The sequence below is a fragment of the Pseudomonas sp. GW823-FHT06E10 genome, from assembly GCF_058794995.1.
The window spans coordinates 1-55,960 of sequence record NZ_JBXAHJ010000014.1 but is presented as its reverse complement, the minus strand read 5'-3'; the positions used below and the strand labels follow the sequence as shown (position 1 = coordinate 55,960).

The following is a 55,960-nucleotide window of genomic DNA, read 5'->3' as shown; positions in this document are numbered from 1 at the left end:
CGGCAAGTGTTCCCGGCAGGCCGAGACACTGTTTTCAGCCGCGCCGGAAACTATAGGAGGACCTGGCGTTGCAGGACAAGATGGCTGAAATGGACAGGCGTTGTAGGGTATTTGTCGTGTTCCGAGGAAAAGGCTTACACATTTTCGGAGGTTTGTGCGCCGTAGCCGCTGCCGGTAAAAATGCCTACGGGGTTATTAGTCGCTGTTTAGCAAGTATCGGCAGAGAGGGCTTTGGAAGCTGTCGGGTATTTCGAGTTTTGCGGTGGGTGTGCTGGCCTCTTCGCGAGCCTGCTCGCGAAAGCGATCTCAAGCCCTTCCAGCCATCCGCTGTATCATCCGGTATCGTTTTTGCCCCCGACCTTTTCTCGACTCGCTGCGATCGCCGGCCAGGCTTTTGACTCCGCAGCAGTCAACGGAGTGACAGCTTATGCACAACACCCTGGAACAGGTTTTCGGTTATCCACAATTTCGACCCGGTCAGGAGGCGGCCGTCAGTGCCGTGCTGGCCGGGCGCTCGGCGGCAGCGATTTTCCCCACCGGTTCCGGCAAATCCCTTTGCTACCAATTACCGGCGTTGTTGCTGCCGCACCTGACGCTGGTGGTCTCACCCTTGCTGGCGTTGATGCAGGATCAACTGGCGTTCCTGCAACGCCACGGCATCTCGGCGGGCAGTATCGATTCGGCCCAGAGCCGCGATGACGCCAGCGACGTCATGGCCCGGGCAAAATCCGGCGAACTGAAGATTTTGATGATCTCCGTGGAGCGCCTGAAGAACGAGCGCTTCCGGCATTTTTTACAGCAAGTACCGATCTCGCTGCTGGTGGTGGACGAGGCGCACTGCATTTCCGAATGGGGGCATAACTTTCGCCCGGACTACCTCAAGCTTCCCGACTATCAACGCCAGTTCAACATCCCGCAGGTGTTGCTGTTGACCGCAACGGCGACGCCCAAGGTCATCGCCGACATGCAGGCGAAATTCGCCATCGCCGCCGCCGATGTGGTGACCACCGGTTTCTATCGCCCGAACCTCAATTTGCTGGTGGAACCGGTTCGCGGAGTGGACAAGCGCCGACGCCTGGTCGAATGGATGAGCCAGCGTCCGGACCAGCCGAGCATCGTCTATGTCACTTTGCAGAAAACCGCCGAGCACATCGCCGAACACCTGAACCGCAACGGCATTCAGGCCGAGGCTTATCACGCCGGGTTGCCCCATGAGCAACGGGAAGCGATCCAGCGTCGCTTCATGGGCGGGCAATCCAATTGCATCGTCGCCACCATCGCTTTCGGCATGGGCATCGACAAAAGCGACATCCGCAACGTGGTGCATTTCGACCTGCCCAAATCCATCGAAAACTACAGCCAGGAAATCGGCCGCGCCGGGCGTGACGGGCAGCCGTCGGACTGCCTGGTATTGGCCAACCGCGACAGCCTCAACGTGCTGGAGAACTTCGTCTACGGCGACACACCCGAGCTGGATGGCATCCGTTGCGTGCTTGACGAGATGCATGCCGCCGCAACCGAAGGGCAGTGGGAGTTTCTGCTGGGGCCGTTGGCAGACCAGAGCAATATTCGCCAGTTGCCGCTCAAGACCTTGCTGGTGCAACTCGAATTGCGCGGGTTGATCGCCCCGCGCTACGCGTACTACGCCGAGTACCGTTTCAAGTATGTGCAGGAGCCCGAGGTGCTATTGGCGCGTTTCGAAGGCGAGCGCAGGGATTTTGTCGCTGCGATCATCCAGACCTCCAGCCGCGCCCGGACCTGGGCCACGGTGAATTTCGAGGCGCTGTACGAGCAGCATCAGGCCGAGCGCAGCCGGGTGGTCAAGGCGCTGGATTACTTCCAGGAGAAAGGTTGGGTGGAGCTCGAAAGCAAGCAGATGACCGAGGTCTACAGCGTACTGCAAAGCGGGTTCGACAACGTCGCGTTGAGCGAGGAACTGCACGGCTATTTCACTCGGCATGAGCGCACCGAGATCGCGCGGATTCACGCGATGCTGGATCTGTTCGCCACCGACCGTTGCCTGGGTTATCGCCTGGCCGAGTATTTCGGCGACCACAATGCCCCGCAGCAATGCGGACATTGTTCGGTGTGTCACGGGCAAGTGGCGCGGCTACCGGCACCACCGGAGTTGCCGGCACTTGTGGATAAGAGTTTCGAGGCGCTGTGTGGCGGTTTTATCCACAGGCACGAGCAGCACACGGGCAACGTGCCCTCGGCTGAACGCGTAACACGGTTTCTGTGCGGGATCAGCGTGCCGTTGTTCACCAAGCTCAAGGCGCGGTCGATTCTCGGGTTTGCGGCGCTGGAAGATTATCCGTATGCCGGGGTGCGCAGTTGGGCAGAGCAACATCTTGCCGGCTGAACCAAAAACCTGTGGGAGCGAGCTTGCTCGCGATGAGGCTGGCACATTCAACATTGATGGCGACTGACACACCGCCATCGCGAGCAAGCTCGCTCCCACAGGGAACTCAGTGCCTGGCAGGGCTACATCCATCCGCTGAATGTTGCTCATCACAGGAATAAATTTCAAAAAAAGCCGGTGGCTGACTATGGTGGTGGCTGTCTTCGGATCGCCAACAAGAGAACAAAACATGAGCCAGACACCGTCGAATATTCAGCGCGCCGCCGTCATCGGCGCGGGCACCATGGGCCGTGGCATTGTCATGTGCCTGGCCAACGCCGGAGTGGCCGTGCAGTGGGTCGACAACAATCCGCAAATGCTGGAGCAAGCGCTGGCCACCGTGGCGGACACCTATGCCCACAGCGTGCGTCAGGGCCGCATTGATCAGGGCGAAGCCGATGCCCGTATCGCGCGCGTTACGGCGGCGGATGGTTATGTGGCCATCCGCGATGTCGACCTGGTCATCGAAGCGGTGTACGAAAACCTTGAGCTCAAGCAGAAAATTTTCCGCGAGCTCGATGGCCTGCTCAAACCTGAGGCGATTCTGGCCAGCAATACTTCGGCGCTGGACATCGATGCCATCGCCGCGGTCACACGCCGGCCGCAGCAAGTGCTGGGCCTGCACTTCTTCAGCCCGGCGCATATCATGAAACTGCTGGAAATCGTCCGTGGCGCGCAGACTGCACCAGCGGTGCTCGACGCGGCACTGGCGCTCGGCCAACGCATGGGCAAGGTCAGTGTGGTGTCGGGCAATTGCGACGGTTTCATCGGCAACCGCATGCTCAATACCTATGTGCTCGAAGCGCGAAAAATGCTGCTCGAAGGCGCTTATCCCTACCAGGTGGACGCAGCGCTGCAAGCCTTCGGTTTTGCCATGGGGCCGTTCCGCATGTTCGACGTGGTGGGCGTCGACCTGCAATGGCGCGCCCGGCAACTGTCCGGTGTCGGGCAGGACGCGCCAGAGGTTCAGGTGGATAACCGACTGTGCGAGATGGGGCGCTTTGGTCAGAAGAGTGGTAATGGCTATTACCACTATGAGCCGGGCAGTCGCCAGGCCGAACATGATCCGCAGGTGGATGCGCTGGTGCTGGAAGTCAGCGAAAGGTTGGGGTTCCACCGTCGCGTGATCGACCCGGAGGAGATTCTCGAGCGCTGCTTGCTGGCACTGGTCAACGAAGGCGCGAAGATCCTTCAGGAAGGCATCGCCGGGTCGGCTCACGATATCGATCTGGTCTACCTCAACGGATACGGTTTCCCGGCGGACAAGGGCGGGCCGATGGCCTGGGCGGATCAGCAAGGGTTGGCGGACATTCACCGGCGCTTGATCGACCTTGAGACGCGTCAGGGTGATCACTGGAGTCCGGCGCGGGTGATTGGGGAGCTGGCGGCGGCTGGCAAGGGCTTCGCTGACAAGTGATTGATGCGGCGCCTGCAAGGGCGCCTTCGCGAGCAAGCCCGCTCCCACATTGGATATCGGTCGTACGCAAAATCTGTGTTCACCGAAGATCAAATGTGGGAGCGGGCTTGCTCGCGAAGAACGATAACGCGGTTTTCGCCTTAGACTGGCGAACCCACTCCAGGAATCAACACTGATGCCCCAACGCACCGACTATCCGCACTTCCAGCCCATCACCACCCGCTGGCACGACAACGACGCTTACGGTCACGTCAACAACGTTACCTACTACAGCTTCTTCGATACGGCGGTGAACACTTACCTGATCGAAGTCGGCGGCCTGGATATCCATGACGGTGAGGTGGTGGGGTTCGTGGTGAGCTCCTCCTGTGATTACTTTGCTTCCATTGCTTTCCCGGACCGCATCGAGATCGGTCTGCGGGTGGGCAAGTTGGGCAACAGCTCGGTGCAATACGAACTGGCCGTGTTCAAGCAAGGGGAAGACGAGGCCTGTGCGGCGGGGCGCTTCGTGCATGTGTTTGTCGATCGTGCGTCGAATCAACCTGTGGCGATTCCTGCAGGGTTGCGCGGGGCGCTGGAGCGTCTGGTGGTTCAGTAAGGCAAAAAAAATCGCAGCCCATGGGCTGCGATTTTTGTTGTACTTACCAGCGAGGCGCTCGAGGCCTTAGTCGCGGTAGTACTTGTGGTGCTTCTTGCGATGGCCATAGGCATGACCACGGCCCGGATGGCCGTCACGGTAGTAACGACGATCACCATGGCCGCGATACGAACGACGATCGTCGTCGTCATCATGATCGTACTCTTTGCCCATGTAGTTACCCAGCGCGCCACCGGCGCCGCCGCCTGCTGCAGCGCCGATCAAGCTGCCGGTGGTGCCGCCCATGCTGCGGCCGACCACGTTACCGCCTGCTGCGCCCAACGCACCGCCAAGGGCGGCTTCGCCACGGCTGTGTTTGTTTGCGCCGACGGCGCTACCACCCGCGCCACCCAGGGCCGCGCCGATGGTGGAACCTGTGCTGCCGCCTAACGACTGACCGACGACCGAGCCTAGAACCCCGCCCAATGCGCCGCCTACACCGGCTTCGGTGGTGCCGCCAGCAGATGCGATACCGCTGACCAGGCCAAGGGACAACAAGAGAATCGAGGAGAACTTCATGGAGGAACCTCAAGGGGATGACGGCGCGATCCTGAGGCTCTGGAATGGGCGTGACAATCGAAATCCGACGAATAACACGACTTGTATACAATATTGCAAGTTACTGTTTTTTGGACGGAACTTAACGTTTTTTTGCCGGTCTTTTACTACTTCGCAAAGGCCGTTTTCATCAGAGAACGGCCTTTTTTGTGGGCGAAAGGAAAGTATTCGAACGGAGTCGTTCATAGGGTGAATCGGCCGACGCCTTCGCGAGCAGGCTCGCTCCCACAGTGGATCGAGGTCGAACACAAAAGCTATGTCCACTGAAGATCAAATGTGGGAGCGAGCTTGCTCGCGATGGGGCCAGTTCAGACAACGTATTACGCCGACCTGGCCATGATCAACCCGGTCTCACTCGCCGCTTCCAACCGGATCGCCACGAATTTCGACGTCGGCGTATGGCTGTCATCGCCGGTGCTTTCCAGCGGCACCAACGGGTTCACTTCCGGATAGTAGGCAGCCGCTTGCCCGGCCGGGATATCAAACGCCAGCAGCGTGAAGCCTTTTACCCGACGTTCAACGCCATCGTCCCAGAGCGAAACGATGTCCGCCTTTTGCCCCGGCTTGAAGCCCAGGCGAATGAGGTCGGCTTCGTTGACGAACAACACATCCCGCTGACCCTTCACGCCGCGATAACGGTCGTTGAGGCCATAGATAGTGGTGTTGTACTGATCGTGGGAACGCATCGATTGCATGATCAGGTCCGGCAGTACTCCGGTGGCGCGGGTGCGTTCGTGCACCAGGTCTTTGGGCAGCGCGTTCGAGCGGAAATTGGCCCGGCCCGAAGCGGTGTTCCACTTGCGTGCGCCGGCACTGTTGCCCAGGTAGAAACCGCCAGGGTTTTTGATCTTCTCGTTGAAGTCCTTGAAGCCGGGAATGGTCTCGGCAATCAGGTCGCGGATGCGGCTGTAGTCGGCCACCAGCCAGTTCCAGTCCACCGGGTGGCTGCCCAGGGTTGCGGCGGCGATGCCGGCCAGGATCGCCGGTTCCGAGCGCATCTGGTTCGACAGCGCCTGCAGCTGGCCATTGGAGGCGTGGACCATGCTGAACGAGTCTTCGACGGTTATCGCTTGCGGGCCTTGGGTCTGGATATCGATGTCGGTGCGGCCCAGGCACGGCAGGATCAGCGCGTCCTTGCCATGGGTCAAATGGCTGCGGTTGAGCTTGGTGCTGATCTGCACGGTCAGGTCGCAGTTTTGCAGGGCCTGGAACGTGCGCGCGCTGTCCGGCGTGGCCTGAGCGAAGTTGCCGCCCAGGCCGATGAAGACTTTAGCCCGGCCTTCAGCCATCGCATGAATCGCTTCGACCACGTTGTGGCCGTTGCCGCGTGGCACCTTGAACTGGAAGCGACGCTCCAGGGCATCGAGGAACGCGACAGGAGGGCGTTCGTTGATGCCCATGGTCCGGTCACCCTGCACGTTGCTGTGGCCACGCACCGGGCACAGGCCTGCACCCGGCCGGCCGATGTTGCCGCGCAGCAGCATCAGGTTGGCGATTTCCTGGATGGTCGCCACCGAATGACGATGCTGGGTGATGCCCATGGCCCAGCACATGATGACGTTCTTGCCCTTGACGTACATGCGCGCCGCTTGCTCGATTTCTACCAGGCTCAGGCCGGACTGCTCGACGATCTGCTCCCACGGGGTGTCGTCGATGACGGCCAGGTAATCCAGCACGTTGACGCTGTGCTCGTTGAGGAAGTCGTGATCGAACACCGCCGGGACACCGGTTTTCTGTGCGTCGCGTTCCCACAGCAGGAGGAATTTCGCCATGCCGCGCATGATCGCCATGTCGCCGCCCAGGGCCGGGCGGAAGAACGCAGTGTTGGTCGGCTCGGAGCCGTTTATCAGCATTTCGATCGGGTGCTGTGGATGCTGGAAGCGCTCCAGGCCCCGCTCCTTGAGCGGGTTGATGCACACCACTTGAGCGCCGCGTTTCACCGCTTCGCGCAGTGGTTCGAGCATCCGTGGGTGGTTGGTGCCGGGGTTCTGACCCCAGACGAAAATTGCATCGGCGTGTTCGAAGTCGTCGAAGGTCACGGTGCCTTTGCCGACCCCGACGCTTTGCGACAACGCGACACCGCTGGCCTCGTGGCACATGTTCGAGCAGTCGGGGAAGTTGTTGGTGCCGTAGGCGCGCACGAACAGCTGATAGAGGTACGCCGCTTCGTTACTCGCCCGGCCCGAGGTGTAGAACTCGGCCTGATCGGGGCTCGACAGGCCGTTCAGATGCCTGGCGATCAGGGCGAATGCGTCGTCCCAACTGATCGGCTTGTAGCGATCAGTCTCGGCGTCGTAGCTCATCGGCTCGGTCAGGCGGCCCTGGTATTCGAGCCAATAGTCACTTTGTTCCAGCAGAGAAGTGACGCTGTGTTTGGCGAAGAATTTGGCATCGACACGGCGTTTGGTCGCTTCCCAGTTCACCGCCTTGGCGCCGTTCTCGCAGAACATCACCATGCCCTTTTCCGGAGAATCGCCCCAGGCGCAACCCGGGCAGTCGAAGCCACCGTTCTGGTTGGTCTTGAGCATGATGCGCAGGTTTTTCAGCGCGTTGTCGCTGGTCAACCAGGCCTGGGCCACGCTGATCAGTGCCCCCCAGCCACCGGCCGGGCCTTTGTAGGGCTTGAAGCGAGGGACGGGTTTCTGGTCGGCTTGACGGTGTTGACTCACGCTTGATTCTCCAACGTTGGGCTGTAGACCCGCGGCGCATTCTTCTGTGGCAGATGGATGAGATTGAGGTTGTGGCGACGGGCCCATTGCACGGCAAGGCCCGTGGGCGACGACAGGCTGACCAGGGTCTGGATGCCTGCGCGCAATACTTTCTGGATCAATTCGAGGCTGCAGCGGCTGGTGACAATCGCCAGCCCGCCAGCGGTGGGGATTTTCTGGCGGATCAATCCGCCGATCAGTTTGTCGAGGGCGTTGTGCCGGCCGATGTCTTCGCGGCCCAGCAACAACTCACCCTTGTCGTTCATGAACACTGCCGCATGCACCGCGCCGCAATGCTGGCCCAAGGGCTGGAAGGCGCCGATGCGCTCGCGCAGGCCATCAAGCCATTCGATCGGCGGCAACGGGGCGCCAGGCAATACCTGAAGGTCCGGCAACGCCTGCTCGACCGCTTCCACGCCGCACAACCCGCAACCGCTGGTGCCTGCCAGTTGTCGGCGCTGCTGCTTGAGGTTCCAGAACGCGCGGTTGGCGATGGTCACTTGCGCGTATTGCGCCGACCCCGAGCCGCTGAGTTGCAGGTCGTAGATGTCCGTGGCGTCCTGGATGATGCCGCTGCCCAGGCTGAAGCCGACGATGAAATCTTCCAGGTCCGTGGGCGTGACCAGCATGACCGCCTGGCTGATGCCGTTGAAGGCAATCGCCAGCGCGACTTCCTCTGCCAGCGCGGTGCTGGCCGATTCGGAGTATTCGAGATTGCTATAGCTGTACGTCTGGCTTGCGGCGGGCGCGGGCGTTTCGAGGGCAGGCGCCGCGCATGCAGGGCGCTTGGTGTTCATGGCATCACCGACGGTTTGATCAGCTTTAAGACTAGGCGCGGCAACTTGTCGCGTCTAATCGCTAATACTGATCTGCCGATAGATGCCGTCGATCAACCGCCAATCAGCGATTGCTGATAGAGGGCAAAACAGGCTTCTGCCAGCGCCGAGCGCGGTGCGCTGCGACGCATGATCAGCCCCAGGCGGCCAAGAGTCTGGGCGTTTTCAATCGGCTGCAGGCGCAAATGCTCGGTCAGGCCTTCGAGGCCGCCGTCCAATGGCATCACGGCGCAACACAAGCCGCCGTGCACGGCTTGTAACAGTTGGTGCACGGCATCGGTCTGCAACAACGGCTGCGGGGTCAAGCCACGGCTGTGGAAGTTGTGGTCGATGGACTGGCGAAAGTGCATGCCACTGGTGAGCATGCCCAGCGGCAGTTCGATCAACGATTCCCAACTCAATGGCGCTTCGCCAAAGGTGAAGAAGCGTTGATCGTAGAGCAGACCCATGCGGGTTTCGCTGAAGGCCAGGGAGTCGAAGTGTTCGGCATCCAGGCGTTCCAGGTATGACACGCCCAGATCCAGGCGATTGTTCGCCAGTTGCTCGAGGATCTGTTCGGAACTCAGGGCCGAGAGTTCGAAGCGCAGATTCGGGTGTTCGGCGTGCAAGCGTTGCATCAGTGGCAGCGGATCGAAGCTCGACAACGGCACTACGCCCAGGCGCAAGGTGCCGACCAGATTGCCGCGACAGGCGGCTGCCTCGGCGTACAAGCCGTCATAGGCCGCCAGTACGGTGCGCGCCCAGGCCAGCACCCGTTCGCCCGGTGCGGTGAAGCCTTCGAAGCGTTGGCCGCGATTGACCAGCGGCAGGTCGAGTTCTTCTTCGAGGCTGCGCAGGCGCATGGACAGGGTCGGCTGGGTGATGTGGCAGCGTGCGGCGGCCTGGCCGAAATGGCGGGTTTCGTCGAGCGCGATGAGGAATTTCAGCTGCTTGATGTCCATCTGCGCTCCAGGGGTTGGGAAGGTGCGGATTCTATCGCAAGCGGGGTCATTGGTCGGGTTGGATTCGTAGGTGACGACCGTGGTCTAGGCTCTGATGTCTGGAACCCGAAACCCAAGGAGAGTGCACCATGAGTCTTTTGAGCTTTGTGAAGGAAGCAGGCGAAAAATTGCTGGATTTGCTGACGCCAGGTAACGCCAATGCCAGTGAGCAGTTGAAGGCGCACATCAGCAAGGTCGGCTTGGGCAACCCGAATGTGCAGGCGACGGTCGATGGCGACAAGGTCACGGTGACCGGTGAAGTCGCCAGCCAGGAAGAGAAGGAAAAGATCCTGCTGGCGGTGGGCAACATCGCCGGGGTGGGCAGCGTGGATGATCAGATCACCGTGACCGGACCGGTAGTGAAGGCGGCAGTGTTTGTCACCGTGGTGAAGGGCGACACCCTCAGCGCGATTTCCAAGCGCGTGTACGGCGACGCCAACAAGTACAACAAGATTTTCGAAGCCAACAAACCGATGCTGTCGCACCCGGACAAGATCTATCCGGGGCAGTCATTGCGGATTCCTGAGTAAGTCGTCAAACCGCGTGATGGCCATCGCGGGCAAGCCACGCTCCCACAGGATCTGAGTCGATCACGAAGGTTGCGAACGACGCAGATCCTGTGGGAGCGAGCTTGCTCGCGATAGCAGGCAACTCGGTCTAGAGCCCTGCAATCAAATCCCGATAATCCCCAACCGCCGCGAACTCCGCCGTATCCTTCGGTCCCTTGCGGCTATCCGGCTCTCGCACTGCCAGCAAATGCGCCACGCCAAAGTCCCGTGCACTGCGCAGGATCGGCAGGGTGTCGTCAATGAACAGGCTGCGCGCCGGATCGAAATCGATATCGGCTTGCAGCGCATCCCAGAACTGCGGATTTTCCTTGGGAAAGCCGTAGTCATGGGAGCTGATCAAACGCTCGAAGTAGGGCGCCAGTTCGATTTTTTCCAGCTTCAACGACAGCGCGTCCCGATGAGCATTGGTGATCAGCACCACGCGCTTGCCGGCCCGTTTGATCGCCGACAGAAAGGTGTCGGCATCCGGGCGCAGGGCTATCAGATGCGCGGTTTCCAGTTTCAGGTCGCGCACCGACAGTTTCAGTTCGGCGCTCCAGAAGTCCAGGCAGTACCACTGCAACTGGCCGGCATTGCGCTCGAACAACGGCTGCAATTCCATCTCGGCCATGGCCCGGCTGACCCCGTGCAGTTCGGCGTAGCGCTGGGGCAGGTGCTCCATCCAGAAGTGGTTGTCGAAATGCAGGTCCAGCAGCGTGCCGTCCATGTCCAGCAGAACGGTATCGATGTCGGACCAGGGTAATGAAGGCATGGCAACGTCTCGGGCAGTAGAAAGATTTCTGGCGTAAACAATCGGGAAAGCCGCGTTATAGTAGCGCGTTCACGCCAAGGAGCTTTGCATGCGCCAGAAACCCACCATACTCGCCCGCGAAATTGTCGCCACCAGTCGATTGTTCTGCGTGGAAGAGCTGAAGCTGCGCTTTTCCAATGGCGTGGAGCGCACGTATGAACGCCTGGTCGGCAAGGGTGCCGGGTACGGCGCGGTGATGATCGTGGCGATGCTCGATGCCGAGCATGCGGTGCTGGTCGAGGAGTATTGCGGCGGCACGGATGAATATGAAATGTCATTGCCCAAGGGTTTGATCGAGCCGGGCGAAGACGTGCTGGCGGCGGCCGAGCGCGAGCTCAAGGAAGAGGCCGGTTTTGGCGCGCGGCAACTGGAGCACCTGACCGAGTTGTCGCTGTCCCCCGGCTACATGAGCCAGAAGATCCAGGTAGTGCTGGCTACCGACCTCTACGAAGAGCGTCTGGAAGGCGACGAGCCAGAGCCGATGCGGGTGGACAGGGTCAATCTGCGTGAGCTCTCGGCGCTGGCGCAAAACCCGCAATTTACCGAAGGCCGCGCCTTGGCGGCGCTGTACCTGGCCCGAGACCTGTTGACTCAGCGCGGAGCGTTCCAGCCATGAATTTCCCGCATCCGTTGATGGCGCCGGTCATTGAGCTGGCCTTGCAGGCCGGTGAGGCGATCCTGCCGTTCTGGCGCACAGGCACGGCCGTCACGGCGAAGGCTGATGACTCGCCGGTGACCGCTGCCGACCTGGCTGCGCACCACTTGATTCTGGCCGGGTTGACGGCGCTTGATCCGAGCATCCCGGTGCTTTCCGAGGAAGACGCCAACATTCCCCAAGACGTGCGGGCCGGATGGCAGCGCTGGTGGCTGGTCGATCCGCTGGATGGCACCAAGGAGTTCATCAGCGGCAGCGAAGAGTTCACCGTCAACATCGCCCTGATCGAAAACGGTCGGGTGGTGTTCGGTGTGGTGTCGATGCCGACCAACGGGCGTTTTTACGTCGGTGGTGCGGGACTCGGCGCCTGGCGTGGCGATAAAGGTGGCACGCCCGTGGCGATCAAGGTGCGTGATGCGTTAGCGCCCGGCGAGTCGTTCACCGTGGTGGCCAGCCGTCGTCATTCGAGTCCGGAGCAAGAGCGATTGCTGGCCGGGTTGAGCGCCAGCCTTGGCGAGCTGCAACTGGCCAATATCGGCAGTTCGCTGAAGTTTTGCCTGCTGGCCGAAGGGGCGGCGGATTGCTATCCGCGCCTGGCACCGACTTCCCAGTGGGACACGGCGGCGGCGCAAGGTGTGTTGGAAGGTGCGGGCGGGGAAGTGCTGGAATTGAGCGGCGAGCCGTTCAGCTATCCGGCGCGGGCGTCGCTGTTGAATGCGTTCTTCCTGGCATTGCCGGCGAAGGCGGCCTGGCGGGAGAAACTGCTGGAATTGGCACGGTCCTGAGCTCACCTTTACTTTGTGGCGAGGGGGCTTGCCCCCGTTCGACTGCACAGCAGTCGCCAATCAGGCAAAGAGATTTAGCTGAAAATGCGCAATGGTCGGGTTTGGGGCCGCTGCGCAGCCCAACGGGGGCAAGCCCCCTCGCCACAAGTGTTGTGTCAACCGGTTCATCGGTGCAGCACGTACTGTCCGACAAACCTCACCGCATCTTCATCACGACCTTCGTTGACCACCCGTGTATGCAGCGTCAACCGAGCTCGGCTGTATCGCTGGAAGGTGGTCAGGAATTTCTTCCAGATCACCGGGTCCGGCGCCTGGCAAATGGCGTTGGCATCCCCCGTCACCGGCAGCGGATAGCTGATCTGCCCTTCCTGAATCACGATGTGCCCGTCGGTAATGCCTTCTTCCTTGAGGCGCAAATGCAGCCAGCCCCAACCGGCCAGGACCGCGCCGCAATACAGGCTGCCGCCGAACATGGTGCTCTTGTGGTTGACGTTGGCTTCCAGTGGCAAGTGCAGACGCAGTTGCTGGTCATGCCAGTCGAGCACTTTGAGGCCCATGTCCCTGGTGAGGGGAATGTCGTGATGGAGAATGGATTCCAGTTGTCGACTGTCGCGGCTCATTCAGGGGCCTCTTGCTTGAAGTGGATGATTGGACGGTAGCTCAATCGAGATCGTCAGGGTGGGCCGAGGCGCCACTGTCGGCGAAACTCAGACCGTGCTTGCGCAGTTTGTCGTGCAGGGTCTTGCGCGGAATGCCGAGGGCTTCGGCGACGCTGCGCACGGAGCTGTGCGAACGTGCCAGTTCGGCGGCGATGAGTGTTTTTTCGAAGTTCTCCACTTGCTCGCTCAAACCGCCGTCGACGACTTCGACCCTGTTGCCAGCGCTGCCTTCCGGCGTGCTGTTGTCGAGGGCCAGTTCCAGCCCGAGGGCAAAACGTTCGGCCGCATTTTGCAGCTCGCGCACGTTGCCGGGCCAGGTGTGGCGCAGCAGCAAGGCACGTTGCCCCGGTTGCAGTTCATGGGGCGGCAAGCCGTGGCGGGCACTGGCTTCATCGGCAAAATACTGGAACAGCATCAGCGCATCTTCGCCCCGTTCGCGCAGCGGTGGAATCCGCAGCGGCGCAACGTTCAGGCGGTAATACAGGTCGGCACGGAAACGCCCTTGATCCGCTGCCTGGCGCAGGTCTTCCTTGGTGGCGGCGATGATGCGGATGTCCAGCGGGATCAGTTGATTGCCGCCCAGGCGTTCGACTACCCGCTCTTGCAGCAAACGCAGCAATTTGACCTGCACATCCAGGCTCATGCTTTCGATTTCATCGAGGAACAGCGTGCCGCCATTGGCGAATTCGAACTTGCCGATGCGGCGTTTCTGCGCGCCGGTGAAGGCGCCGGGCTCGTGGCCGAACAACTCGCTTTCGACCACTGATTCGGCCAGTGCACCGGCGTTGATCGCCACGAACGGACCGTTGCGACGGCTGGATAAATCGTGCAGCGCCCGGGCCACGACTTCTTTGCCGGCGCCGGTTTCGCCGAGGATCAGCACGTCGGCCCTGGTTGCCGCCAGGGCACCGATCTGCTCGCGCAGGCGCAGCATCGAAGGTGAGTGGCCAACCAGCCGCGTGCTCAGCTCGTTGCGGTCGCTCAAGGCCAATCGCAGGCTGCGGTTGTCCAGCACCAGCTGGCGCAGGGCCAATGCGCGGCGCACGCTTTCGAGCAGGGCGTCGCTGGCGAAGGGTTTCTCCAGAAAGTCATAGGCTCCGGCGCGCATGGCCTGCACCGCCAGCGGCACATCGCCATGGCCGGTGATCAACAGCACCGGTAGCTCAGGGTCCTGGGCGTGCAGTTCGGTCAACAGCTCAAGACCGTCCATGCCGGGCATGCGGATGTCACTGACCACCACCCCTGGCCAATCACGTTCAAGTTGCGCGGCCAGGCCCTTGGCTTCGGCCAGCGGCAGGATTTTCAGGCCGGCCAGATCCAGCGTCTGGCTCAAGGCCTGGCGCAAATGAGGGTCGTCGTCGATCAACACGACCTGAATGCGGTTGTCGATGGTCATGCACTTCGGTCCTCGGACGGTTGCAGGCTCACGCCCGGTGCGCCTGCGCGCAGCTTCAGGGTAATCAGGGCGCCGCCCTCCTTGTGGTTGGCGAACGACAGTTCACCGCCGAAGGCGCGCATCAGGGTTTCGCAAATCGCCAGCCCCAAACCGAGGCCTTGGGTACGGGTCTTGGTGGTGTAGAACGGCTCGCTGGCGCGCCCGAGGGCTTCCATGCAAAAGCCGGGGCCGTTGTCGCGAATGTACAGGTTGACGCCATCGGCCGTGGATTGGGCACTGAGCCAGAGTTTACGTGGCGGGCCTTTTTCCGTCAGGGCATCCAGGGCGTTGGCCAGCAGATTGCCGAGTACCTGGCGCAGGCGGGTTTCCCCGGCTTCGACCCACAGGGTGGCGGCGGGCAAGTCGCGGATCAGCTCGACTTCCATGCTGCGTCGACGCTTGGCCAGCAAGGCCAGGGCATCGTCCAGCGCCGGTTGCAGGGCGACGCTTTCCGGGGCATGCCGGTCGCGCCGGGCAAAGGCGCGCAGGTGGGCGATGATCGAGGCCATGCGACCGGTCAATTCGCTGATCAGCTTGAGGTTGCCACGGGCATCGTCGGTGCGCTGGTGATCGAGCAACACTTCGGCGTTTTCCGCGTAGCTGCGAATCGCTGCCAGCGGCTGATTGAGTTCGTGGCTGATGCTCGCCGACATGGTGCCCAGTGCCGACAATTTGCCGGCCTGCACCAGATCATCCTGGGCGCGTACCAGCTCCTGCTGGGCCTGTTCGCGTTCCAGCACTTCCTGTTTCAGGCGCCGGTTCAGGCCTTCGAGATCGCTGGTGCGCTCGGCAACCCGGCCTTCCAGTTCGCGGCGGGCCTTGGCTTCGAAAGCAATGCGCTCGAGGTAATGGCGGCGGCGCTGCATCATCAGGCCAAGCAGCAGCATCAACACCAGCAGCGCTGCGCCACCGATGGCCACCACCGTACGTACGGGGCGGTCGATCAAGGTGCGCGGGGCGAGGATGCTGACGTCCCAGCCGGTTTCGGCGATCTGCTGGGTCTGGGTCAGCCAGGCGTCCGGGTTGAGCTTCAGCGGTTTTGGATCGCGGGTTGGATAGGGCTGGATCGCAGTGATGGCCTTGCTTTCTTCCTCGCTCAACGGGCGGGTCGAGCGGAATCGCCACTCCGGTCGCGAGGTGAGAATGACGACGCCGTTGTGGTCGGTCAGCAGCAGTTGTTCCGGGGTTTTGCCCCACAGGCTTTCGGTGTGGTCGAGGTCGACCTTGACCACCAGCACACCAACGATTTTTTCACCGTCGCGCACGCCAGCGGCGAAGAAGTAACCGCGCTTGGCCGAGGTCGTGCCCAGGCCGAAAAAGCGCCCGAGCCGCCCGGCCATGGCTTCGCTGAAATACGGCCGGAAGGAAAAATTGCGCCCGACGAAACTGTCGTGTTTGTCCCAGTTGGAGGCGGCCAGGGTCTTGCCGGTGGTGTCCATCAGGTACATGACTTCGGCACCGGTCTGGGCGGCGATGTTTTTCAGCAGGCGGTTGGCGTTGCCTTGGGTGACGCCATCGTCCGGTGCGCCGAGCACGGCGCGCAGGGCCGGCAGGTCGCCGAGGATCTGCGGCAACACTTCATAGCGATGCAGGGTACCCAGCAGGTTGGCGACGTAGAGGTCGAGGGTCTGACGATTCTGACTGGCCAGCTCGCTGCGGTAGTAACGCTCGGCGAGATGTTCCAGCGGCCACAGCAGCGGCGCCAGGCACAGTGCCAGCAGGGCCAGGCTGCGCCAACGGGGTCTGGGAGGGAGGGTCGGTTTCATGAGCAGCATGCGCCTGTGGGTACAGGCGCATTATGCCTAGGCTTGCCCGCCTTGGGTCAGCTGCATCTTGATCGGCGGGCTTCAGCCGACCTTTCAGGCAAAGACGTCGGCATTCTTGAAAAATACCCCGGCCTGATCTTTCGCCGACAGCTGCGGCGTGCCTTGCAGTTGCCAGTCGATGGCCAGGTCCGGGTCGTCCCAGCGAATGCTGCGCTCGGCAGAGGGCGTGTAGTAGTCGGTGGTTTTGTAAAGGAACTCGGCAAACTCGCTCAAGACCACGAACCCGTGGGCGAAACCTTCCGGAACCCAGAGTTGGCGATGATTGTCGGCAGACAGGCGCACAGCGACCCATTTACCGAAGTGCGGTGAGCTGCGACGGATGTCTACGGCGACGTCCAGCACTTCACCGACCGTGACGCGAACCAGTTTTCCCTGGGTATTTTCCAGTTGGTAATGCAGACCGCGCAGCACGCCCTTCTGCGAACGGGAGTGGTTGTCTTGAACGAATTCAGTGTCCAGTCCGGTGGCCTCTTTGAAAGCCCTGGCGTTGAAGCTCTCATAGAAGAAACCACGTTCGTCACCAAAGACCTTGGGTTCGAGGATCAGAACACCGGGCAGGTCGGTGGTCACTACATTCATGGCGGCTCTCCAGCATCGTGCGTTTAATGGCCGCCATTCTTGCGCAAAGCGCCGACCGGGGCGAGTGCTCAAGTAAAAATCTACCGGCCTGTTCCAGCCCCTGCAAATGACCATTACCGGTTCCTGGGGGGTTGCGTATCGCCCGAACCAGTGGCGATATAGGCGCCTAATAAAATTTCAGGGGTTGTTGTATGCCGCTCGCCACGTTGATTCATCGCGCCAGTTTGCCCAGCCCGCAGGTGTCTGCGGAGCAAGCGCTAGAGCTGCTGGAAGAATATTACGGGTTCAGCGGCAGGTTGCAGGCCCTTGGCAGCCAGCAAGACCTGAACTACCGCGTCGACAGCGAGCGGGGACGTTTCGTCCTGAAAATCTGCCGTGGCGACTACTCGGTACTGGAGCTTCAGGCGCAACACGCCGGGCTCAAGCATCTGGGCGAGCACCCCGATGTAAATGTGCCGCGTGTTATCGCGGCGAAAAACGGTGCAGACCTGCTGTCGCTGGACGTGGGTGGCCAGGCGGTGCACGTTCGCTTGCTCGACTACATCGAAGGCCAGCCACTGACGAGCCTGGGCCATTTCAACCCGACGGTGGTGTCCGGCTTCGGCCGCCTGTGCGGAGAAATGGACCTGGCCCTGGCGGATTTCGACCATCCGGGGCTGGTGCGAACCCTGCAATGGGACGCCCGCCATGCCCACGCCCTGATCGCGCATTTGCTGCCGGTGATCAAGGATGAAGCCCAGCGCAAACTGATCGTCGAAGCGTCCGGGCAAGCCGAGCGGCATTTGCAGCCACTGCAGGACAAACTGCCGGTGCAGGCCATTCACATGGACATCACCGACGACAACGTGGTGTGGCAGCGCGATGCGCAGCGCCATTGGCAGCTGCAAGGCGTGATCGATTTCGGCGACCTGGTGCGCACCTGGCGCATTACCGATCTGTCGGTGACCTGTGCCGCGCTGCTGCATCATGGCGAGGGCGATCCGTTCTGCATTTTGCCGGCAATCCAGGCGTATCACGCGGTCAACCCGTTGCAACACGAAGAGCTGCTGGCGTTGTGGCCGCTGATCGTCGCCCGCGCAGCGGTGTTGGTGCTCAGCGGCGAACAGCAGGTCAGCATCGATCCGGGCAATGCCTACAGCCGCGACAACCTTGTCCATGAATGGGAAATATTCCGTGTGGCCACGTCGGTGCCGTTGGCGCTGATGGAAGCAGCGATCCTCACCGCCGTCGGCCAGAACCTGCCCACCATCGGCAGCGAAGGTTTCGCGCCGCTGTTACCGAGCCTGGTCGGGCGTGAGTTCGCCTTGATCGACCTCGGTGTGCTCAGCCCGCATTTCGAGGCCGGGAACTGGGAGCACGAGGGTGTCGATCAGCGCCTGCTGGATGAAGCGGCCGCGGCACATGGCCTGGCGGCCAGTCGTTACGGGCAATATCGCCTGTCCCACACCCGCCCGGACAGCGCCGCTGAACCGGACACCTGCCCGTTGCACGTCGAGTTGCGTGTGCCTCAGGGCACGGCGGTCGAAGCGCCGTTTGCCGGGGTAGTGCACCAGCCATCGGCGGGCGTGCTGCAACTGGATGGCCCGCAACTGAGTGTGCGGCTTTGGGGTGTCACGCCGTCGCTGCACAGCGGCGCGGCCCTGGTCAAAGGCCAGGTGCTGGGTTCGGTCAGCGGGCCATTGATCGTGCAGTTGTGCCGTGGCGCGTCGATCGATGCGCCGTTGTTCTGCACGCCATCGCGCGCCGCCGCCTGGCAAGCGTTATGCCCGTCGCCGGCCGCGTTGCTGGGGCTGGCCTGTGATGCCGAAACAGAGCTCGACGGAGCGACCTTGCTGGCCCGGCGCGATGCCAGCTTCGCCCGCACACAAAAACACTATTACGTTGATCCACCGCGCATCGAACGCGGCTGGCGCAACCATTTGATCGATATGCAGGGCCGCTCCTACCTCGACATGCTCAACAACGTAGCGGTATTGGGCCACGGCCATCCACGCATGGCGGCAGTCGCCAGCCGCCAGTGGTCGTTGCTCAACACCAACTCGCGCTTCAACTACGCAGCCGTGGCCGAGTTCTCCGAACGTTTGCTGAAGCTGTCCCCTGACGGCATGGACCGGGTGTTCCTGGTCAACAGCGGCAGCGAGGCCAATGACCTGGCGATTCGCCTGGCGTGGGCCTACAGCGGCGGTCGCGACATGCTCAGCGTGCTGGAGGCCTATCACGGCTGGACGGTGGGCGCGGATTCGGTGTCGACCTCGATCGCTGACAATCCCAAGGCCTTGAGCAGCCGCCCGGACTGGGTGCACCCGGTGACCGCGCCAAACACCTATCGCGGTGAGTTCCGTGGCCCAGACAGTGCGCCGGATTATGTGCGCAGCGTCGAACACAACCTGGCGAAAATCGCCGAGCAGAAACGCCAACTGGCCGGTTTCATCTGCGAACCGGTGTACGGCAATGCCGGCGGTATCTCGCTGCCACCAGGTTATTTGAAACAAGTCTATGCCATGGTCCGGGCCAGGGGCGGTGTGTGCATCGCCGATGAAGTGCAGGTCGGCTACGGGCGTATGGGCGATTTCTTCTGGGGCTTCGAAGAGCAGGGCGTGGTGCCGGACATCATCACCATGGCCAAGGGCATGGGCAACGGCCAGCCACTGGGCGCGGTCATCACCCGCCGGGAGATTGCCGAGGCGCTGGAGGCCGAGGGTTATTTCTTCTCTTCCGCCGGCGGCAGCCCGGTCAGTTGCCAGGTCGGCATGGCCGTGCTGGATGTGATGCAAGAGGAAAAACTCTGGGAGAACGCCCAGGTCGTTGGCGGGCACTTCAAGAAGCGCCTCGAAGCGTTGATCGATATTCATCCGTTAGTGGGCGCGGTGCACGGTTCCGGTTTCTACCTGGGCGTCGAGTTGATCCGCAACCGTGAAACCCTGGAGCCGGCCACCGAAGAAACCACCGCACTGTGCGATCGCTTGCGTGAGCTGGGGATCTTCATGCAACCGACCGGCGATTACCTGAACATCCTCAAGATCAAGCCGCCGATGGTCACTTCGCGCCAGAGCGTGGATTTCTTCGTGGACATGCTGTCGAAGGTGCTCGCAGAAGGGCTGTAAACACATCCCCCTGTGGGAGCGAGCTTGCTCGCGATGAGGCCATTCCCGTCACAGATTTTTCGACTGAAAGACCGCTATCGCGAGCAAGCTCGCTCCCACAGGGGGAGAATTTTAGTTCGATTGATATCGGCTTTTAATCGATTGTTTTTGTAACGGTGGATGTAAGGTGCTTTAAAAGCCGATATTTATCGGATATAAAGTCGCCACAGCCCACGGCGTTTACACATACGCTTCCATTTCTGTCAGGTATCAATGTCACTCCGGAGTCCTGAGCCATGACCACGTTGAACAGCACCCCTCGCGCCGACGGCTTCTATATGCCAGCCGAATGGGCACCTCAAACCCAGACCTGGATGATCTGGCCCGAGCGCCCGGACAACTGGCGCCTGGGTGGCAAGCCGGCACAAGCCGCTCACGTGGCAGTGGCCAAGGCTATCGCCCGTTTCGAACCGGTGACCGTGGCGGTTTCCGCCGGCCAGTACGAAAACGCCCGTGCCCGTCTGGACGTGCCGAATATTCGTGTGGTGGAAATGTCCAGCGACGACGCCTGGGTTCGCGACTCCGGTCCTACCTTCGTCATCAACAACAATGGCGAAGTCCGTGGCGTGAACTGGGACTTCAATGCCTGGGGCGGTTTTGACGGCGGCCTGTATTCGCCGTGGAACCGTGACTCGCAGGTTGGTGGCAAGATCCTCGAGATCGAGCGCAGCCCGCGCTATCGCACCGAAGGCTTCGTGCTGGAAGGCGGTTCGATTCACGTCGACGGCGAAGGCACCCTGATCACCACCGAAGAATGCCTGCTCAACCGCAATCGCAACCCGCACATGAATCGAGCGGAAATCGAAGCGGTCCTGAGTGCAAACCTGGCTGTGGATAAGATCATCTGGCTGCCGGATGGCTTGTTCAACGACGAAACCGATGGCCATGTGGATAACTTCTGCTGCTACGTGCGCCCGGGTGAAGTGCTGCTGGCCTGGACCGATGATCCGCAGGACCCGAACTACCCGCGCTGTCAGGCGGCGATGAAAGCGCTGCAAAGCAGCACCGATGCCAAGGGGCGCCCGTTCACGGTGCACAAGATGCCGATCCCGGGTCCGCTGTTTGCGACCGAGGAAGAGTGTGCCGGTGTCGATCCGGTTGATGGTACGCAGGAACGTAATCCTACTGTTCGTCTGGCCGGTTCCTACGTGAACTTCCTGATCGTCAACGGCGGCATCATCGCGCCGAGCTTTGACGACCCGCAGGATGGTCCGGCAAAGGAAATCTTGCAGAACCTGTTCCCACAGCATGAAGTGGTAATGGTGCCTGGTCGCGAACTGTTACTGGGGGGCGGCAATATTCACTGTCTTACCCAGCAACAACCCGCGCCGCACAAGGAGTGAGTGAGGTCGTAACAGCTTGAGTTGATTACGAAATCCCTCAGGCTGTCGATCAGCCTTGCGCATTGCACGGAGCCCGCGGCCCTACAGGCCTGCGGGCTTTTTTGTATCTGCCAGGCCACACTTCAGAAACCTTGGCACAGCTCTTGTATCTCCGCTGTTGTAACTCGGGGGAGGGAGGACTTCTATGTTCTGTCATAAACCTTGGATAAGTTAGCCGCTCACAAACCGGGAGAGAGCGCTGAAATGAACGCCGAAGTGAACGTAGTGAGCGACAAGGCGTTGCATCCCCTGGCAGTAAATAGCGAATCGCTCCAGATCCTGGCGCACTGGTTCAAGTCCAATGGAATGCGTCAGATCAGCGATACTGATCCGCGCCGGACAATGATCGAGCGTTACCCTGCTGGTTTATTCAGCGAGGCGGAACTGGATGCGTTGTGGGATGTGATGGAAGGATAAGAAGAACAACAACGGATTGAACAAAAAAAGCGCTGCCGGGATGGCAGCGCTTTTTTTTGCGCGCAGATTCATGCAATCACCGCGATCCCCTGTGGAAGCGAGCTTGCTCGCGATGGCGCCCGACCAGTCAGCATTTATATCGACTGAACCACCGCTATCGCGAGCAAGCCCGCTCCCACAAGGGAATAGTGTGAACCAGTGTTATTGGTTCACACCGGGATAAGGGGTGTTTAGAAACTGTAGGTGCCCGTCACCACCAGGCTACGCGGTGTCCCCGGCTGGATCTGGAATGCGCTGGTTGCCGATTCGTAATACGTTTTGTCGCTGATATTGTTCAGCGCCGCGCGCAAATCCCAATCCTTCTGGCGGAAGCCTGCCAAGGCGTCCCAGCGGCCATAACCTGGCAACACGGTGGTGTTGAGGTTATCGGCATAGCGGTCGCCAACCAACGTCAAGCCGGTTTCGGCGTACCAGCCCATTTCCGGTTTCCAGGTCAGGAACAGGCTGCCGTTGTGCTTGGCCACGTTGTTGATGCGCTTGCCTTCCAAGCCGTTGTTGTCCTTTTCGATGGTTGCGTCCTGCAGACCCACGCCACCGCGCATGTACCAGTTGCCGGCAATTCTGCCAGCGGCGGTCAGCTCGATCCCGCGAGAGCGTTGCAGCCCTGAAAGCAGGGTAATGGTCGGGTTGTTCGGGTCGCTGGTGCGACGGTTGTAGAGCTCCAGCTCATAGATGGCCAGCGTGGTGCTCAGGCGATCGTCGAGCCAGTCGCTCTTCACCCCGATTTCTTTCTGCCTGGTCCGCTCCGGGCTCAGGTCATTGCTGTTACCTGCCGCGCCCGGGGTGATGCCGATCAAGCCACCGCCGACCGGCGAGAACGTCTTGCTCCAGGAGGCGTAGAAGGAGTGATTTTGCAGCGGCGTCCAGACCACGCCAACGCGAGGGCTGGTGCTATGACTGTCACTGTCTTCGGAAATGTTGCGCACCTTGTTGGTCGACTCGATATCGAACGTGTCGTAACGCAGGCCGGCGAGCAATTGCCATTGATCGTTCAGGCGCAATTGATCCTGCACATACACCGCACGGCTCTCGACCTCGGTGTGGGTGTTGCTCGACACCACCATGCGCCCGGTATGACGCAAATTGCGGTCCGGGTTGTTCAGGTCCAGCGCCGGCACCGGTGAACTGCCCGGTCCGGAAGTGGCGGCGGTGTACAGCAGTGGGTCGCGGCGCTGGCTGCCGATTTCGATGCCGGTGAGCAAGCGGTGCTCCAGGCCGAAGGTATCGAAACCACCTTCCAGCTCGACGTTGTTGTAGACATTGCGGGTGTTGAGGTCCTGCTGCCAGTGCTGGCGCGTGACCTTGTTGGTGGCCGGGACATAGCCGGTCAAGTAAGTATTGTCGAAATCGCTGTCGAGTTTGAACACACCCAGGGTCTGGCGCAGTTGCCAGTTGTCGCTCAGTTCATACGTGAGTTTCGAGCGCAGGGACTGTGCCTTGTCGTCGATGAAATCGTTTTCGCTGCCGTAGGTCGTATCGCGTCCCACGTCTGCCGGGCGACCGTTTACGCCGGGGATGCCACGATCCGGCGTGCGGTTGTAGCGGCTGTATTCGTACTGCACCAACCAGTTCAGGTCGGGGGTCAGCTGCCAGCTCATCGAGGGCGCGAACAACTGGCGATTGCCACTCACACCATCACGAAAGCTGTTCTCGTCCATGTTGCCCATGTTCAGACGCAGGCTGATGTTCTCGGACGGGTCGGTGCTGAGGTCGGCATAGAGGCTGCGCAAGTCCTCGCTACCGCCCTGGGCTTCAATAGTCGAGCGGCGACCGAACTCAGGCAGTTTGCTCACCCGGTTGACGATGCCGCCCTGGCTGCCACGGCCATACAACACGGCGGCGGGGCCTTTTAACACGTCGATGCGTTCGATGTTGTGCAGGTCGCGAACGTACTGGCTGTCGTCGCGGATGCCATCGAGATAGAAGTCGTTGCTGGCGTCGAAACCGCGGATGCGCAGGCTGTCGAAGCGTGTGTCGGCGCCGCTGCTGACGTTGGGGATACCGCTGAGCGCCGTGCCCAGGTCGTTGGTGCCGTAATCCATGACGTTCGAGGTTTTGATCGAGTCGATGGCTTGTGGCACGTAGCGCACCGGTGTCGCGGTCCGGGTTGCTGTACTGGTTTGGGTTACGCGCGGGTCGTCGGCTTCAGCTTCGGCGCTGATCGATGTGGCAGGCAAGGTAGTCGGTGCAGCGTAGGAAAAACCGGCAGACAACAAGGCAGAAAGCCCAAGGCTGTAGGGCGCAAGGCGAAAAGGGGCAGGCATTGAAAAGCGCATCCGTAGAATTTTCAGGTTGAAGCGTGCAAGGGGCGCGAATAGTAATGCTTGTCATTTGCTGCTGTTAGATGTAATTGAGAATCTATATCATTTGATTGTTTCGAGTTGTGTCTGAGTTGATACAGAGGACTTGCGCAACCATTCGACCGATTCAAGCAACAGACTGAAAGCCAATCCGGCGTTTTTCCGGGGCCGCTGGGGCACTAACCTGCCGACATCGAATTTTCCTGAATTTCTGTCGGAGCTTTCCCATGATCCTGCATTACATCTACGACCCATTGTGCGGCTGGTGCTACGGCGCCAAACCGCTGGTGCAGGCCGCCCAGGCTGTGCTGCCCGTGATTGCCCACGGCGGCGGCATGATGACGGGGGCCAACCGGCAAAAGGTTTCGCCACAACTGCGCAGTTACGTCATGCCCCACGACCGGCGCATCGCCGAATACAGCGGGCAGCCGTTCGGTGAAGACTATTTCGAAGGTTTGTTGCGTGATCACACCGCCGTGTTCGACTCGGCGCCACCCATCGCTGCGGTGCTGGCTGCCGAGCAAATGGGAGGTCGCGGGCTGGAGTTGTTGGGGCGTTTGCAAAGCGCTCACTACGTGGAGGGGCGCCGCATCGCCGACGAATCGGTACTGTTTGAACTGGCCCACGGCATGGGGCTGGACCGTCAAACCTTCGAAAGAGCCTTCAGGGCGGCCGACACCGAAGGCCATATCAGGAACAGCCGGGCGCTTTTGGCCAAGGTCGGCGGGCAGGGCTTTCCGACCCTGGCGCTTGAGCACAATGATCAATTCACCCTGATCGATATCGGGCCGTGGCTGGGCAAACCCCAGGCATTTGCGCAGTGGCTGAGTCAGTCGCTGCCCGATCAGGGATCATCCATTTCCGTAGCAGCCTGCGGCCTCGATGGCTGCAGCAATTGAACATTCCTGCTGCGTAAAGCAATTTCTTAGACGGTTTTCGCCTATTTTTAGAAGATTCATGAAATTGACACATCGTTAAGGGCGCAGCTACGATTCGGCCCAACGCCTGTGGCCAACCGCCACGATCAAAAATTATAAAAAGGCCCGCCACGAGAAATCGTGGGCGGGCCTTTTTGTTTTCGTCATGAAAAAAGAGCGCGATAGCGCCGTTTCGGCCGTTCGGCACAGCGCGTATCAACCGGAAATAAGGAAAAGAACAAAATGTTGAACAAGCGAATCAGCCTGATCGCTCTGGGGATGTTGAGTGCGACACAGGCCATGGCGAACGACCAGGCCGAATCCAAGGGTTTTGTTGAAGACAGCAGCCTCAAAGTGCTGCTGCGCAATGCTTACATCAATCGTGACTACAAAGACGGCAACCCGGATAAATCCGAGTGGGGCCAGGCGGCCATCGGCACGTTCTCGTCCGGCTTCACCCAAGGCACCGTGGGCGTGGGTGTGGACGCTTTCGGGTTGTACGCTCTGAACCTGGAGCGCAGCGAAGACCGTAGCGGCGCGCAAGGTATCGATTTCTTCAAAAAGGGCGACAGCGGCCAGCCGGCTGACGATCTGTCCAAGGGCGGCGCGGCGATCAAGTTCCGTCTGTCCAGCACCACCCTGACCTACGGCGACCAGATGCCGGCCCTGCCGGTGCTGAACTACGACAATTCGCGCCTGCTGCCGGAAAGCTACACCGGCACTCTGATCACCTCCAAGGAGATCAAAGGCCTGCAACTGGACGCCGGCCGCTTCACCGCCGAATCGCGCAAAAGCGCCGAAGGCCGTGACAGCGGTGGCTTGAAGTCGATCAACGTCTTGGGCGGTAGCTACCAGTTCACCGAGCAATTCAAGGCCGCGCTCTACGCTTCCGACGTCGAAGACGTGCTGAAGAAACAATACGTGAACGCCAACTACGTGTTCCCGATCGACAAGGATCAGTCCCTGACCCTGGACTTCAACGGCTACCGCACCAAGCTGGAAGATTCCTACGTCCGCGAAAACGGTATCACCGGCGACGACAACAAGATCTGGAGCCTGGCCGCCACCTTCATCACCGGCCCGCACTCGTTCACCCTCGCACACCAGCGCAGCACCGGCGACAGCAACCTGGGCTACGCCTACGGCGGTTACCAGAAAGATCAAGGTCGCGTCGGCGACGGTGGCAACACTATCTACCTGGCGAACTCCTACTGGTCCGATTTCAACGCCGAAGACGAACGCAGCTGGCAAGTGGGCTACGGCCTGGACTTCAGCACCTTCGGTGTACCGGGCCTGAGCTACAACGTGGCCTATGTGCGCGGTGACAACATCACCACCTCCACCAGCGAAGGCGGCACCGAGCGCGAGATCTTCAACCAGATCAAATACGTCGTCCAAAGCGGCCCGGCCAAAGACCTCAGCGTGAAACTGCGCAGCTCGGTCCTGCGCGTGTCGCAGAAGTCGAGCGAGTACAACGTCAGTGGCAACGAAGTGCGTGTGTTTGTGGATTACCCGATCAACATCTTCTGATAATGGGTTGCGGTATCGAGGCCTGATCAAAGGCTGAGAAAGGAAAAGCCCCGACTGGTTCGGGGCTTTTTCACAGTACAATCATTACACCACGTAACTAATGAAGTTCCAGCTCCCACCTTTATCCCTTCCAGCAAACTCCATAAATTGAGCTCCAACGCCTCTCCCATCATCCCGACGGGAAGGTCACTGGAGTTTCCCTCATGCCTTTCGTATCCGTACGCATCACCCGCGATGGCGTTACCACTGAGCAGAAAGCTCAGGTGATTGCCGAGATCACTGAAACACTGGAGCGCGTCCTCAATAAACGCCCTGACCTGACCCACATCGTGATCGAAGAAGTCGACACCGATAACTGGGGTTACGCCGGCATCACCACCACCCAGTACCGCAAGCAACTGGCCGAGGCGGAAGGGCAGTCATGACGTCCTCCGTCACCATCGATTTCATCTCCGATGTGGTGTGCCCCTGGTGCGCGCTGGGGGCGACGGCGCTGGAGCAGGCGATCGAGAACGTGGCCGGGGAAGTCTCGGTCGAGCTGAGCTACAAGCCGTTCGAGTTGAACCCGGACATGCCGGCCGAAGGTGAGCAAGCGGTCGAGCACCTGATGCGCAAGTACGGGAGAACGGCCGACGAAGTCGCTGCCGGCAAGGCCATGCAGATCGCTCGCGGCGAGGCCATCGGCTTCAAGTTCGATCTGGAGAAGCGCACGCATTTCTACAACACCTTCGATGCGCACCGTTTGTTGCTGTGGGCGTTGCAGGAAGGGCGACAAGTCGAGTTGAAGAAGGTGCTGCTACGGGCCTACTTCAGCGAAGGCCAGAACCCGAGCGATCACTCGACGCTGGTGCGTCTGGCGACTGAAGCGGGGCTGGATGCGACAGGGGCGAGAGAGGTGCTGGCGTCCGACGCATTCGCCAGCGAAGTGCGTGAGCTTGAAATCTATTACCGCCAGCACGGCATCAACTCGGTCCCGGCCATGGTGCTGAACGGTCGCCACCTGGTGTCCGGTTCGCAATCGGTCGAGTACTACGAACAGATGTTGAGACAAATGGCGAACGCCTGATTACAGATTTTCTACCCCACTTTTAATTGTCAGAGGTCTTCATCATGAGCATTTCGAAAAAAGTCATCGTTATCACCGGCGCGTCCCAAGGTCTCGGCGAGGGTATGGTCAAAGCTTTTCGTGAACTCGGTTACCGGATCGTCGCCACTTCGCGTTCGATCAAACCGTCCACCGATCCGGACATTCTCACCGTGGCCGGTGACATCGGCGAGCCGGAAACCGCCCAGCGCGTCATCCGTGAAGCGATCTCCCGTTTCGGTCGCATCGATACCCTGGTCAACAACGCCGGGATCTTCATCGCCAAGCCGTTCACCGCGTATACCGCAGAGGACTACGCCAATGTGTTGTCGGTGAACGTCAATGGCTTCTTCTACATCACCCAGCTCGCCATCGCCGAGATGGAAAAGCAAGGCAGCGGCCACGTCGTCAACATCACCACCAGCCTGGTGGACCACGCCATCGACGGCGTGCCATCGGTGTTGGCTTCACTGACCAAGGGCGGCCTCAACGCGGCAACCAAATCCCTGGCCATCGAATACGCCAAGCGCGGGATCCGGGTGAACGCGGTCAGCCCCGGCATCATCAAGACCCCCATGCATGGCGAAGAAACCCATGCCGCACTGGGCAATCTGCACCCGGTCGGGCACATGGGCGAGATCGATGATATTGCGCAAGCGGTCGTGTATCTGGACGGCGCCAAGTTCGTCACTGGCGAAATCCTGCACGTGGACGGTGGTCAGAGCGCGGGACACTGAAAGCGTTTTTTCAAACCCCTGAAACAACAAAGCCCTCGTATTGCTACGAGGGTTTTGTTTGGAATAACCCATTCTTTTTGGTAAGGATGGTCGAATTGAGAGCTCTCGGTTCCATAACCGTGAGTGGTGGGCGCAGCAGTTTCGGATGAAGGTCAGGGTGTGGAGCCTGGAAGCCAATACTTCGAAGGGCAGATTGAATCTGCTAGCGATCGCTTTTTTGTCGACGCTTTTGCCTATGCGGCCTTTTCATTCGTACGCCACACTCAATGAAGTAGCAAGGCAGCTAAATAGCAGCCCTCGAAAAACACTAAACTACGAAACACCCGCTGAACGATTTAGCCAATCTGTTGCGTCGACCGGTTGAATCCACAGCCAGAAGCGGCCAACCGCACCTGCTTTACCATGCCGTCGACCAGATTATTTTTCCTGTCCAAACCAGACTGTTGCGGCCAAATCCATCCGCACTGTATCTGCTCCTGCCTATTTACTACTGGTTAGCATTACTCCTCACTCACGGACTTATGCTCTATGCCGGATACCACTAACCTTTACCTGTTCATTGTTGCCGCCTTGCTGTTGTTGATCGTTCCTGGCCCTAACATGGCTATCGTCAGCAGCCATGCGGTTGCTCATGGATGGCGTGCCGGCCTCGCTGCAGCACTGGGAATAACCCTGGCCGATGTGCTGATGACCGTCATGGTTAGCGCAGGCCTCGGTGTGTTGGTGATGAGTTGGGCGCCGGCGTTTGACTTGCTGCGCTGGGCCGGGGCTTGTTATCTGATGTTGCTGGCGTGGCAGGCATTGAAGACTTCTACTTCGGATACTGAGTCTCAAGCCACACAGGCCTCGCTGAAGAAGATCTTTGTCCGAGCCACGCTCAACAGTTTGTTAAACCCCAAGGCGCTGTTGTTCTTCATGGTATTCCTACCGCAGTTCGTCACCGTAGGTACCAGTAGTGTCACCTCGCAATTAATGTTCTTGGGTTTGTTGCTTGCGCTGATCGCATTGATCTTCCATTCCCTGCTCGGATTTTGCGCCGGACAGCTGCATGTGCGCTTTCGCGAAGGCATGATCTCTAAACGCCTTGGTGCCTATAGCTTCGCTGCGGTGATGACAGCTCTGGCGGCACGGTTGCTTCTGCTTGATCGACCATTTTAAAGGAGCGAGACATATCGGCTCGGCACAATTTTTCCTTGCTGATACGTGCTATCGAACACCGTGACCGAGACGATATGTCTGCTTATTGGACTTACTTCAGGTTGCCGCTTAGAAACTGCTTCAGGCGCTCGCTTTTGGGGTTGCCTAATACGTCCTCGGGCGCACCCTGTTCTTCGACTCGTCCCTGGTGCAGGAACAGCACCTGGTTCGACACTTTGCGCGCAAAGCTCATTTCGTGGGTCACCATGATCATGGTGCGGCCTTCTTCGGCCAGGCCCTGGATCACCTTGAGCACTTCGCCCACCAGTTCCGGGTCCAGGGCCGAAGTCGGCTCGTCGAACAGCATGATCTCCGGTTCCATGCTCAGGGCACGGGCAATGGCGACCCGTTGCTGCTGACCGCCCGAGAGAAACGCCGGGTATTGATCGGCAACCCGTGCCGGTAAACCGACCTTGTCCAGGTAGCGCCGGGCGCGATCCTCTGCGTCCTTCTTGCTGACGCCCAGCACCCGGCGCGGGGCCATGGTGATGTTGTCGAGCACGGTCATGTGGCTCCACAGGTTGAAGTGCTGGAACACCATCGCCAGGCGCGTGCGGATGCGTTGCAGTTCATTGGCGTCGGCCACGCGCATGCCGTGGTGGTCATGGACCATTTTAATCGGCTGGTTGTCCAGGCTCATGGCGCCGTCGTTGGGCGTTTCCAGGAAGTTGATGCAACGCAGAAAGGTGCTCTTGCCCGAACCACTGGCGCCAATCAGGCTGATCACATCGCCGGTCCTGGCGTTTAGCGAAACGCCCTTGAGGACTTCATGGTTGCCGTAACTTTTGTGCAGGTTTTCAACGGTCAGTTTGTACATGAACAAGCATCCTGAATTAGTGAGCCGGGCCGAGGAAGGACAACCAACGGCGTTCAGCCAGGCGGAACAGGCCGACCAGGGAGAAAGTGACTGCCAGGTAGATCAACGCGGCGATGCCGAACGACTGGAAGGTCAGGAAGGTCGCCGAGTTGGCGTCCCGCGCGACTTTCAGAATGTCCGGGATGGTCGCGGTGAAGGCCACGGTGGTCGAGTGCAGCATCAGAATCACTTCGTTGCTGTAATAAGGCAGCGAGCGACGCAGGGCGGACGGCATGATCACGTAGGTGTACAGCTTCCAGCCGGTCAGGCCGTAGGCCTTGGCCGCTTCGACTTCACCATGGGCCATGCTGCGAATCGCCCCGGCGAAGATCTCCGTGGTGTAAGCGCAGGTGTTCAGGGCGAACGCCAGGATGGTGCAGTTCATCGCATCGCGAAAGAACGCATCCAGCACTGGCTGAGCTCGTACCGCGGCCAGGCTGTATATCCCCGTGTAGCAAATCAGCAATTGGATATACAGCGGTGTGCCACGGAACAGGTAGGTGTAGAACTGCACCGGCCAGCGCACCCAGACATTGGTCGAGACCCGGGCTATAGACAGCGGGATCGACATCACGAAGCCGAAGAAGATCGAGGCACTGAGCAGCCAGAGGGTCATGGCCAGCCCGGTGATGTGAGTGCCGTCCTGGAACAGGAACGGTTTCCAGTATTCCTGCAGTAGCTCGATCATCGCACGGCCTCCCGGGTGCCTGCGGCGTAGAAGATTTCCATCCGGCGCAAGACGTAGTTCGAAACGGTGGTGATCACCAGATAGATCAAGGCGGCCAGTATCAGGAAGAAGAACAGCTGATAGGAGCTCTTGCCCGCGTCCTGGGCCACCTTGACCAGATCTGCCAGGCCAATGATCGACACCAGCGCGGTGGCCTTGAGGATCACCATCCAGTTATTACCGATGCCCGGCAGGGCAAAACGCATCATTTGCGGGAACACCACCAGGCGAAAGCGCTGGGCGCGGGTCAGGCCGTAGGCAGTAGCCGCTTCCATCTGCCCTCGGGGTACGGCAAGGATGGCGCCACGGAAGGTTTCGGTGAAATACGCCCCGTAGATGAAGCCCAGGGTAATGACCCCGGCGCTAAAGGGGTTGATCTCGATATAGTCCCAGCCCAGTGCTTCGGTCAGGCTGGTCAGCCAGGTTTGCAGGCTGTAGAAGATCAACAGCATCAGCACCAGGTCCGGCACCCCGCGGATCAGCGTGGTGTAGGCCTGCGCAGGGACGCGCAGCAGTGCCGATTTCGAAAGCTTGGCGCTGGCGCCGATCAGGCCCAGGCCAACGCTCACCAGCAAGCACAGAAAGGATAATTTGACAGTCATCCAGGAACCTTGCAGCAACAGCGGGCCAAAGCCCTTGAGGCTGAAGCCTGACAGCCCCAGGATCATCAACAGGTTTTCGAACATTGGGCAGCCCTACGTCAATCCAGAAAGCGCCCATCCGGAAATGGGCGCAGGGTCATTATTGGCCGCTGTAGAGATTCAGATCGCCAAAGTGCTTCTGCTGGACGGCCGCATAGGTGCCATTGTCGTGCAGTGCCTTGATGCCTTTGTTTAGCAAGGCCTGGAGCTCGGCGTTGCCTTTGGTGAGGCCCACGGCGGTTTTGGCTGGCAACAGGGGGCTTTCGACCGGTTCGCTGATTTGGAAGTCGGCGCCTGGTGGCGACTTCAGGAAGCCCAGTTCGGCTTGCAGCATGTCCTGGATCGAGGCATCGAGGCGGCCGGAGATCAGGTCGGCGTACACCTGGTCCTGGTTGGCGTAGGCCTGCGTCTCTACCCCAGCCTTGTCCAGCACGGCCTTGGCGTAGGCTTCCTGGATGGTGCCTTGCTCGTAGCCGACTTTCTTGCCCTTGAGGGAGGCCGGATCGGTGCCGACGGCCGCGCCTTTCTTGAATACCAGCGCGGTCGGTCCAGAGAACAGCTCGCTCGAGAAATCGATGACTTTCTCACGTGCCGGCGTGACGGTCATGGAAGAGATCACACCATCGAACTTGTTGGCCTTGAGGCCGGGAATCATGCCGTCGAAGTCGCTTTCAACCCACTTGCACTTGACCTTCAGCTCAGCGCAGATCGCGTTGCCCAGGTCGATATCGAAGCCCACCAGGCTGCCATCGGCGGCCTTGGATTCGAACGGCGCATAAGAGGGGTCAACGCCGAAGCGCAACTCCTTGTACTCCTTGGCCAGCGCGGAACCGGCAGCTACACACAAAGCCAACGCAGAAAGGGTCAGAAATTTTCTTTTCATTGTTTTTATTCCTAAGGACCAACATGAGCGCTTGTGACACATGAGTACTGTTATGGAGCTCGTATGACACTATGGAAGAAGTAACACTCGACAGGTCGCGCTCCTGGTGAACAAGAAGGCAGAGCCCGTGGGGGAAAGTAGTCTAGAAGCAAGCGAGTGCGACGATAAGACGAAAAGTGCGTTGATTTAACGAATTAATGGTCATTATGACGAGCAATACTGACTATGTGATGATTTGGCGTGCTGCCGCTGACCGAAAACTGCCCCAGGTGTTCAACTGTTCCCGTTCAACTTTTGAGCAGGGGCACACAGGGTGATTAGCATGAGGTAGCTTCCATTTTCGCGGACGCGAAAATCGCATCCTGGTACTGCCGAAGCCCTGACACTACGGAGCGACGTGCGGCTGATAATTCCGTCGACTCGCCCACCCATTTGCATTCCACCTGACCAGTTGGATGTGTCAGGTGCTTGAGGAGAGCTGGCAGCATCGATCAAGGGCCACATGGTCATCTCAATCAACGATCATCCGCAGATCCGGGAGGTGTTCTCGGGGCTTCGCCTGAAGGAAGTGCCATTCCGGCATATGGTGGGGAGCAAGGCGGTAAGCAGGCCAATGAGCTGATCTACTTCAACTGGTAACAATCGCACCCAACGAAAAAGCCGCCCTTGAGGCGGCTTTTTTGGCTCTGTACATGTGAAAATTTTGCCAATTTCAACTAAGTGGCGAAATTTGAGGCTACGAAGTTCAAAGTTCTAAGTGAACATCAATTTCGGTGAGAGTATTCGTTGAGTTTTATTAGCTTTAATTAAGAAAGCAACCAACGGATGTCACTGCAATAATGCCTAAGGCAATCAACGCAGTGCTCTTGATTTCGCTCTTTCCCAAAGGCTGCCCGCAAGACTTTGTCATATTTTTCTTCAGCAATTTGAGGGCGAGCAGCTGAGACTTTTTTGTTTATGTAATCGAAGCCGGCATAGTCGATCATATCCATCATGCACGATTCTAAGCACACCACCTTGGTTCGAAGGAACTCAAAGGCATCAAGCTGATCATAGGCGCAGATTGCTCGCAGAGCTCTCTTGTCACCAGTCAACATGAAGTAATCCAACTTTTTGTCGTGATTATCTTTGGCGTGGAGGAAGAGGGCCTGCTCGCCAACATCGATCTCAGGGATCTCTATTAAGTGATCGATTAAATCGAGTATCGGTGCTTCTTGTAGCACATTGCAATGCTCAAGAAACTCACTGATTCGTTCAAAGGCCTGAGGGCTACCAACATAACGCTCTATGGACTTGTCCGGATTGCCGAGTCTTAGGCTATGTCTGATAGTGCTCAATACAAAGCAATCGCTTCTCTGAGCTTCAATGGATGCAAGCGCTTCATCTAGGAGATCACATTGAGCAAGTTTGACAACAAGATCATTATCGGACAGTAGAATCATTGTTAGCCAACTAAAGTCCCTAATAGTGCTAAGTTGTCTTCCTTGATGTCTTCTGGAAGGTTGGCGAATAAGTGTTTACAAATGGTTTCTCTGTCGGTGCAATCGCCTGCAAGAATTTTTAGGGTGTTAACGCACAACCCCCAAAAATTACCATTGTAAGCGCAGTTTAGAAGCACGTGAGTTGGCGCAATACCGTTTTTTCTGCCGAACGCAGTGACTGTGAGAGCGAGTTGCGCAGGCGCTTCGTACCTTCTTAGATTTAAATTTCTATGGTTTCCCGCCAATAGTTCGAGTGCGTAATTGTCTGCGTCACGCTCGGAAACGTCTTTGTTTTCGGAATCTTTTTTAATCTCATTGTCGACAATTGCGCCATTTGGATCGAGATGCCCAAGCGCAATATGCCCAAGTTCATGAGCCAAATGGAAAAGTAAGAAGCCAGACGGTTTTAATGACGAGAGCACAATCGTCGGGCGACCTTTGGTCGCCATCGCAATTCCATCCATCTTTCTTTTCATCATCGCTGATGCCAGATGAATGACAGGGATTCCAAGCTCCCAGCAATATTCGATCAAGCTCTCCAGGTCGACCCATTGCTTGCCGGATGCCAGGATTCTTTCCCGAACTTCAGCCGCGGTTCCAGGTCTTGTGAACGGCCGTTCAATCGCTGACAGAACTATTTTGGAGGCACTACGCGCAAGCGATACCGCCAGTTCGACATCATCTTCTGTCGTTTTGCCGTTCAGCTTAAATCGCCGCATTGCCGGCAAGTCAAATTCCACGCGTGGCGGATCCTCCACCAAAGGCCGAACTTTCAAGTTCAGCGCTTTAGCCAGGATTAACTTGGCTTGTTGGAGCCCAGCAGGTGTGGTTGCGATCTCATCTTCCCACCACGATGGCAAAACAGCTTTCACGTCCTTTTTCTGAAGGCCGTGTTCGCTGAGGGCGGAATAGAGATTTTGGATGGTATCAGTCATGTCCCCCCTCCTTTTGGTTTGTTCACCGATGGTGTAGACGGCGCGGATGATAGCAAAAGCACACGAAATTGCACGGTTATGCCACTACGTTTTTGCTCATTCCGACCACTAACAGAAGTGGGCGCCACACCTCGGCGACCATTCTCACTATAGGTGTAGACCATCCACCTCACATTTGGTGCCTGTCTCGAGGATCTAACCTTGGCGCGCGCAGTCGTCCCCCCCGCCACGCCTGCGGGCTAAATGTGTCGTTTTTTCTGCAAGCCTGCACCCAGCCAGAACCCGCCAAGGCTGGGGGCTGTGTGCGCGAATGCGGGGTGGAAAAAGCCTGCGGATCCCTGCACGAGTGGGGTAAATGCCAAGGCTTGTTACGGCGGTCTCAGGTGGCGATTTTCAGAGGTGGCTCGGGAAAGGGGTTAGTTTTTAAAAATGGGGGGAGAGGCGTGCTGAAGGGCCCGTATTTGCTGGGGGCGCGGGCTAACTTTGAGGGGTTAGTTATGGTTAGGTTGAAGGTTAGTAAGTTGTAAGTTGTTGATATATATGGAATTTATTTATTGTATTTTTAACATCTATAAAGGTTAGGAAATAACCCAGTGCTAACCAAAACCTAACCTAAGACAGTCGCCGCAAAGCCGCGCAGTACTAGGCTTTCAGGGAAGTCAGTCAAAAACTAACTTTCCTAACCTGTTTCCGATGGGTCAACATGAAAATCCGAAAGCACCTAGGGGAGGGCACATGCGGCGGTCTATCAGAGGCTGTGCACTCACGTAGGTACACGCTCTGATCGAGGATTTAGGTAACCGTCACCAGCTCTGCGCAACGTCACCTCGATACCGCTGGAAGCCTTGAAAATAGTGGAGTGGGTGATGGGAGTCGAACCCTCGTTATCAGCTTGGGAAACTTGGGGTGGTGGGCAACAGCTCAGGTTCAAAATAATCTAGGTTGTTTCTCTTTCTGCGAAACACCTTGGAATTTCGGCTCGGGTGGCGCGCTCAGCCCAATCGCACCAATTTCAACAATCATAGGAGCCAAGCTCCTATTCTGAAAAATTGTGTGATCCTTTCCCCAGTGGATCGAAATAACGCGTGCGCCAGGCGGTGCTTTTAGTTCATCTGGTGCTGGTTGGATTCTGGTCGACCCTGCCGCTGTATAAACAATAATCCAGTCGCCTTCGTTCACATGTTCATAGCCGAACCAAAGCATGTGATCTTTAACTGGTGTCGTCTGACCTTCCAAGCCTGTTAGGCCGATAATTAGGAGAAAATCTGCAAGGTTGCAATTTTGTTCTACGAAGATCGCAATGTGCTCTTCGTTCGGAATTCCATGGTCGGCCACATGAACGATATCAAGGCTTTCAACCTGTCCAATACTCATTCTGATTTACCTCGAAATCCGAAAAAATTGACTGCGAGCAGAGCAGTTGCAGCAATGGCGATAACAACCGAAAAGTTTAGGTTGCCTTTATAGAGATCAATCGCTACTGAGAAGAGAATTGGACTCAAAAACGCGCAGGTCTGTTTAATCTTGCTTGTACTGCGCAGGCTTTCCAGTCGTTCGTCAAGCTGAACTTTCTGAATTTTGAGAGCGTTGAGTTCTTCTGTCACCGCTTCAAATTTAATCTGGATTGCAGACGCGGAAGACTTTGCCTGTTCTTTTTCATGCGAAAGATGATTCACCATCGCAGTGAACATTGGAGCGCCCAGTTCACCTCCGAACTTGTTCGGTCTAGCAGCTGCTAGACCGATCATTGCCCGTTCCATGTACTGCCCAGTTAAGGGGGGGGTCGCAGATTCCCCGATATCCTCAACGCGGCCGGCTTTTTGGGTGCCACTTACACCATTATCGGAAGCGATCGGCGCTAGGTCACTGCTGTCCATGCATTCACCTGAAAGGTTGCGGACCTGCCTATATAAATGCAGGAGGATCGAAGAAGATCTCTGACCGTGCACCCTAATGCTAATGGAAGGTGATGGGCCGTTTAGACAAGCTTATTACGTAGCTTGTTACGTTATCCACAAACGACAAGGGCCTGCATTTCTGCAAGCCCTTGTTTTGTATGGTGCGGCACCAGGAGTCGAAAATAATCACAATTATATGATTTGCAATGGTTTTTAATTTTGGGCTGCTGGCGTATATCTCTAAAACTATCCTTTGCACCTGCACCTGCACCTGCACCTGCACCTGCACCTGCACTGGAGTAGGCAATGATCATTGAACCTAGCGCATAAACACACCTCCAGAGTGAGTTTTGCTTCTAGCCTCCAGATTGCTAGGGAATGCCGCGCGTTAGGCCATATATTGGCATTGATTTTTTTATATGTCAGAAGGCACAATGCTACCACTGATACTTGGCAGTGGAATATAAAAATGGACTTATATAATCTAAATCTTTCAAAAAGTGCTCAGTTCTATAAAATAAAGAAAAAAATTAGCAAGACAAAAATTAATGAAATATTTAAGGAGCTATCAGAGGGTCGTGTTGGAAATCCTTTGTTTAGAATTACGAAAGAAGAGTTAGGTACGGCAACCGAGCAGGTTACTTGTTCGGCCATAGCCTTTAAAGAGCTATCTGAGCCACCTTTTTTAGTTGGAACTACCATTGAAGAGGAAAAGTACTGCTTTGTACTGATGGTCGAGTACAATGACTGTGTGGCTATTACTAAAAGAAATGTTCCTTATGTGGAAAAAGCTTTAGATGGATACTTAGAAGAATTTGACTATGAGCGATTCACCAATTTCCAAGGAAGGAATTCGCCTGAATACGAAAAAGTAACCATGAACAATATGGCGATATCTAATGCTGTAATCAGGAGTCGGTCATATGAAGCCTTCAAGTTAAATGGTTTGCTAGCCTCGAACTCGTCAAGTCGATCAATTCCTCAGAACTTCAGGATTCGTGTTCAGGGCGATACTATAACCTTAACCCCAAATTCATCTAGGGTAACATTCAGAGATAAAAAAACTGGAGTAGAAGAATTTTCCAACTGGGTTATTTCTACGATTGAAGAGATTAACAATCTCACAAATGCAAGTAAGTTTATTAGCGAATTCGCAGCGCCTATTACTCTAGGTGATATTCAAAAAAAGAAAATCGAGCCTACTGCAATATTCATAAATCTGGACGAGTTAGATGAAACCATTAGAGGTGGTGATGGAACCTCTAAGCTGCGGATAAACGATGGTTCGACAGAGCGGGACTGTACGTCGGAAGAGATATCCAGGCTTTTCAACATATTCAAGCATTCTATTAGTATAAACAGCTCCAAAAAATTACGCCTCAAAGGTGCTGAACTGCCTGCCAAAATAACCTTAAATAAAAAGCAGGTAACGTTTTATTCTGGAATCTGTGAAAAGATTTCTGTTGAGATTAAAGGCGAACCACCTATCTCTCTCAGTAAGTACATAAATAATACTAAGCCAATATCGATAATGTTCAACTCTCCAGAGTACGCCTACTTCGGGCGATCTTGTTTCCAAGATAAACGTCTAATCCCTAGCCTTACCTCCATACTTTCAATTTTTGATGAAAAATATGACTTCACAGGGGTCAATAGCGAGAAAGAAAAGCAGCACAAGAAAGGAGTAAAGCCGTTCCCAGATCACATTTCAGAATTCCCCGTCGCGTCATTATTCAGAAAGATAGAAGATAACTATTGTAAAGCCCCTGGGATTACTATCTGTGATGATATGAATGACGAATGGGCAGATCATATTTACCTAGAACCTGACTCCAGCCCCCCTGCGATCACGTTTATTCATGCGAAATTCACTAAAAAGGACAGTCATGGGGCGAGTAGTTTTCATGAGGTTGTGGCACAGGGGCTTAAGAATATAGGCAGGGTATTTTCTACGCTGGAAGATTTTAAGGAAAAGCATGACAGGGACTGGAATAAAAATTACGAAAATACCAACATCAGCCGAGTCAGGGGCGGGAAAGTTTGGAGTGACTTACACAGTGCGCTCACAAAAATTTTCGATAATCAGAATTCTACAAGGAAAATTGTTCTTGCAACACCCTTTATAAGCAAGAGCCAGCTTGAAATAATATTTTCAGACCTATCTCTTAATGGTAAATGCAAGCCACATCACACCCAGCTTATCTGGCTTATTAATACTTTTATAAGTGCTTGTAAAGATTTAGGTGTTCAGCCTCATATCTTGTGTAAGCCTTAAGGGATAGTTTGATTGTTGAGAATCAACTTTAAGGGAAAAGGGGGGGGCTTATTTGATGGCACTTCAACCAGCGCTGAAAAATAAATCTGTCCCTTTTCTGATTTGGATTAGTTGGTTCTATCTCATGTAGTACCCTTGATTTGGTCTCAGGCCTGTGTACCTGTATCGCGTATATGCTGAGCTGACAAGTGACCCTAGGCTAAAGTAGAAGCTCATTCTCTGGGAAATTACCTTCCGGCTGAACGTAAAAAACTATTTGCAAATGGGGAACGACTAACTCTGAACGACCAATACAACATTCAGAAAACTCAGCCCCCGAAAGGCAGGGGCAAGGATGGTCTGAAGGGAGGTGCGCTACCTCAGAGGCCGCTATTTTTCTGGTGGTTTGCTCTGAGTGCCAACCATGGAACGGGGATGATACTCGATCAGATACAAATTTTACATTTGAGTAGTTGTAATGGTCCTTTTGTGTTCCATCTGGGTTGGCCAGAAAGGCTACGGAGTATCGTTGGACAGGATTTTCAACCGCGGAAATACTCAAAAATTCCATTTCTGTAACAATGTGATGGCATAGGTCTCCATGATAAATTTTGCCTTTCTTATGACCGCAAGGTGATCTTGGTAGTACAGGCGCTCTGCACACACTGCATTCGATTTTCTTTTTAAGTATTTCGGGACTAAAGAAAACTTTGTAAGGGTATAGGCTCTGCCACCTTGCAATCATATTATCGATGTATGCTAAGCGATGAGGGTCGTCATCTGAAATAATATGGTGTTTTTTCAGGCTGTTTAGAGTGATTTCGCATTGCTCCAGATGGCACCAAGCAGAATAGAAATTCTGTTTCTTCAGTTGGGAGAAAGCGGTTATGAATTTTGTTTGAACTTCTGCGATTGTTTCCGCTTTCCAGACAAGTGTTGCTTCTTCCTCGTCATATCTGGAGAGTGCGGCTGTTTTAAGTTCCGCTAAAATTTTATGATGATCCGATGCTTTTAGTATTAAAGGGTCATCTTCCGGGTAGCGCAGTGCGTCAATCCACGCCTCTGCATTGGTGAGGTTAGAAACCGTCATTTTGGGGATTTTACCTTGTTTGTTGTATGGCTTTTTTTCTGGCAGTCTCGAGACATTTGTCCCACTTTATCAACAAGCTGGCCAAAGTTTTGCGCCTCACCCTTAAAATCAAAGTTGAACGACTTGCAGTCGTGGTCTTCCATGGTCATGGTGAATTCTATATAATCCGTAGGTTTTGCTTTTAGTTCATCGTAGATGTAATTTGTGAGTAGCCCTATAACCAATGGCGCGACTATATAGTTTACAAGTATTTTTCCTATCCTGAAGTGAGCAGAATGTAGAGCTATTTCTAGATATTCATCGTCGTTTGCGCAGATTTCTACCGAGGTATGCGAGGACAAGTTGTCTGATAAATATTTAAGAAGTGCTGGAGTGTCTTGATGGAAAAGAAATGGAAATCCTTCTCGGAAATTTTTTTCCGGAACCAGAATTACGTCAGCACTTTCTAATTGAGCTTCGTGTCCTTTGCCAAGTCCTTGGGATAGCCAGTATAGTTTGGACTCTGTTGTTTCGCTTATTGTTATGAGGCATGGGTTTGAAGAGTTTGTGAACATTGGTGCTCCTATATTTTGTTTAGAGTGTTCGGTAGTTTTGTGCGGGATTGTTCGCAGTGTGAGCCCTTGCGGATAAATAATTATTGCATTGTAAGTCTTGTTGTCTACTGTAAGGAAATCATTGCCTAATATTTTCGTGTTTTCCAGAGTTATTTTGCGATTTTTTACGTTTCCTTTGCTCGAATGCTGTTACGACGGATGCTAATATCGTCTGGCACTTTGAACTGCCAGGGCTTGCCTAAGCGAAGAGTGAGCAACTGTACGGTCAGCAGATAGTAATAGCGCGTAGATTCTGCACGCCGGCTCACGTGTTGGCTTAGAAACCATGTGAGATGTTTCTCCTGCCAGATCCACGGATTGTCACAGTGCCAGCGATCATAGATCGCTGCTTGAATAGCTTTTGCTTGGCGTATGTGACGCGCGCGCGTCGAATGCGACCCTTTTAGGACTGCTGCTAGGAAAAGCTCAATATTGTATGGCTCGCTCATGCTCGACCGCCGATGTATGCCGATACCACGTCGATACGTCCATGCCCGAGTTCATAGCTGATTTGTGCGCGAGCCTTCTGGTCGAGGTTTTGGTCGAGCTGATAGCAAGTGCCGCCGTTGATGGGGGCGGGTTGATGGGTGATTTGCTTATAGCGTTCGCACGCATAAGCCGCCCGCAATTCGTGGAAACCTTTGAGGTTGTGCTTACCTAGGATTTCCCGTGTAGGGCGGACAATTCTCATTTGGAAATCGAGGTAGCTTTCGGTCTGTGCAAGCAGGTTGCGGCTACCATCGGGCGAGACATGCTCTGCAAATCTCAGCGCGTCTCGAATATGATCATCTAGGGTGATCCAGCGAGGCGCCGACGCGCCGGCGCGGCCGCCTTTGGTGCCATCTTGAATGTTAATCCTGCCTAGGTCGTTAGCCTCACGAGTTAACCGGGGCAGGTCAGCCAAGATGGCCTCACGCAAGCGCATGCCGGTGGCTCGCGTCAACAGAACGATTGCAGCGGCCCGTTGCTGATGATTGCGGCAAAGCGCATTAACGATCTCATTAACCTGATCGCGGTCTTGGCCCTGCGGCACTGAGTGGCGAATCCCGGTGCGCTGCATACCCAACGCCTTGCTCGGGCTGGGCAATGCCACGTACTGATCACCGCGAAGCGCTGCCATAGTCCTGTTAACGCTGGAAAGGCGGTTTTGTGCGGTGCTGACAGCAAGGTCACCGCGCCTAACCACTTCGCGCAGATACGCCGCATAGTCCGCCAATACCTTCCGATCAATCTGCCGCGCATCATTGATACCCGGCCCCTGTTCTGAGCGGCACCACTTCACGAATGCCTGCCACCGATCACAGTGTGCCTTCACCGTGCCGTAGTGGCCGCCGCCAAACATGTCTTTCAGCGCCTGCGGTCCTGCGTAGCTCAATTGCCTGCCATAGCCGAAATTACGACCATCGCGTCTACCCACCAATGCCATATCGGTCACCTCATCTGCCGTTCTCCGATCCTCGCCCCACGTCATCCCGCCAAGAATGTTGAGTGTTATCAGGGATCAAGGCCCCTGCGACCTGTGGGGATGTCCTCTAACGCGGGACTGGCGGCTCCTACGTCCGGGAGCAAGGGCATCTCAAGATCTGGCCTCCTGAGCACCGTTACCGGTGGGCGGGTGGAGGCTGCATTGGCTGACGAGACCAGTGCCGCGAGATCCTGAGCCAGGTGCAAGCAGCAATGCGATGACCGGGGCATGCCTGACTGTCAGTCAGGTGCAGTCCATTCCGTGGTCTGCGGCACCATCACCTACAGCGCTGTTGCTGGTGACATCGGCGTTTGTCACGCCGATTGTCACGAGGGGGAATGCCGCAAAGCCATGTGCGATCTGGGCTGCAGCAGTGGTAGAAGTGCCCGTCTCTTTCCAGAAGAAAGAGACGGGCACAGGTTGACGCAATATTCGGCCAAGCGGATAGGTTGCTGCAGGGCAGCGAGGTACGGTGTGTCTGGCGCACGAGGGCCGCATGTGTAAGAGCATCCATCACCGGTGAGGTGACCGGGCGAGCTGCCGAATGCTAATCGCCCTTGGGGAGAACCACCGCGAGAGCGGCGTGACCTTGAAGGCTCGGGTCACCTGGGGGGCTGTCATCGACAGCTCTTGCGACTCCCGGTCTACGCCTGTGGACAATATTCGTCAAGCAGCGCGATATCAGGGATTTAGCGCCTGTGGATAAAACTATCCTCCGGTGGACATCAGTGGTTTTCCACAGACGTAAGCTGTGCCAGCAGTTTTTTTCTTAGGTATGGTCCTTTCAAACGGGGCGGCTTTGCAGCCCCATTTGAAAGGACCCGCGCGGAGGCGCTTCATGCGGTGCTGTGGGTAACTTCACAGCGAGTTGATGCGGTGGTGCGGCGGGCTACTCGGTCCTCTTGGCACTGCGAAGGCGCGTGACGTTCTTGCCCGCATGCTTGGCAAACTCATGTGGCGTCACATGGTCCTCGCGGTTCGCCTCCAGAAACCGGCTCCACCAGGTCATGATCATCCGGCGCTCTTCGAGGAACTCGGCCTTGTGGGTATAGGCGGCCCGCACGTTGTTGCGTTCCTTGTGGCTCATCTGCCGCTCGATAGCCGTCTCCGACCACAGCCCGGACTCGACCAGCGCACTGCACGCCATGGCTCGGAACCCGTGGCCGCAGATATCCACCTTGGTGTCGTAGCCCATCGTCCTGAGCGCTGCATTCACCGTGTTCTCGGACATCGGTTTCCACGGTTTGGCATCTCCCGCGAACACCAGCTCGAACTTGCCGGTGATCGCGTGGATCTGCTCAAGCAAGGCCACTGCTTGCGGCGATAAGGGGACAACGTGGATGTCCCCGGCCATCTTTGTACCCCTTGTGGAAAAGGGCACACCATCTAGCGCCGGGCGGGTATCGGGGATTTCCCAGATGCCGCGCTTGAGGTCAAACTCGTTCCAACGGGCGAAGCGCAGTTCACTGGAGCGTACGAACACGTGCAGCGATAGCATCACCGTGAGGCGCGTGAGCGGGCGACCTTTGTAGCCGTCGATACGCGCCTGTAGCTCAGGCAACCGCGATAAGGGTAGTGCGGGTCGATGTGTAACCCGTGGCGTTTTGATCGAGCCATCGAGATCGTGAGCTGGGTTCGCCGTGATCAGTCGCAGCCGTTTGGCTTCGCGCATGATGCTTTGCAGGTAGTTCTTGATCCTGAGCGCCACGTCGATGGTGCCGCGCTTCGTCACGGCTTCCAGTGGCTGCATGAGGTCGTGGGTGTCGAGTTCAACGATTGCCCTGGCACCGAGCAAAGGGAATACGTGAGTCTTCAACCGGCTGAGCACAGTCTTGGCATGGCCCGGCGCCCACTTCGGCACCATCCCGGCATACCAATCGAGCGCAACGCTTTCGAAGGTGCGGCCATTGATCACGGCTTGCACCTTGGCCTGCTGCTTGGACTGTATAGGGTCAATGCCGTTGGCGAGCTGCTGTTTGAGCTCGAAGCGCTTGCGGCGAGCGTCAGCCAGCCCGACCACTGGATAATTGCCGAGTGAAGTCAGGCCCTCGCGGCCATCGGGCTTTACGTACCTGAGCCGCCAGCCTTTGCGACCGTTGGGCTTCACGAGCAGGTAAAGGCCATCGCCGTCAAAAAGCTTGTACTCACGTTCGCGAGCCTTTGCAGTGCGGCAGGCGTTGTCGGTAAGGGGTGCCGTTGTGCGAGCCATAAGGGTACTTTCCAATATCTTATTGGTAGGTATCCTTAAAAGTACCCTTATTAGCGCTGGCTACCTCGGAATCCGACGGAACGCCAAAACGAAAAAACCCGCCAGAAGGCGGGTTTTTCGGGGGTTCCAGAGACTTTGAAAGCTTTCTATGGAACCTTGTATGGTGCCGGCACCAGGAATCGAACCCGGGACCTACTGATTACAAGTCAGTTGCTCTACCATCTGAGCTATACCGGCGTGTCAGGGCGACGATTATAGCGATTGGTTGGCTTCTGTAAACCCCTGAATTATGACTATTTTTGCGCTGGCTTCAGGTCAGGCTCGCAGCAGGGTTTTCTTGAGTTTCTGGATGGCTTGCCAGGTTCGACTGTTTTGCATCGCGCGCAGCTGTGCTTCGGCCTGTTCGGCGCGTTGCAGGGCGGCGGCGAGTTGGTGTTCGGCGTCGCTGACGGGGTGGCTGAACTTGTGGCCTTTGCAGAACTGGAACTCGTCCAGGTTGCACGGCGGGATGTCGAAGGCGGGTTTGAGGTTCAGGTGTTCTTCGGCGAGGTAGTAGGTGTTGATGCCGTCGAACAGGATGGAGTGGTAGCCGGCGTCGGTGACGAGTGTTTCCCAGGCCTGGTCGCGGGCCCAGGGGGTTTCGATAATGATCACCCATGGCCGCCATTGGCTGAAGTCCATGCCGCGCAGGACGGTTTCTTCGTGGCCTTCGACATCGATTTTCAGGAAGTGAATGGCGCGGCCCTGGGCGTGTTCTTCGCAGATGGAGGTCAGGGTGCGGGACTTGATCGTTTGGTTGCGCACGTCCATGCCGGCGTCTCGGTGCAGTTTGGCCATGGCCGGGTCCAGGGTCGAAAGGCCGGTGCCGGCGATGCCGTAGAAGGTCAGTTCGTCAGCACTTTCCCCGGCCGCGCACTGCAGGTTGGTGTCTTTGGGACGTTGCTGGCTCAGGGCTTCGAAATAGTTGGGCATCGGTTCGACGTTGATGCCGGTCCAGCCGTTGTCGTAGAACGCCTTGGTGACGGAGTCATGGGTGGGATCGTTTGCCCCGACGTCGATGTAGAAGCCGTTCTCGACGGTTTTGAGGGCGCGCCACAGGCGTATGTCTTCGAAATTCTGTGCGTAGGAAATGAACGTCACTGGCGCATCCTGTCGGAGGAATGTTCTTGTTCGTGGCCGCGCTGCCGGCGCCCTTGCGTGTGTGTATATCAAGAGTAATGAAAGGGTGCAATTTCCCCTGTCTGCGATCCGGGATTAGGCATTTATGTCGTTTTGATTAAATGCTTATGCACAATGCCATTGGCAGCGCACTGGGTTTAGGCCGAATTTGTGGATCCGTTCTCGTTTGTTCGCAAATACCTGTTTTTTCGATTTTTTATGCGGGTGTATAAAAAATGAACAGTGTGGATTTGGCCCTGAAACAGGCGTGGATATTGGATCCACGATTATTTCATCAACAGAGTTATCCACAGGTCGGATGTATTTAAGCGCGTTCGGCCAGGAGCAGGAAATTACGCGGCGTGAGCGGGGTTTCGCAGAAGGTGCCGACACGGACGCTGTAGCCCTGCTCGGTGAGGAAAAGTGCCCGGTCAAGGACCAGCCAAAGCTCCAGTGGACGTCGGAAAAGTCCGCGTAGTAGTTCAAGGTTGCGCACTTCGGCCAGTCGCTGCCAACCGGCGGCTTCGAAGGCTGGCCAATCTTGCGGGCCGATTGTGGATAACTCTTTGAGAGTGGCCAGATGATGACAGTAATCGGCGAAGGGTTTGTCCAGCCAGGCGCTGGGCAGGGAAGGGGTTGGCAGGTACTCGTCAATGCCGCGCAGTTGCCGTTGCAGCAAGTCGAAGCCCAGGCGCCGGGCCATGGAGGTGTCGCGTTGACGTCGCACGCGGGCGCCGGCGGTAACGGTTTCGCTCATGGGCAACGCGAGGTCGTCGAGGGAAAGCTGTAAGCCGGAGCCTTGGGCGGCCGAGGAAATCGGCGAGTATTGGGCAAGACTGATCCGGTTGTAGCAACACGGCGCGATGGCGAGCTGTTTGCAGCCTGTGACGCTGGCGAGTTGAATCAGCCGCACATGCAAATCACCGCAGGCGTGAAGCGCGACGGGCGTGTGATACGCACCCAGTAAACAAGCTGCGTCTGCCGCGAGCACATCCTGTTCGATATGCAGCGCATGCAGGTGATGGTGCTGGCTGAGTGCCTGGCCGCTGGTTACCAGTGCCGAGTCGTATTCCAGGCACGTCAGTTGTTGCCCCGGTTGCAACAGGCGGCGGCCCAGATGTCCCTTGCCCGAGCACCAGTCCATCCAATGCTGCGGTGCTTCGGAAAACTGCAACCGACTGGCGAAGGCTTCGATCTGTTGCCATTTGCGCCCCGGTACATCGACATTCAACCGATGGCCCGCCGCCTCGAGTGTGCGAGCCGGCAACTCATCCACGGCACTCAAGGCAACGGACATTGTTGCCAGGGAAGCAAAGGGCTCCGGTGCATTCAGAAGGGCAGGTTGGTTGTGAGCGTTTTCCGCGTCTTCCAGCGACCGCTTGCGTAGCCATTCGGCCAGAGCAGGGTAGGACGTTTCCCAGGGAAGATGCCGATGAGTGAACGGTCGGGGTTTCCACAATGCCTGATGCTCTGTCAGAAAAGCATCCAGTGCGGTGAAACGGGCGAGCAGGGCCTCGCCCGTCAACACGCCGGTATCAACGCCCTTGGCAGGCATCGACGCGCAACCAGCGCTCCAGCAGCTTGAAGCCACGCACCAGCACGTAAGCCATTACCAGATAGAACATGCCCGCGGCGAAGAAGATCTCCACCGGCAGGTAGGTCCGGGCAATGATGGTGCGGGCCATGCCGGTCAATTCCAGCAGGGTCACGGTGCTGGCCAGGGCGCTGGCCTTGAGCATCAGGATCACTTCGTTGCTGTAGGCCGGCAGGCCGATGCGCGCGGCGCGCGGCAGCATGATGTAGAACAGCGCTTTGGGTCTGGACATGCCCAGCGCCCGTGCCGCTTCGATCTCGCCCGGTGGAATCGCCTGAATGGCGCCCCGCAGGATTTCCGCAATGTAGGCCGCAGTGTGCAAGGTCATGGTCGCCGTGGCGCACCAGAACGGATCGCGCAGGTACGGCCACATCGAACTGTTACGGATCGCGTCGAACTGCGCCAGGCCGTAGTAGACCAGGAACAGCTGAACCAGCAACGGCGTGCCACGGAAAAAGAAGATGTAGCCGTAGGGAAATGCCCGCACCCACCACAGGCGCGACGAGCGGGCGATACCCAGTGGAATGGCCAGCAGCAAACCGGCGATCACGGCGATGGCCACCAGTTCCAGGGTCAGGGTTGCGCCCTGGGCCAGTTTCGGCAGCCACTTGATGATGACTTCCCAGTTCATTGGGTGCTCCTCGCGAAGCCGCGAGCGGCACGTTTTTCCAGGAAGTGCATGCCGGTCATCGCCAGCACCGTCAGGCTCAGGTACATGAACGCGGCCACCATATAGAAGGTGAACGGTTGCTTGGAGACGGTCACGCCGATTTGCGCATGACGCATGATTTCTTCCAGGCCGATCACCGACACCAGCGCGGTGTCCTTCATCAGGATCATGAACAGGTTGCCCAGGCCGGGCAGGGCAATGCGCCACATCTGCGGCATGATCAGCTTGGTGAAGATGCGCCATTTCGACAGGCCCAGGGCCACGCCGGCTTCACGATGGCCTTTGGGGATGGCGAGGATCGCACCGCGAAACACTTCCGTGGCGTAGGCGCCGAAGCACAGGCCCAGCGCAATCACGCCAGCGGCGAAGGCGTTGAGTTCAAGGTCGGGGTTGCCGAAGAACTCGCCCAAGGCACGCATCAGGTTGACCGTGCCGAAGTAGATCAACAGCACCCAGAGCAATTCCGGGATACCGCGAACCAGGGTCGAATAAGTGCCGCCAAGCCATTGCAGCGGCTTGTACGGGGAAGTCTTGGCCAAGGCGCCGAGCAGACCGAGTACCAGCCCCAGGCACAAGGCCGAGAGTGCCAGTTTCACAGTCATCAGCGCGCCAGCGGCGAGCGCCGGGCCGAATCCGTAGAGGTCGATAATCATGGATTTCTTTTCAAATCGCGGCAGGCAAGGCCGAGAACCGGCGCCATCAGGCGCCGGTCAGGCAGGTCAGTATCAATAGATGCTGAACGGGAAGTACTTGTCGTTGATCTTCTTGTAGGTGCCGTCAGCGACGATTTCTTTCAGCGCGGTGTTCAGCTTCTCGCGGATCGGGTCTTTCTTGCGCACGGCAATACCGATCTTGTCGCTCTCTTCCACCGGGTCACCCTTGAACTCGTAGCTACGGCCAGCGTCGCTTTTCAGCCATTCGTAGTTGACGTACTTGTCGGCCAGGATGCCGTCCAGGCGGCCGGAAGTCAGGTCGAGGTAGGCGTTTTCCTGGGTGTCGTAGAGCTTGATGGTGATGTCGTCACCATAGTTGTCTTCCAGGAAGGTGCCGGCCAGGGTCGCGCGCTGGGCGCCGATGATCTTGCCTTTGAGCGCGGCCTTGTCGGTTTTGAAGTCGATGTCTTTCTTGGCGATGAACTGCAGCTTGTTGGAGTAGTACGGGTCGGTGAAGTCCACCGCTTGCTTGCGCTCGTCGGTGATCGACATCGAGGAGATCAGGAAGTCGAACTTCTTGGCGTTCAGGGCCGGGATGATGCCGTCCCAGTCGGAGGTCACGACGGTGCACTCGACTTTCATCTTGGCGCACAGGGCGTCGCCGATCTCTTTGTCGAAGCCGACGACATTGCCACTGGCATCTTTATTGTTGAACGGCGGGTAAGCCGCTTCGATGCCCATCTTCAGGGTTTCGGCCATGGCACCGGCGCTGAACGCCAGGGTGACGGCGGCAGCCAGGAAGACCTTTTTGTAGTTCTGCATGTGGGTAGCTCCGTTAGCGGTTGCTGGACATGAATTGTTTGCAGCGCGCCGAAAGCGGGTTTTCAAACACCTGCTGTGGCGATCCTTGCTCTTCTACCAGGCCCTGGTGGAGGAACACCACTTCACTGGAGACCTGACGGGCGAAGCCCATTTCGTGGGTCACGAGCAGCATGGTGCGGCCTTCTTCGGCCAGCGCGCGGATGACATTAAGTACTTCCTGGACCATTTCCGGGTCAAGCGCCGAGGTGGGCTCGTCGAACAGGATGACCTTGGGCTGCATGGCCAGGGTGCGGGCGATGGCCGCGCGTTGTTGCTGGCCGCCGGACAACTGCGCCGGGTAGGCATGGCGCTTGTCGGCGATGCCGACCTTGGCCAGCAGGGCTTCGGCCACTTCGATGGCTTCGGCCTTGCTCTGGCCGAGCACGCGGCGCGGGGCTTCGATGATGTTGTCGAGCACACTCATGTGCGGCCACAGATTAAAGTTTTGAAACACAAAACCGATTTCGCTGCGCAGGCGATTGATCTGCTTGCCGTCGGCGGCCACCAGTTCACCGTTCTTCGCGGCCTTGAGCTTGAGTTCTTCGCCGGCGACCAGGATCTGGCCCTGGTGCGGGTTCTCCAGCAGGTTGATGCACCGCAGGAACGTGGACTTGCCGGAGCCGGAGGAACCCAGGATCGAGATCACATCGCCGTCGCGGGCGGTCAGCGAGATGCCTTTGAGCACCTCCAGCGAACCGTAGCGTTTGTGCAAGTTGCGGATTTCAAGCGCGGGCGTGGCCTCAGCCATGTGCGTTCCTCATATATGTTGCGCTCCTGCTGTTGGCGGCCTTCCTAGCGAGGCGGCCAACCTAGCATAGCGTTTCAATGGCAGCCAACAGCGCTAGGGACGGTAAACGGCTGGTGCGTGGCAGGTTGTCGCATCAGCGCAGCAGACTGTCGCCCCATCAACAACCGAACAGCCGTTTGAACCTTGCCTGTCGATAAAAAGCGCGGTGGCTGCCGCAAAAAAAGGCGCGATGTTGCCAGCTTTGACAGGGTGTTGGAAGCGCTATCCGGCCAAATGCACCGCTTGTGCACTTTTAATGTGCGCGGAGCCCTTTTCAGGTGTGTTTCCGGTGCGCTGATGTATCCGCAAAAGTGGGTCGCAGGGTAACGCTTTGGCAAAGTGCCATTAAATTCAAAGGGTTGCGATGACCGTCCGGTCGAGGCGAGATCGCCGGGCTAGAGGGTTTTGAAATATTTTGGCGCAATTATTGCGTGCAGAATCCAGAACGCCCTGTTGGCTTCTTTTTACGAGAAGGTCCGCCGAACGGGATGCACGCATTCGCTTCTCCTTACAAAGGTAGTTTTAATGAGCAGTACCCAAAGCTCTAATGGCCTCGAACAGGGGCTCAAACCGCGCCACGTGACCATGCTGTCGATTGCCGGGGTTATCGGCGCCGGCTTGTTCGTTGGCTCGGGTCACGCCATCGCCGCTGCAGGTCCGGCTGTTCTGTTGGCTTACGCCGCCGCCGGCATGTTGGTGGTGCTGGTGATGCGCATGCTCGGCGAAATGGCCGTTGCCTCGCCGGACACCGGTTCGTTTTCGACTTACGCCGACCGCGCGATCGGTCACTGGGCCGGCTTCACCATCGGCTGGTTGTACTGGTGGTTCTGGGTTCTGGTGATTCCGTTGGAAGCCAACGCTGCCGCGACCATCTTGCATGCGTGGTTCCCTGGCGTGGACATCTGGGCCTTCGCCCTGGTCATCACGATGCTGTTGACCGTGACCAACCTGTTCAGCGTGAAGAACTACGGTGAATTCGAGTTCTGGTTTGCCCTGATCAAAGTGTTGGCCATCATCGGTTTCATTGTTCTGGGCCTCATGGCGATCTTCGGCTTTCTGCCGGGCAGCCAGGTCAGCGGCGTTTCCCATCTGTTCGACACCCAGGGCTTCCTGCCAAACGGCATGGGCGCGGTGTTGGGTGCCATCCTGACCACCATGTTCTCCTTCATGGGCACCGAGATCGTGACCATCGCGGCCGCGGAATCGAAAGATCCGGGCAAGCAAATCTCCAAGGCCACCAACTCGGTTATCTGGCGGATCGGCTTGTTCTACCTCGTGTCGATCTTCATCGTCGTGGCTCTGGTGCCTTGGAACGACCCGGTACTGGCAAGCCTGGGCTCCTACCAGACTGTACTTGAGCGCATGGGCATCCCTAACGCCAAGATGATCGTCGACATCGTGGTGCTGGTTGCTGTGACCAGCTGCCTGAACTCGGCGCTCTACACCTCGTCGCGGATGTTGTTCTCTCTGGGCAAGCGCGGCGATGCGCCGGCCATGTCCACCCGCACCAACAAAAGTGGCACGCCATACTGGGCGGTGATGCTGTCCACTGGCGCAGCGTTCTTGGCAACATTCGCCAACTACGTGGCTCCGGCTGCGGTGTTCGAATTCCTGCTGGCCAGCTCCGGCGCCATCGCATTGCTGGTGTACCTGGTGATTGCGATTTCGCAACTGCGCATGCGCAAGCAGCGTATAGCGCGCGGGGAGAAAATTGCCTTCAGCATGTGGCTGTTCCCGGGCCTGACCTACGCGGTGATCGTCTTCATCGTCGCGGCCCTGACCATCATGCTGTTCCAGGAAGCCCATCGCGTGGAAATTCTCGCGACCGGCTTGCTCAGTGCTCTGGTGGTAGCGGCCGGCTTGCTGGTGGCTCGCCGTCGCAAACTGGAAAAGCGTGGCGCGGTAGTGCTGAACTGATCCATACCGCGTAACGCAAAACGGCCGCTGTCAGTGATGACAAGCGGCCGTTTTTGTTTGAGTCGTAACCCTTACTCGGCTTTTTCTTCCGGCGCTTCCAGCGACTCGCGGTAGACATCCAGTGCGTCACCGAAGTCAGCAATGAACTGCGGTTCGCTCAGCCACGCCTGAGCGGTCTCACGGTCCATGCCGTCGGCCCACATGCGGTAGTCGATCAGCATGTCGGCGGCCAGGTGGGTGGCGGCCATGCCTTCGTCGTCGGCGTTTTCCATGTCCAGCAGTTCTGGATGGTCGATGATGATAAAGGCCAGGTTCGTCAGCAGCACCGAGAGCATTTCGCTGCGGCTGACGGCTTCCGCGTCGCGCATTTTGCTGAACATCGCCAGGGTGTATTCCGGGATCGGCTCGGCGAGGTGGCCAAGGTCATCGTCCAGCGCGGCGGGTTTGCGGCCGTGGATATTGATCTGCTTGGCTTTGGCTTTTGCGCGCTTGGCGCGTTTCTGTTGCTTGTTCAGGGAGGCCATGGGAACTCAGTTCGGTTTCTGTTGGGTTTGCGCGGCAATGGCGTCGGACGCCGCCACGTAGTCGGCCTGAAAGGCCGGTGATTCGATCCACGCCAGGGCGCCGGCTTCGTCAGTTTCAGTCGACCATTGGCGATATTCGATCAGCGCGGCAAGGATGAAGTCCATCGCGCCTTCCTCGCCTTCCTGCTCGTACACCAGTTCCAGCAACGGATCTTCGAGGAAGGCCGTGCACATGGCTTGCTGACTGATCTTTTCGGCGTCGATCATTTTCTTGAACAGTTCGGTCAGGTCCACCGACTCGAAGTCGATGCGATCGTCGTTCGGGTCCAGTTCCACCGGCGCGGCAGCCCGCTGGGTGCGGTTCTGCTTGGCCTTGGCCTTGGCGCGGGAGGCGCGTTTTTGCTGCTTGTTGGCGGAGGCCATGGGCGTCGTTCCGTAATTCGTTGAAAGGGGCGGGTGGCTCAGCTGCGTGGCACCGTTCGCCCGGGTGTGCCGGGGACCAGTTCGCCGTTTTGCAACCAGGCCAATGCAATGGGCCATAGTGTGGCTTGGTATGCGCTGCGAAAAAAGGCGAAATGTCCGACTTCTTCTTCGCCGATGTCTTCGGGATGGATACGCAGGTGGGAGTTTGTGCTGCCGGTGAAGTAGCCGAGCAGGCGTTCGATGGCCGGGACCGTGCCGTAGGGATCGTCGCTGATGCTGATGGCCAGGGTTTGCGCGGTGACGTCGGCAAAGGGCAGCTGCCCGGCGGTTTTGCTGATTGTGCGGCCGCTGGAGCGTTTCTCGTAGCGGGCAGTGGAGAGGCTCCAGTCACGGACCACGCCGGCGGGTGTGTCTTCCAGCCAGCCGAGCCGTTTGCCCGGAAAGTATCCGCACAGCATCGTCACCAGCGGCATCACCACATGCCACTTGCCGAACATCCGCCAGCGATGAGCGGGCGCATAGTCGCGCCAGTAGGCGAATTGCGCACCGACCGTCACCAGGCGCCGGATCAGGTGCCCGGACGCCCCCAGGCCCGCTGCACAGCCGCCAAAGCTGTGGCCGACCACATCGATAGGCTGTTGTGGGAACTCACGCTGTGCGCGCTTGAGCATCGCCTCGAAATCCAGCGCTCCCCAATCGGTCCACGAGGCTTGAAGACCCTTGAGCGATGCCGGCCGCGACTCGCCGATGCCGCGGTAGTCATAGGTGATGACATCGAAGCCGTGGACGAACAGGTAGTCGGCGAAGCGCGAGTAGTGGCGACAACGGACCGAGGTGGCGGCATTGATGATCACGACCGGACGAGCGGCGTACCGAGAAGGGTGTCGCCAGGTGAAGCCGCCGAGGATGAAGCCGTCCGAGGCGGTTTCCTTGAACGGTTTGCCGGGCGTGGTATCCGGCAGCGGCAACTCGTTGCGACTGGGGGCCAGCGGAGGCGTGTCCTGCAAATTCATCGATGTCAGACCTTTGCGGGTAGCTGCCAACGATAGTCTTGATGCCGTTGATGAACAATCCATTCGCCTCAACGCGGTTGTTGATTAGTCAATCGCTCTTCAAGTGCTGCTCGCTCCCGATCCAGTGCGTCGCGCAGTTCCTCTTCACTCGGCAGGACAAGCTTGTACTTGCTGGTGAGCAATTGTTCGATAAGCGCTTGTTCGATCTCGCTTTCCTGAAGCTTGCCGGCATTGGGTAAACCAAGAAACTCCAGTACTACCGGATCACGGACGAAATCCCGAGGGCTGGCCTTCATGTTTTGAATGTAGGTGGCGGCCTCCTGCTTGACGCTGCCGCGATCGCGGCTCGCCAGCAGGCGTTCGTAGTACAGCGTATTGATCTGGCGTTCCAGGGCGCGGCTTGACCAGTTTTGGGTAGCTGATTCGTTCATGTACCAAAGACGAGCGCTGTCGTTGTCGACCCGAAGCAGGTGGCGGTAGTGGGTCCAGCTCAATTCGTGACGCAGTGCGTCACGAATTGGAAAGGCTTGATAGAACAGACGCATGTACCGAAGGTTGGAAGCGTCAAATCCCTTTCCGAACTCCGCAGTTAGCGTTTTGGCCAAGGTCGACGGTAACTCTTTGCCATACCTGACCCGTCGCGCGCCGTTCTGTTCGAACTCAACGATGTGCCGACCAGTTTGCCAACAGGTTTGCACTTGCACGGTGTCGGCCGCCCGAAGCACTTTCTGGCGTGCCTGAAGGATCAATTTGCCAAGGTTGCCAAGCAGTGATGCGAGATAGGGGTCGTGAGTGTCGTTGGGGGTGGGGGCCGTCATGAGGTCTTCCGCAGCAGGTTGAATAGCGAAAGAGAATGACAAGAGAGCCCCTTCGAAGATGCCGGGAGTTGCTGAGAAACAGGCAGGAAATACCGGGCTCTTCGGCAGGACGGGTCTAAATCCGGGCGAGGGCTGAGGAACAAATGGCGTAGTACGTTTCGTACTCAGGCCAAATCAATCTAAAACCCCTCCCTGCGACTGGAAATCCAAAGGATGTAACGATTGGGTTCCGCAGAACCCGGGAGTCGTCATCATGAAATACCTCCATACACTCCTGTTGCCCCTCACCGCTGCAGGCATGCTGATGTTTCCAGCGATGACACCTGCCGCCAGCCTTGAACCCATCGACGGCCAGGGGGTGCAGGTGCAAAGCCAGGAACAAAACGGCATCACCTACCTGTCCGGCGGTATCGGCGAGGATGAGTCCAAGGCCATCCAGCAGACCACTGGCTACAACCTGCACATGACGTTCTCTGTCGGGACGGGAAATGAATACACTTCTGATGTGAATGTAGTTATTCAGAAAGCCCCGGGGCAGACCGTACTGACGCTCAATGACGCCGGTCCGCTGGTTTACGTGAAACTGCCTGCCGGTAAATATACGGTCATTGCGACGCGTAACGGCGAAACACGGCAGGACGTTGCCGATGTTAGCAATGGTGCAGCCCGTAACCTGGTTTTCCACTGGAATGATGCGAGTTAACGAGAGGCTCTGAACCCTGAGTCCTGCGACTCAGGGTTTATCGTGATTGACACCTGCATACGCTTGGATGAGTGCAACGCGTAAAGGGTTGGTTTCTACGCTCAGCAGCTTGATGGCCAAAGCGCAGCTGTAGTGGTCTAATGAAACCGGACACCCATTTAGGCGAGAATGCTCGCCAGATCGAGGTGTCAGATGACCAAACAAC

52 protein-coding genes and 1 tRNA gene are annotated in these 55,960 nt (G+C 57.6%); 18 read left to right on the top strand and 35 right to left on the bottom strand.

Features of this window, described 5'->3' with window-relative positions; genetic code table 11:
- Window positions 1-427 precede the first annotated feature (427 nt).
- The 3 genes from AC1Q6Y_RS21330 (at window position 428) to AC1Q6Y_RS21320 (ending at window position 4,416) form a co-directional block, all read left to right on the top strand.
- Window positions 428-2,362 carry a RecQ family ATP-dependent DNA helicase gene (locus AC1Q6Y_RS21330; RefSeq protein ID WP_492625110.1) on the top strand — a complete coding sequence of 645 codons (1,935 nt, stop codon included), beginning with the start codon at window positions 428-430 and terminating at the stop codon, window positions 2,360-2,362.
- Window positions 2,363-2,591: 229 nt separating this feature from the next.
- Window positions 2,592-3,818 (top strand): 3-hydroxyacyl-CoA dehydrogenase, encoded by a 1,227-nt coding sequence (locus AC1Q6Y_RS21325; RefSeq protein WP_492625109.1) that lies wholly within the window; start codon window positions 2,592-2,594, stop codon window positions 3,816-3,818.
- 175 nt (window positions 3,819-3,993) lie between these two features.
- A complete protein-coding gene (locus tag AC1Q6Y_RS21320; RefSeq protein WP_007972849.1) occupies window positions 3,994-4,416 on the top strand; it encodes an acyl-CoA thioesterase in 423 nt (140 codons plus the stop codon).
- Between the two features lie 66 nt (window positions 4,417-4,482).
- On the opposite strand, the gene AC1Q6Y_RS21315 is transcribed toward AC1Q6Y_RS21320, so the two are convergent.
- The 4 genes from AC1Q6Y_RS21315 to AC1Q6Y_RS21300 form a co-directional block, all read right to left on the bottom strand.
- Entirely contained in the window at window positions 4,483-4,974 is a 492-nt protein-coding gene (locus AC1Q6Y_RS21315; RefSeq protein ID WP_057712453.1) for a glycine zipper domain-containing protein, read from the bottom strand.
- 359 nt (window positions 4,975-5,333) lie between these two features.
- Window positions 5,334-7,682 carry an FdhF/YdeP family oxidoreductase gene (locus AC1Q6Y_RS21310; protein ID WP_492625108.1) on the bottom strand — a complete coding sequence of 783 codons (2,349 nt, stop codon included), beginning with the start codon at window positions 7,680-7,682 and terminating at the stop codon, window positions 5,334-5,336.
- Window positions 7,679-8,518: a formate dehydrogenase accessory sulfurtransferase FdhD gene (gene fdhD / locus AC1Q6Y_RS21305; RefSeq protein ID WP_057712451.1), complete on the bottom strand. Its 840-nt coding sequence runs from the start codon at window positions 8,516-8,518 to the stop codon at window positions 7,679-7,681. Before fdhD ends, AC1Q6Y_RS21310 begins: the two co-directional genes overlap by 4 nt.
- Before the next feature lie 92 nt (window positions 8,519-8,610).
- Entirely contained in the window at window positions 8,611-9,498 is an 888-nt protein-coding gene (locus AC1Q6Y_RS21300; protein ID WP_057712450.1) for a LysR family transcriptional regulator, read from the bottom strand.
- Window positions 9,499-9,626: 128 nt separating this feature from the next.
- Between AC1Q6Y_RS21300 and lysM the strand changes: the two genes are divergently transcribed.
- Complete coding sequence (gene lysM / locus AC1Q6Y_RS21295; protein ID WP_057712449.1) at window positions 9,627-10,067, top strand: peptidoglycan-binding protein LysM; 441 nt, start codon at window positions 9,627-9,629, stop codon at window positions 10,065-10,067.
- 127 nt (window positions 10,068-10,194) lie between these two features.
- Here lysM and yrfG read toward each other — a convergent pair whose 3' ends face one another.
- Window positions 10,195-10,857: a GMP/IMP nucleotidase gene (gene yrfG, locus AC1Q6Y_RS21290; RefSeq protein ID WP_057712448.1), complete on the bottom strand. Its 663-nt coding sequence runs from the start codon at window positions 10,855-10,857 to the stop codon at window positions 10,195-10,197.
- An 88-nt stretch (window positions 10,858-10,945) separates the two neighbouring features.
- Here yrfG and nudE point away from each other — a divergent pair, with 88 nt between their 5' ends.
- Both nudE and cysQ read left to right on the top strand, forming a co-directional pair.
- The gene (gene nudE, locus AC1Q6Y_RS21285) at window positions 10,946-11,512 is read left to right on the top strand and encodes an ADP compounds hydrolase NudE (RefSeq protein ID WP_090452543.1); all 567 of its coding nucleotides are present in this window, start codon (window positions 10,946-10,948) and stop codon (window positions 11,510-11,512) included.
- Entirely contained in the window at window positions 11,509-12,336 is an 828-nt protein-coding gene (cysQ, locus tag AC1Q6Y_RS21280; RefSeq protein ID WP_057712446.1) for a 3'(2'),5'-bisphosphate nucleotidase CysQ, read from the top strand. The genes nudE and cysQ overlap by 4 nt, the downstream gene beginning before the upstream one ends.
- Before the next feature lie 164 nt (window positions 12,337-12,500).
- Here cysQ and AC1Q6Y_RS21275 read toward each other — a convergent pair whose 3' ends face one another.
- From AC1Q6Y_RS21275 to rfbC, 4 genes are all read right to left on the bottom strand, one after another.
- The gene (locus AC1Q6Y_RS21275; protein ID WP_218495330.1) at window positions 12,501-12,956 is read right to left on the bottom strand and encodes a YiiD C-terminal domain-containing protein; all 456 of its coding nucleotides are present in this window, start codon (window positions 12,954-12,956) and stop codon (window positions 12,501-12,503) included.
- 40 nt (window positions 12,957-12,996) lie between these two features.
- On the bottom strand, window positions 12,997-14,391 hold the full coding sequence (locus AC1Q6Y_RS21270) for a sigma-54-dependent transcriptional regulator (protein ID WP_090452545.1): 1,395 nt from the start codon (window positions 14,389-14,391) through the stop codon (window positions 12,997-12,999).
- On the bottom strand, window positions 14,388-16,196 hold the full coding sequence (locus AC1Q6Y_RS21265; RefSeq protein ID WP_057716530.1) for a sensor histidine kinase: 1,809 nt from the start codon (window positions 16,194-16,196) through the stop codon (window positions 14,388-14,390). The genes AC1Q6Y_RS21270 and AC1Q6Y_RS21265 overlap by 4 nt, the downstream gene beginning before the upstream one ends.
- 93 nt (window positions 16,197-16,289) lie before the next feature.
- Window positions 16,290-16,835: a dTDP-4-dehydrorhamnose 3,5-epimerase gene (gene rfbC / locus AC1Q6Y_RS21260; RefSeq protein WP_489339571.1), complete on the bottom strand. Its 546-nt coding sequence runs from the start codon at window positions 16,833-16,835 to the stop codon at window positions 16,290-16,292.
- Window positions 16,836-17,026: 191 nt separating this feature from the next.
- Between rfbC and AC1Q6Y_RS21255 the strand changes: the two genes are divergently transcribed.
- From AC1Q6Y_RS21255 to AC1Q6Y_RS21245, 3 genes are all read left to right on the top strand, one after another.
- The gene (locus tag AC1Q6Y_RS21255) at window positions 17,027-19,939 is read left to right on the top strand and encodes an aminotransferase (protein WP_492625107.1); all 2,913 of its coding nucleotides are present in this window, start codon (window positions 17,027-17,029) and stop codon (window positions 19,937-19,939) included.
- A 275-nt stretch (window positions 19,940-20,214) separates the two neighbouring features.
- On the top strand, window positions 20,215-21,321 hold the full coding sequence (gene aguA, locus AC1Q6Y_RS21250) for an agmatine deiminase (protein ID WP_340312536.1): 1,107 nt from the start codon (window positions 20,215-20,217) through the stop codon (window positions 21,319-21,321).
- Window positions 21,322-21,564: 243 nt separating this feature from the next.
- Entirely contained in the window at window positions 21,565-21,777 is a 213-nt protein-coding gene (locus tag AC1Q6Y_RS21245; RefSeq protein ID WP_057712441.1) for a hypothetical protein, read from the top strand.
- Between the two features lie 230 nt (window positions 21,778-22,007).
- On the opposite strand, the gene AC1Q6Y_RS21240 is transcribed toward AC1Q6Y_RS21245, so the two are convergent.
- Entirely contained in the window at window positions 22,008-24,101 is a 2,094-nt protein-coding gene (locus AC1Q6Y_RS21240; RefSeq protein WP_340312533.1) for a TonB-dependent receptor, read from the bottom strand.
- Between the two features lie 263 nt (window positions 24,102-24,364).
- Here AC1Q6Y_RS21240 and AC1Q6Y_RS21235 point away from each other — a divergent pair, with 263 nt between their 5' ends.
- The 6 genes from AC1Q6Y_RS21235 to AC1Q6Y_RS21210 all read left to right on the top strand — a co-directional run bounded on the left by AC1Q6Y_RS21235 (window position 24,365) and on the right by AC1Q6Y_RS21210 (window position 29,563).
- Window positions 24,365-25,036 (top strand): DsbA family protein, encoded by a 672-nt coding sequence (locus AC1Q6Y_RS21235; protein WP_154861236.1) that lies wholly within the window; start codon window positions 24,365-24,367, stop codon window positions 25,034-25,036.
- A gap of 261 nt (window positions 25,037-25,297) precedes the next feature.
- On the top strand, window positions 25,298-26,584 hold the full coding sequence (locus tag AC1Q6Y_RS21230; RefSeq protein WP_492625106.1) for an OprD family porin: 1,287 nt from the start codon (window positions 25,298-25,300) through the stop codon (window positions 26,582-26,584).
- A 203-nt stretch (window positions 26,585-26,787) separates the two neighbouring features.
- A complete protein-coding gene (locus AC1Q6Y_RS21225; RefSeq protein WP_008003165.1) occupies window positions 26,788-27,009 on the top strand; it encodes a tautomerase family protein in 222 nt (73 codons plus the stop codon).
- Entirely contained in the window at window positions 27,006-27,650 is a 645-nt protein-coding gene (locus AC1Q6Y_RS21220; protein ID WP_492625105.1) for a DsbA family oxidoreductase, read from the top strand. The genes AC1Q6Y_RS21225 and AC1Q6Y_RS21220 overlap by 4 nt, the downstream gene beginning before the upstream one ends.
- A gap of 44 nt (window positions 27,651-27,694) precedes the next feature.
- On the top strand, window positions 27,695-28,405 hold the full coding sequence (locus AC1Q6Y_RS21215) for an SDR family NAD(P)-dependent oxidoreductase (RefSeq protein WP_492625104.1): 711 nt from the start codon (window positions 27,695-27,697) through the stop codon (window positions 28,403-28,405).
- 528 nt (window positions 28,406-28,933) lie between these two features.
- The gene (locus AC1Q6Y_RS21210; protein WP_057712435.1) at window positions 28,934-29,563 is read left to right on the top strand and encodes a LysE family translocator; all 630 of its coding nucleotides are present in this window, start codon (window positions 28,934-28,936) and stop codon (window positions 29,561-29,563) included.
- A 91-nt stretch (window positions 29,564-29,654) separates the two neighbouring features.
- Here AC1Q6Y_RS21210 and AC1Q6Y_RS21205 read toward each other — a convergent pair whose 3' ends face one another.
- The 9 genes from AC1Q6Y_RS21205 to AC1Q6Y_RS21165 form a co-directional block, all read right to left on the bottom strand.
- Window positions 29,655-30,419: an ABC transporter ATP-binding protein gene (locus tag AC1Q6Y_RS21205; protein WP_102671510.1), complete on the bottom strand. Its 765-nt coding sequence runs from the start codon at window positions 30,417-30,419 to the stop codon at window positions 29,655-29,657.
- Window positions 30,420-30,435: 16 nt separating this feature from the next.
- A complete protein-coding gene (locus AC1Q6Y_RS21200; RefSeq protein ID WP_057712433.1) occupies window positions 30,436-31,146 on the bottom strand; it encodes an ABC transporter permease in 711 nt (236 codons plus the stop codon).
- Entirely contained in the window at window positions 31,143-31,871 is a 729-nt protein-coding gene (locus AC1Q6Y_RS21195) for an ABC transporter permease (protein ID WP_057712432.1), read from the bottom strand. Before AC1Q6Y_RS21195 ends, AC1Q6Y_RS21200 begins: the two co-directional genes overlap by 4 nt.
- Before the next feature lie 55 nt (window positions 31,872-31,926).
- Entirely contained in the window at window positions 31,927-32,709 is a 783-nt protein-coding gene (locus AC1Q6Y_RS21190) for a transporter substrate-binding domain-containing protein (protein ID WP_154861232.1), read from the bottom strand.
- 806 nt (window positions 32,710-33,515) lie between these two features.
- Entirely contained in the window at window positions 33,516-34,151 is a 636-nt protein-coding gene (locus AC1Q6Y_RS21185; RefSeq protein WP_492625103.1) for a hypothetical protein, read from the bottom strand.
- A 2-nt stretch (window positions 34,152-34,153) separates the two neighbouring features.
- Window positions 34,154-35,125, bottom strand: coding sequence for an ImmA/IrrE family metallo-endopeptidase (locus tag AC1Q6Y_RS21180; RefSeq protein ID WP_492625102.1), 972 nt, complete (start codon window positions 35,123-35,125; stop codon window positions 34,154-34,156).
- A 927-nt stretch (window positions 35,126-36,052) separates the two neighbouring features.
- The gene (locus AC1Q6Y_RS21175; RefSeq protein WP_090452576.1) at window positions 36,053-36,499 is read right to left on the bottom strand and encodes a hypothetical protein; all 447 of its coding nucleotides are present in this window, start codon (window positions 36,497-36,499) and stop codon (window positions 36,053-36,055) included.
- Window positions 36,496-37,002, bottom strand: a complete 507-nt coding sequence (locus AC1Q6Y_RS21170; RefSeq protein ID WP_090452578.1) for a hypothetical protein — start codon at window positions 37,000-37,002, stop codon at window positions 36,496-36,498. Before AC1Q6Y_RS21170 ends, AC1Q6Y_RS21175 begins: the two co-directional genes overlap by 4 nt.
- Window positions 37,003-37,133: 131 nt before the next feature.
- On the bottom strand, window positions 37,134-37,337 hold the full coding sequence (locus AC1Q6Y_RS21165; RefSeq protein ID WP_492625101.1) for a hypothetical protein: 204 nt from the start codon (window positions 37,335-37,337) through the stop codon (window positions 37,134-37,136).
- A 155-nt stretch (window positions 37,338-37,492) separates the two neighbouring features.
- On the opposite strand from AC1Q6Y_RS21165, the gene AC1Q6Y_RS21160 reads away from it, so the two are divergent.
- The gene (locus tag AC1Q6Y_RS21160; RefSeq protein WP_492625100.1) at window positions 37,493-39,298 is read left to right on the top strand and encodes a hypothetical protein; all 1,806 of its coding nucleotides are present in this window, start codon (window positions 37,493-37,495) and stop codon (window positions 39,296-39,298) included.
- A 199-nt stretch (window positions 39,299-39,497) separates the two neighbouring features.
- Here the strand turns inward: AC1Q6Y_RS21160 and AC1Q6Y_RS21155 are convergent, their stop codons facing one another.
- The 12 genes from AC1Q6Y_RS21155 to AC1Q6Y_RS21100 all read right to left on the bottom strand — a co-directional run bounded on the left by AC1Q6Y_RS21155 (window position 39,498) and on the right by AC1Q6Y_RS21100 (window position 50,318).
- On the bottom strand, window positions 39,498-40,367 hold the full coding sequence (locus tag AC1Q6Y_RS21155) for a hypothetical protein (protein ID WP_492625099.1): 870 nt from the start codon (window positions 40,365-40,367) through the stop codon (window positions 39,498-39,500).
- Window positions 40,364-40,921 carry a hypothetical protein gene (locus AC1Q6Y_RS21150; protein ID WP_492625098.1) on the bottom strand — a complete coding sequence of 186 codons (558 nt, stop codon included), beginning with the start codon at window positions 40,919-40,921 and terminating at the stop codon, window positions 40,364-40,366. Before AC1Q6Y_RS21150 ends, AC1Q6Y_RS21155 begins: the two co-directional genes overlap by 4 nt.
- Before the next feature lie 164 nt (window positions 40,922-41,085).
- Window positions 41,086-41,409, bottom strand: coding sequence for a hypothetical protein (locus tag AC1Q6Y_RS21145; protein ID WP_492625097.1), 324 nt, complete (start codon window positions 41,407-41,409; stop codon window positions 41,086-41,088).
- Complete coding sequence (locus tag AC1Q6Y_RS21140; protein WP_492625096.1) at window positions 41,406-42,386, bottom strand: integrase domain-containing protein; 981 nt, start codon at window positions 42,384-42,386, stop codon at window positions 41,406-41,408. The genes AC1Q6Y_RS21145 and AC1Q6Y_RS21140 overlap by 4 nt, the downstream gene beginning before the upstream one ends.
- A 928-nt stretch (window positions 42,387-43,314) precedes the next feature.
- Window positions 43,315-44,634 (bottom strand): tyrosine-type recombinase/integrase, encoded by a 1,320-nt coding sequence (locus AC1Q6Y_RS21135; RefSeq protein WP_492625095.1) that lies wholly within the window; start codon window positions 44,632-44,634, stop codon window positions 43,315-43,317.
- A gap of 161 nt (window positions 44,635-44,795) precedes the next feature.
- Window positions 44,796-44,871: transfer RNA gene (locus AC1Q6Y_RS21130), tRNA-Thr, on the bottom strand.
- Window positions 44,872-44,949: 78 nt separating this feature from the next.
- Window positions 44,950-45,774: an FkbM family methyltransferase gene (locus AC1Q6Y_RS21125; protein ID WP_223502468.1), complete on the bottom strand. Its 825-nt coding sequence runs from the start codon at window positions 45,772-45,774 to the stop codon at window positions 44,950-44,952.
- Window positions 45,775-46,117: 343 nt separating this feature from the next.
- A complete protein-coding gene (locus AC1Q6Y_RS21120) occupies window positions 46,118-47,347 on the bottom strand; it encodes a methyltransferase (RefSeq protein ID WP_492625094.1) in 1,230 nt (409 codons plus the stop codon).
- A complete protein-coding gene (locus tag AC1Q6Y_RS21115) occupies window positions 47,328-48,017 on the bottom strand; it encodes an ABC transporter permease (protein ID WP_492625093.1) in 690 nt (229 codons plus the stop codon). Before AC1Q6Y_RS21115 ends, AC1Q6Y_RS21120 begins: the two co-directional genes overlap by 20 nt.
- The gene (locus AC1Q6Y_RS21110) at window positions 48,014-48,709 is read right to left on the bottom strand and encodes an ABC transporter permease (protein WP_057712425.1); all 696 of its coding nucleotides are present in this window, start codon (window positions 48,707-48,709) and stop codon (window positions 48,014-48,016) included. The genes AC1Q6Y_RS21115 and AC1Q6Y_RS21110 overlap by 4 nt, the downstream gene beginning before the upstream one ends.
- Before the next feature lie 72 nt (window positions 48,710-48,781).
- Window positions 48,782-49,531, bottom strand: a complete 750-nt coding sequence (locus AC1Q6Y_RS21105) for an ABC transporter substrate-binding protein (protein WP_015093061.1) — start codon at window positions 49,529-49,531, stop codon at window positions 48,782-48,784.
- A gap of 13 nt (window positions 49,532-49,544) precedes the next feature.
- Entirely contained in the window at window positions 49,545-50,318 is a 774-nt protein-coding gene (locus AC1Q6Y_RS21100) for an ABC transporter ATP-binding protein (RefSeq protein WP_007972784.1), read from the bottom strand.
- Window positions 50,319-50,882: 564 nt separating this feature from the next.
- Here AC1Q6Y_RS21100 and gabP point away from each other — a divergent pair.
- Window positions 50,883-52,274, top strand: a complete 1,392-nt coding sequence (gene gabP, locus AC1Q6Y_RS21095) for a GABA permease (protein ID WP_218495315.1) — start codon at window positions 50,883-50,885, stop codon at window positions 52,272-52,274.
- Between the two features lie 71 nt (window positions 52,275-52,345).
- Here the strand turns inward: gabP and AC1Q6Y_RS21090 are convergent, their stop codons facing one another.
- From AC1Q6Y_RS21090 to AC1Q6Y_RS21075, 4 genes are all read right to left on the bottom strand, one after another.
- Window positions 52,346-52,798 carry a hypothetical protein gene (locus tag AC1Q6Y_RS21090; RefSeq protein ID WP_057712423.1) on the bottom strand — a complete coding sequence of 151 codons (453 nt, stop codon included), beginning with the start codon at window positions 52,796-52,798 and terminating at the stop codon, window positions 52,346-52,348.
- A gap of 6 nt (window positions 52,799-52,804) precedes the next feature.
- On the bottom strand, window positions 52,805-53,221 hold the full coding sequence (locus tag AC1Q6Y_RS21085; RefSeq protein ID WP_008058485.1) for a hypothetical protein: 417 nt from the start codon (window positions 53,219-53,221) through the stop codon (window positions 52,805-52,807).
- Window positions 53,222-53,259: 38 nt separating this feature from the next.
- Window positions 53,260-54,234 (bottom strand): alpha/beta hydrolase family protein, encoded by a 975-nt coding sequence (locus AC1Q6Y_RS21080; protein ID WP_492625092.1) that lies wholly within the window; start codon window positions 54,232-54,234, stop codon window positions 53,260-53,262.
- 68 nt (window positions 54,235-54,302) lie between these two features.
- The gene (locus AC1Q6Y_RS21075; RefSeq protein WP_492625091.1) at window positions 54,303-55,052 is read right to left on the bottom strand and encodes a DUF1016 N-terminal domain-containing protein; all 750 of its coding nucleotides are present in this window, start codon (window positions 55,050-55,052) and stop codon (window positions 54,303-54,305) included.
- Between the two features lie 253 nt (window positions 55,053-55,305).
- On the opposite strand from AC1Q6Y_RS21075, the gene AC1Q6Y_RS21070 reads away from it, so the two are divergent.
- Window positions 55,306-55,755 carry a carboxypeptidase regulatory-like domain-containing protein gene (locus tag AC1Q6Y_RS21070; RefSeq protein ID WP_492625090.1) on the top strand — a complete coding sequence of 150 codons (450 nt, stop codon included), beginning with the start codon at window positions 55,306-55,308 and terminating at the stop codon, window positions 55,753-55,755.
- Window positions 55,756-55,960 lie beyond the last annotated feature (205 nt).

Coding starts and splice junctions, on each gene's coding strand:
- AC1Q6Y_RS21145 (WP_492625097.1), bottom strand. CDS start 41,409: ATGAGCGAGCCATACAATATTGAGCTTTTCCTAGCAGCAGTCCTAAAA.
- AC1Q6Y_RS21225 (WP_008003165.1), top strand. CDS start 26,788: ATGCCTTTCGTATCCGTACGCATCACCCGCGATGGCGTTACCACTGAG.
- AC1Q6Y_RS21115 (WP_492625093.1), bottom strand. CDS start 48,017: ATGAACTGGGAAGTCATCATCAAGTGGCTGCCGAAACTGGCCCAGGGC.
- AC1Q6Y_RS21300 (WP_057712450.1), bottom strand. CDS start 9,498: ATGGACATCAAGCAGCTGAAATTCCTCATCGCGCTCGACGAAACCCGC.
- AC1Q6Y_RS21230 (WP_492625106.1), top strand. CDS start 25,298: ATGTTGAACAAGCGAATCAGCCTGATCGCTCTGGGGATGTTGAGTGCG.
- AC1Q6Y_RS21070 (WP_492625090.1), top strand. CDS start 55,306: ATGAAATACCTCCATACACTCCTGTTGCCCCTCACCGCTGCAGGCATG.
- AC1Q6Y_RS21100 (WP_007972784.1), bottom strand. CDS start 50,318: ATGGCTGAGGCCACGCCCGCGCTTGAAATCCGCAACTTGCACAAACGC.
- AC1Q6Y_RS21255 (WP_492625107.1), top strand. CDS start 17,027: ATGCCGCTCGCCACGTTGATTCATCGCGCCAGTTTGCCCAGCCCGCAG.
- AC1Q6Y_RS21140 (WP_492625096.1), bottom strand. CDS start 42,386: ATGGCATTGGTGGGTAGACGCGATGGTCGTAATTTCGGCTATGGCAGG.
- AC1Q6Y_RS21075 (WP_492625091.1), bottom strand. CDS start 55,052: ATGACGGCCCCCACCCCCAACGACACTCACGACCCCTATCTCGCATCA.
- AC1Q6Y_RS21195 (WP_057712432.1), bottom strand. CDS start 31,871: ATGTTCGAAAACCTGTTGATGATCCTGGGGCTGTCAGGCTTCAGCCTC.
- AC1Q6Y_RS21275 (WP_218495330.1), bottom strand. CDS start 12,956: ATGAGCCGCGACAGTCGACAACTGGAATCCATTCTCCATCACGACATT.
- AC1Q6Y_RS21210 (WP_057712435.1), top strand. CDS start 28,934: ATGCCGGATACCACTAACCTTTACCTGTTCATTGTTGCCGCCTTGCTG.
- AC1Q6Y_RS21220 (WP_492625105.1), top strand. CDS start 27,006: ATGACGTCCTCCGTCACCATCGATTTCATCTCCGATGTGGTGTGCCCC.
- AC1Q6Y_RS21105 (WP_015093061.1), bottom strand. CDS start 49,531: ATGCAGAACTACAAAAAGGTCTTCCTGGCTGCCGCCGTCACCCTGGCG.
- AC1Q6Y_RS21200 (WP_057712433.1), bottom strand. CDS start 31,146: ATGATCGAGCTACTGCAGGAATACTGGAAACCGTTCCTGTTCCAGGAC.
- AC1Q6Y_RS21265 (WP_057716530.1), bottom strand. CDS start 16,196: ATGAAACCGACCCTCCCTCCCAGACCCCGTTGGCGCAGCCTGGCCCTG.
- yrfG (WP_057712448.1), bottom strand. CDS start 10,857: ATGCCTTCATTACCCTGGTCCGACATCGATACCGTTCTGCTGGACATG.
- AC1Q6Y_RS21090 (WP_057712423.1), bottom strand. CDS start 52,798: ATGGCCTCCCTGAACAAGCAACAGAAACGCGCCAAGCGCGCAAAAGCC.
- AC1Q6Y_RS21190 (WP_154861232.1), bottom strand. CDS start 32,709: ATGAAAAGAAAATTTCTGACCCTTTCTGCGTTGGCTTTGTGTGTAGCT.
- AC1Q6Y_RS21325 (WP_492625109.1), top strand. CDS start 2,592: ATGAGCCAGACACCGTCGAATATTCAGCGCGCCGCCGTCATCGGCGCG.
- AC1Q6Y_RS21080 (WP_492625092.1), bottom strand. CDS start 54,234: ATGAATTTGCAGGACACGCCTCCGCTGGCCCCCAGTCGCAACGAGTTG.
- lysM (WP_057712449.1), top strand. CDS start 9,627: ATGAGTCTTTTGAGCTTTGTGAAGGAAGCAGGCGAAAAATTGCTGGAT.
- AC1Q6Y_RS21135 (WP_492625095.1), bottom strand. CDS start 44,634: ATGGCTCGCACAACGGCACCCCTTACCGACAACGCCTGCCGCACTGCA.
- AC1Q6Y_RS21215 (WP_492625104.1), top strand. CDS start 27,695: ATGAGCATTTCGAAAAAAGTCATCGTTATCACCGGCGCGTCCCAAGGT.
- AC1Q6Y_RS21170 (WP_090452578.1), bottom strand. CDS start 37,002: ATGGACAGCAGTGACCTAGCGCCGATCGCTTCCGATAATGGTGTAAGT.
- cysQ (WP_057712446.1), top strand. CDS start 11,509: ATGAATTTCCCGCATCCGTTGATGGCGCCGGTCATTGAGCTGGCCTTG.
- AC1Q6Y_RS21270 (WP_090452545.1), bottom strand. CDS start 14,391: ATGACCATCGACAACCGCATTCAGGTCGTGTTGATCGACGACGACCCT.
- AC1Q6Y_RS21245 (WP_057712441.1), top strand. CDS start 21,565: ATGAACGCCGAAGTGAACGTAGTGAGCGACAAGGCGTTGCATCCCCTG.
- rfbC (WP_489339571.1), bottom strand. CDS start 16,835: ATGAATGTAGTGACCACCGACCTGCCCGGTGTTCTGATCCTCGAACCC.
- AC1Q6Y_RS21205 (WP_102671510.1), bottom strand. CDS start 30,419: ATGTACAAACTGACCGTTGAAAACCTGCACAAAAGTTACGGCAACCAT.
- AC1Q6Y_RS21175 (WP_090452576.1), bottom strand. CDS start 36,499: ATGAGTATTGGACAGGTTGAAAGCCTTGATATCGTTCATGTGGCCGAC.
- AC1Q6Y_RS21320 (WP_007972849.1), top strand. CDS start 3,994: ATGCCCCAACGCACCGACTATCCGCACTTCCAGCCCATCACCACCCGC.
- AC1Q6Y_RS21185 (WP_492625103.1), bottom strand. CDS start 34,151: ATGATTCTACTGTCCGATAATGATCTTGTTGTCAAACTTGCTCAATGT.
- nudE (WP_090452543.1), top strand. CDS start 10,946: ATGCGCCAGAAACCCACCATACTCGCCCGCGAAATTGTCGCCACCAGT.
- AC1Q6Y_RS21315 (WP_057712453.1), bottom strand. CDS start 4,974: ATGAAGTTCTCCTCGATTCTCTTGTTGTCCCTTGGCCTGGTCAGCGGT.
- AC1Q6Y_RS21150 (WP_492625098.1), bottom strand. CDS start 40,921: ATGTTCACAAACTCTTCAAACCCATGCCTCATAACAATAAGCGAAACA.
- AC1Q6Y_RS21160 (WP_492625100.1), top strand. CDS start 37,493: ATGGACTTATATAATCTAAATCTTTCAAAAAGTGCTCAGTTCTATAAA.
- AC1Q6Y_RS21110 (WP_057712425.1), bottom strand. CDS start 48,709: ATGATTATCGACCTCTACGGATTCGGCCCGGCGCTCGCCGCTGGCGCG.
- aguA (WP_340312536.1), top strand. CDS start 20,215: ATGACCACGTTGAACAGCACCCCTCGCGCCGACGGCTTCTATATGCCA.
- AC1Q6Y_RS21240 (WP_340312533.1), bottom strand. CDS start 24,101: ATGCCTGCCCCTTTTCGCCTTGCGCCCTACAGCCTTGGGCTTTCTGCC.
- AC1Q6Y_RS21165 (WP_492625101.1), bottom strand. CDS start 37,337: ATGATCATTGCCTACTCCAGTGCAGGTGCAGGTGCAGGTGCAGGTGCA.
- AC1Q6Y_RS21180 (WP_492625102.1), bottom strand. CDS start 35,125: ATGACTGATACCATCCAAAATCTCTATTCCGCCCTCAGCGAACACGGC.
- AC1Q6Y_RS21330 (WP_492625110.1), top strand. CDS start 428: ATGCACAACACCCTGGAACAGGTTTTCGGTTATCCACAATTTCGACCC.
- gabP (WP_218495315.1), top strand. CDS start 50,883: ATGAGCAGTACCCAAAGCTCTAATGGCCTCGAACAGGGGCTCAAACCG.
- AC1Q6Y_RS21235 (WP_154861236.1), top strand. CDS start 24,365: ATGATCCTGCATTACATCTACGACCCATTGTGCGGCTGGTGCTACGGC.
- AC1Q6Y_RS21155 (WP_492625099.1), bottom strand. CDS start 40,367: ATGACGGTTTCTAACCTCACCAATGCAGAGGCGTGGATTGACGCACTG.
- AC1Q6Y_RS21085 (WP_008058485.1), bottom strand. CDS start 53,221: ATGGCCTCCGCCAACAAGCAGCAAAAACGCGCCTCCCGCGCCAAGGCC.
- fdhD (WP_057712451.1), bottom strand. CDS start 8,518: ATGAACACCAAGCGCCCTGCATGCGCGGCGCCTGCCCTCGAAACGCCC.
- AC1Q6Y_RS21120 (WP_492625094.1), bottom strand. CDS start 47,347: ATGCCTGCCAAGGGCGTTGATACCGGCGTGTTGACGGGCGAGGCCCTG.